Below are 57,671 nucleotides of genomic sequence, written 5' to 3'. Positions count from 1 at the left end.
GCGTGGTGCCGTTCAGCCCGCTGGCGCGAGGCGTGCTCAGTGGCAAGTACGCGCCCGGGGCGGTGCCGGACGCTGGCAGCCGTGCCGGGCGCCAGGACAAGCGCATCATGGAGGTGGAGTGGCGCCAGGAATCGCTGGCGATTGCCCGGCAGATCCAGGCCTATGTCGAGGCCAAAGGTGTGGGGATCGTCGAGTTTGCCATTGCCTGGGTATTGAACAACCAGCTGGTGAGTTCCGCTATCGTAGGGCCTCGCACCGAGGAACAGTGGGAGACCTATGGCGGTGCGCTGGCGGTGAAGATCACCGCAGAGGACGAGGCGTTCATTGACTCACTGGTGACGCCGGGGCATGCGTCGACCCCAGGGTTCAATGATGTCGCGCATTATGTGAGTGGGCGGTTGGCACGCAGCTGAGCGTCTTGCTGTACTGGCCTCTTCGCGGGCAATGGGGGCCCGACGCCGGGCTCCCGCCCCCCTTGATCACCGCGGCCCGATGCCTGGCTCATGACAGGACCTTGATGACCAGCAAATGCAGCGGATAGAACAGGTAACCCCAGCGCCCCACTACGGGCACCCGCCATTCATCATGCCGTAACAACAGCACCCCGAGCGGAATCGCCAGAATTGCAGCAGTCAGTGTCAGCACCGTGAACGGCGCCAACAGGTGCTCGCGCAACCAGCTATTGGTCAGATTGCCGCCCGCAGCCAACAGGCAAGGCAACAACCCGGCAACCCCACCTTGCCTGCGCGCCATCAACCAGGCGCCCGGCAGCAACACCCCCGGCAACCCATACATCAGCTGCTCACGCAACAACCAACCCGCCAGCAGGCCGGCGATGCCGAGCACGCGTGCCGATATCAAGGGGTGATGCACACCCCAGGCAACCACCAACCCCAATAACAAGGTCGGCATCACGCTGAATGTGTGCGAGCCACTGTCCAGCCAACGATACGCAGGCTCGGACAGCACCGCGAACATCAGCATCAGCGCCAGGTAGCGCAGGTTGCCACGGGTATACAGCGCCCCCGCACGGACTCGCCCCACATTTACTGCAATCGCCAGGCAGAACAGCGGAAACGCCAGCCGCCCCAACACGAACAGGCTATCGGCCTCGGGCCACAGAAAACGCAAGTGATCGACGACCATGGTCAACATCGCCGTCCATTTGACCAGATCCAGCCCGGCCGAGCGCAAGCGTTAGCGCTCGCGCTCTACGGGGCTGACGCCCAGATAGCGTTCGGTCCACACTGCCAGAGGCAAGGGCGGTTGCTGTTCGATAATGCGCCGCCAGATCAACGCCAGGTCTGCACCACTGAACATCGAACCTGGGCCAGCGCCCTGGAACATCGAAGGCACATCGACAATCCAGCGCCCCTGGTTGTCACGGTGGGCCATGTTGAAACGGAAGGTGTAGTTGCCTGGAATACCCATACGCAGGTCGGTAACCACCAGCGCATCACCGATCTGGTCGTATCGCAGCCAGTCATCGGTGAACCAGCGCAACCGCTGGTGCAGGGGATCATCGCTCAGCGCTTGGGCAAGCTGCAGGTTACGTGACAAGCGTTGCATCTCGGGCGCTTGCCGGTCGAATGCACTGCTGATGCCTTCGTAGTAATCCCCTTCCGCAGTCTTGGCCAGCACCCGCCAGACCAGGCTGTTGAACGCGATCGGCACGGCGCGGACCTCGTTGGTAGCGATACCGCGCTGGTGCAGCGCCGCCTCGAAGCGCTGCTCGGCTGCCATGCGCCCGGCAAGGCCAAACCCCAGGTAAGCGGTACTGAATACCAGCGCCAGGGTCAATAGGCGTTTAGCCCTGGCAGTCACGCCCTTGGCGATGGCGTAGATGACCGCCAGCAGCAGTGGCACGGTATAGACCGGGTCGATGATGAACACCGCCGCCCAGCTTTGCGGGGTGCCTTGCAGTGGCCAGAACAGCTGCGTGCCGTAAACCGTAAAGGCGTCCAGCAACGGGTGGGTAACCAGTACCAGCCAGAATGCGAGGAACAGCCGTGGCAAGGTATAGCCCTTGCCAGGCCAGCATTTGTTGACCAGCCAGGCCAGCAGCAAGGCCAGCCCTGTTAGCACGAACAGCGAGTGGGAAAAACCACGGTGGTAGGTCATCTGCGACACCGGGTCGGCGTAGCGAATGATCACATCCAGGTCCGGCAACGTGCCCAGTGCTGCACCATACAGCAGCGAGCGGCGGCCCTGGATGCGCCCGAGCACGGTCCCTTGCAGCGCCGCGCCGAGTACGGCTTGGGTGATGGAGTCCAAGGGGGGATTCCTGAAAGAGTCGTTTCCGCAAGCTACCCTCATACACCCCTGATGCGCAATTCTCCTGGATGGCTTAGAACAGCTGCCAGGTGTACACCAGCGTCAGACGGTTCTCGTCGATATCACTGCGGTAGTTGGAGCGCGCCATGGCGTTTCTCACCCGTATCCCCAAGCCTTTCAGCGCCCCGCTCTGCACCGCATAGCCGATATCCAGATCACGCTCGCGATCACGCCCTTCGTAACCCAGCCCGGTATCGACATTGTTACCGGTTATGTAGCGCACGGTCGCTGTCAGGCCCGGCACGCCCATGGCGGCGAAGTTGTAGTCGTAACGCACCTGGTACGAGCGCTCGTCGGTGTAGGCAAACTCATAGGTCGGCACTTCGTTGCCCAGCGGCGAGATGTTAGCGAATACCCGTGGGAACGGGCTATCGCCATAAATGCCCTGGTAGCCGGCATGGAAGCTGTGCCCGCCATGCCGGGCAGTGAACAGCGAGAAGAACGCCTGGTTGTCGATGTTGCCCAGCAGCGCATCGCCTTCCTCGCGCGCGGTGAAATAACCCAGGTTGGCGCTGAGTACCCAGTCCCCGACCGGTTTGCTGTGTTTCAGGCCAACAAAGCCCTGTTGGTAGATGTCCTCCAGCTGACCGTACCAAAGGCTGAGGCTGCTCTGGTTGGCATTGAACGCATAGTCCCCACCCACATAGTTGAACGCGTCGCTTTCGGCCTGCCGCATCGGCACATGGCCAAGCATCGCGTTCATCTTGCCGTCACCACCTTCGTTGCGCAGGTGGGTGCTTTTCAAGTGCCCGGCCTGCATGGTCAGGCCGTCGATTTCCGACGAACTCAAACTCACGCCCTGATAGGTGGGTGGCAACAGGCGAATATCACTGAAGGTCAGCACCGGCAGGTTCGGTTGCAGTTCACCTGCACGCAGTTCGGTTTTTGATATCCGGGCCTTGAAGGTCGGCGCCAGGCGGCTGTACTCATCGGCAGCACGGCCGTCGCCATGCACCGGCAACAGGCCGGTATTGGCGCGGTCTGGACTGCTGTCCAGCTTGATCCCCAGCAAGCCCAGGGCGTCCACGCCAAAGCCGACCGGGCCCGGGGTGTAGCCACTTTTGAAGTCGAGGATGAAACCCTGGGCCCACTCCTCGGCCTTGGACTGTTTGTTGGCCCCGACAATGTCGGAGAAATCGCGGCTGAAGTAGTAGTTACGGGCACTCAGGGTGGCCTTCGAATCCTCGAAGAAGCCGCCTTCGGCAGCCAGCAGTGGCTGGCTGAGCAATGTCAGGCCCAGGGCAACGCAAGGGGTGTGGTTCATTCCGAAGCTCTCTTGATCTTGTTTTTATGGGTACAGCGTTGGAAACACGGCAGTTCATGGTGTACGGCGCAGCACCTCCCGGGCACGTGGTTGGCGCAGCCTTAGCAGCGCGTGGGCCAGCAGGCCGAACAGCAGCCCCCAGAACGCTGCCGACAGGCCCAGGAAAGCCACCCCCGAAGCGGTGACCAGGAAGGTGAACAGCCCGGCATCGCGCTCGGCCGGCTCTGCCAGGCTGCGGACCAAGGCTTCGCTGATGGCGCCATACAGGGCCAAACCGGCCAGGGCAGCGATCAGTACGGCGGGAAAGGCGGCGAACAGCGACATCAAGGTGGCCCCGGCAATGCCCAGTAGCAGGTACAACGCACTGCCAGCCACCGCTGCCACATAACGCCGTTGCGGGTTTTCATGGGCCTCATGGCCGGTGCACAGGCTGGCGGTAACCGCCGCCAGGTTCAGCCCGTGGCAACCGAACGGCGCCAGTAGCGCCCCAGCCAGGGCACTGGCGCTGATCAGCGGGCTGGCCGGCGTGGGATAGCCAGCGTTGCGCAGTACCGCCATACCCGGCATGAATTGCCCGGTCAGCGCCACCAGCACCATCGGCAGCGCCAGGCTGAATACCGCCGACAGGCTGAACTGGGGGGCGACCCACTGGGGTGAGGCCAATTCCAGCACCAGTGCCTCGCTGCGCAACGTACCGCTGACCACGGTCACCAGCATGCCTACGCCCAGCACCGCAGCCACGGCATAGCGCGGCTGCACCCGGCGCATCAGCACATAGGTGACGAACATCGCCAGTACCAGCAGCGGTTGCACCGGCAAGGCGCGGAACACTTCGCTGCCAAAGCTGAACAGGATCCCGGCCTGCATACCGGCAGCGATAGAGCCCGGCAGGCGCGCGATGATGCGGTCGAAGGCCCCGCTGATGCCGATCAGCAGCAGGACCAGGTTGGCCACCAGGTAGGCACCCACAGCCTGTTCCAGGCCCAGTTGCGGCAAGGCGGTGACCAACAGGGCCGACCCCGGGATCGACCAGGCGATCACTACCGGCACGCGGTAGCGCAGGCTGAGCAGCGCACCGAGCACCGCACTGCCCATGGACACGGCCCAGACCCAGGACGACAACTGCTGGTGCGACAGGCCGGCCGCTTCGGCGGCGTGGAAAATGATCACCAACGGGCCGGCGTAGGAGATCGTCGTGGCAATGCAGCCGGCGACAATGGCCGACACAGAACAGTCCTTGATCAGCGTTTTCATGAAGCGTCTCGCAAGGCAGCGGCCGGCCTTTGTGGCGGGCTCTTGTTTGGGGGTTGTCTGCTTCGCGGGCATGCCCGCTCCAACAACGACTGCACAGGCTTCACCTGTGGGAGCGGGCATGCCCGCGAAACAGCCCACGCGGTGGATCAGGCCTCCTGCAAAGCCCGCGGCCGCCCGCTGCGCTGCTCATCGGTACCGCCCTGGGCCTGCTGCAACTGGAAGTCGAACTTCAACTCGGCATGCCGACCATCCGGCCCTTCGACGAACACCACCTCCCCGACCAGCCCATCCCGTGTGGCATAGGCAAAGTCATCCCAAAGGTACTTGTCCCCCGACAGGTTTATCTGCGTGGTCAGGTGCCGGTACCCTGGCGCCGAGATGAAGAAGTGCACGTGCGCCGGGCGCTGGCCATGACGGCCCAGCAGGTCCAGGCATTCCTGGGTTGGCCCCTGCGGGTCGCAGCCATAGCCCGATGGCACGATGGAGCGCGCGCGGTACCGCCCCTGGGCATCGGTAACGATGCGCCGACGCAGGTTGTACGCCGACTGGCTTTGGTCGAAGAACGAATAGGTACCACGGGTATTGGCATGCCACAGGTCGACCGTGGCACCCGGCAGCGGGTGTCCGTGCGGGTCCAGCACCTGGCCTTCCAGGAACATCACCGTGGCGACGCCCTCCTCGCTGCCGTCGTCCATGCGCACTTCACCTTGGGCAATCGGTGCGCCAGCCACGTACAACGGGCCTTCGATGGTGCGTGGGGTACCGCCAACGCGTCCTGCCGCCTGGTCCTTGGCATCCTGCAGCAGGTCGAGGAAGTGCTCGATGCCCAGCCCCGCCACCAGCAGCCCGGCTTCGCCGCGACCGCCCAGGCGGTTGAGGTAATCGACGGCGTGCCAGAACTCGTCTTCGCTGATGTCCAGGTCTTCGATCAGTCGCGCGGTATCCTGTAGCAGGCGCTGCACGATGCGTTTGAGGCGGGGGTTGCCGGCCGCATTACCAAAACCTGCGGCCTGCTCGAAGAACTGCTGTACCTCGGCAGTATGGGAAATGTTCACGGTCATGGGGGTTACCTCGTCTTGTTCTGTTCGGTTCAGGCCTGCGCCGCCAGGGCCTGGGCGTGGCGCCGACCACTGGCCAGGTGCACGGCCATGGCCAGCGCAGCGATGGCGCCAGGGATGGCAAAGGCGATGAAATTGAGTTGCAGTGGCAGGTTGATGCCCATCAGCGCACCGCCCAGCAGCGGGCCGACGATGGCGCCATTACGGCCAATGCCCGAGGCCCAGCCCAGGCCGGTAGAGCGCACCGACAGGCCGTACATCTGGGCAGCGCCGGCGTACAGCAGAATCTGCGTACCAATGGTGGTGGCGCCGGCGATGAAGATCAGCAGGTACAGCACCGGCATCGGGCTGTTCAACCCCAGCAGGCTGATCGACAGTGCGGCGGCAATGAAGAACGCCACCTTCACCTTGACCAGGTTGTAGCGGTCACCCAGCCAGCCGCCGAGGATCGCCCCGGCCATGCCGCCAAAGTTCAGTGCCAGCAGGAACGACAGGCTTGAGCCCAGGCTGTAGCCGGCGTTGGCCATCAGTTTTGGCAGCCAGGAACTCAGTGCGTAGACCATCAGCAGGCAGCAGAAGAACGCAACCCAGAGCGCCAGGGTGCGAATCGCCAGGCCATTGCGGAACAGTTCCAGCACCGAAGCGCCGCTGCCTTTGCGGTCGGTTGCCTGAAGCATGTCATCGGCCTGGACATCGCAGTCCGGGTCCAGCCGTTTGAGCAGCGTGCGTGCTTCCTCGACACGGCCTTGGCGCACCAGGAAGCCGATGGATTCAGGCAGGTAGTAGAGAATCACCGGTAACAGCAGCAGTGGCACCGCTGCGGCGAAGAACATCGACTCCCAGCCAAAACGCGGCAGCATGAAGATGCCGACACCTGCCGACAGCATGCCGCCCAGCGAATAGCCACTGAACATGATCGCCACCAGCGTGCTGCGCAGGCGCTTGGGCGCGTATTCGTTCATCAGTGCCACGGCGTTGGGCATCAGGCCGCCACAGCCCAGGCCGGCGATGAAGCGGTAGATGCCAAACTCGCTCGGGCTGCTGGCGAAGCCATTGAGGATGGTCGCCCCCGAGAACAAGGCAAAACAGATGGCAATGCCCTTCTTGCGCCCGATGCGGTCGGCCAGGCTGCCGAAGACCAGGGCGCCGAACATCATGCCGAACAGCGCATAGCTGCCCAACGCGCCGGCCTGCAACGGGGTCAGGCCCCACTCTTTCATGATGACCGGCAGTACCACACCGTAGATGAACAGGTCATAGCCGTCGAAAATCAGCAGCAGGCCGCACCAGGCCATGACCATCCAGTGAAACGAGGTAAAGCGCGCATTGTCGATGATCGGGTGTACGTCAAGTGTTCGCATGGCATCTGTCGCTCTTGTTTTTGTTGTGGAAGAAAGCTTTTGCCTTGAGGTTGCAGTTCAGCCGAGGTCGCCGCCCCCTACCGGGAGGGTCACGCCGGTGATGTACGAGGCTTCGTCGGAAGCGAGGAACAGAATGGCCCCCACCTGCTCGTCGATGCTGCCGTAACGGTGCATCAGGCTGCTGCCCAGGGTCTGGTCGACGATCTGCTGGTACCAGCGCTTCTCCTGCTCGGTTTGCTCGGCACTGTTGCGCGGTACCCGCCGGGGCGGCGCTTCAGTGCCGCCTGGCGCGGTGGCGTTGACACGGATGCCCCGGCCGGCGGTTTCGAAGGCCAGGCAGGCAGTGAGCGCGTTGACGCCTCCCTTGGCTGCGCCGTAAGGCACACGGTTGACGCCGCGGGTAGCGATGGAGGAGACATTGACGATGGCGCCACTGCCACGTTCGAGCATGTACGGCAGCGCGGCGTGGCAGCACCACAGGGTGGGGAACAGCGAACGGCGCACTTCGGCCTCGATCTGCTCGACATCGTAGTGCTCGAAGGGCTTGGCCCAAATGGTCCCACCTACGTTGTTGACCAGAATGTCGAGGCGCCCAAAGGCGTCCACCGCGCTGGCCATGACCCGGGCGCAGTCGGTGTGTTGCTCCAGGTCGGCGGTGAGGGTAAGCATGCCTTCACCCGCCAGCTCGTGGACCAGTTCGGAACGGTCTACGGCCACCACTTGCGCACCTTCGGCCTTCAGCCGCCAGCACACGCCCCGGCCGATGCCTTGGGCGGCACCGGTGACCAGGGCGACCTTGCCTTGGAATCTGTTGTTCATATGCAAATCTCCAGTTCGCGAGAGACCCTGTGGCTGCAACTGTCTTGCTCAAAGCCTGAAAGGCTGCGCGATCACTGTGGGAGCGGGCTTGCCCGCGAACACGGGCGAAGCCCGTGCCATCCACCGCGCAACCTGCTTCGCGGGCTCGCCCGCTCCCACAGGGTCGGCGTATTGCTTTGAATCAGAGGGGCTGTCAGGCCGCAGCCGCAAACTTCTCGTAGTAGAAGTTGGCCGGGGTAATGCCTTGTTCGCGCACGTACTGGCTGACCGCTTCCACCATGGGTGGCGGCCCGCACAGGTATACGTCCACATCGCCGTCATTGAGGTGGCGTGGCTCGATGTGCTGGGTGACATAGCCCTTCTGCGGGTACTGGCTGTCCGGGTTGGCGACGCAGGCGCTGTAGGTGAAGTTGGGGATACGTGCCGCCAGCGCTTGCAGGCTATCGAGTTCGACCAGGTCGAAGTCGTTGGTCACGCCATAGATCAGGTGCAGCGGGTGTTCACTGCCTTGCTCGGCGATCTTCTCCAGCATCGCGGTGAACGGTGCCAGCCCGGTACCACCCGCGAGCAGCAACAGCGGGCGCTGGATCGGCCGCAGGTAGAAGCTGCCCAACGGCCCGGCCAGGCTCAGGCTGTCGCCGGCTTTGGCAAGGTTGGTCAGGAAGCTGCTCATCAGCCCACCCGGTACGTTGCGGATCAGGAAGCTGACTTCACCGTCCTTCTGCAGCGAGCTGAACGAGTAGGCCCGGCTCTGCTCGCTGCCTGGCACCTTGAGGTTGACGTACTGCCCCGGCAGGAAGGCCAGACGGCTCAGGGCCTCACCCTTGATCGACAGGGCAATGGTGCTGACCGAGAGTTGGCGCACATCGCTGATGGCGGCCTCGAAAGTGGCCTGCTCGGTCTTGCACAGCTGCGACGAAGCCGGGATGCGGATGACGCAGTCGCTTTCGGCGCGCATCTGGCACGTCAGCACGTAGCCTTCGGCGATTTCATCTTCGCTCAAGGCGTCTTCGATGAAGTTGTCGCCAAGGTCATAACGACCGGACTCAGCCTTGCACTTGCAGGTACCGCAAGCACCGTCGCGGCAGTCCAGAGGGATGTTCATACCCTGGCGGTAAGCGGCGTCGGCCACGGTTTCCTGACCGGTGGCTTCAATGAAACGGGTAACCCCGTCTTCGAAATTCAGTGCGATCTGGTAGCTCATGTTGCACCTCGCGGGCGAGCCAGGCCACGGCGCGTCACAAGACGCACCGGGCAATGCTCGCAAAACCCAGTATCAGATGTGGTAGATGTCGATGACCTGGCGGACGTAGTCGTTTTTCAGCACCACCTTCTTGGCCTTGATCAGCGGCTGCTCGCCGCGCAGGTCGAGGGTGTAGAAGCTGGTGCCGAAGTAACTGTCGGTGGTCTTGTAGCGGAAGCTCAGGGTGTGCCAGTTGAAGCGCACCTGGCAGCTGCCCTCGCCCTGCTCGACGATCTCGATGTTGCTGATGTTGTGCGAAGTGCGGGTGTCGGGCACGGTCGCACTGGAGCGCTCGGTCTTGATGCGGAACACGCGGTCTTCCAGGCCGCCACGGTTGCCGTACCAGATCAGCGAGATTTCGCTTTGTGGGTCTTCGGTGAGGGTATCGTCATCGTCCCAGCTCGGCATCCAGAAGCTGGCATCGCTGGCGTACAGTTCCAGCCACTGGTCCCACTGGGCATCGTCCAGATAGCGCGCTTCGCGGTAGAGAAAGTCGCGCACGGTTTCATACAGGCTCATTGCACGGCCTCCACGGGGATCAGCTGCTGTTCGTCCTTGAGGGCCTGAATCATGGTGTCCTGCCAGTACTTGTGCTGCAGCACGAACAGGCCTTCGTCCTCGGTGCGCACGCCCGACAGCAGGGGTTCGAGTTCAATCTCCCTGGCCGCCTCATCGGCACCTTCGACCCAGTGTTTGGCGCCGCGAGACATGTCGTTCCAGCCGGTACCGCCGCCGTAGCCGGTCTGGCACGAGCGGAATTCTTCCAGGTCGTCCGGGGTGGCCATGCCGCTGACGTTGAAGAAGTCTTCGTACTGGCGAATACGCTTGGCACGGGCATCGGCGCTCTCGCCTTTCGGCGCGATGCAGTAGATGGTGATTTCGGTCTTGTTCACCGAAATCGGCCGGGCGACGCGGATCTGCGAGCTGAACTGGTCCATCAGGTACACGTTGGGGTACAGGCACAGGTTGCGCGAATTTTCGATCATCCAGTCGGCGCGCGCCTGGCCGAAATCGGCCGCCAGCTGCTCGCGGCGCTCGTAGGCCGGGCGGTCTTCGGGGTTGGCCCAGCGCGTCCACAGCAGCAGGTGGCCGTGGTCGAAGGAATAGAAACCGCCGCCCTGTTTGGCCCAGGCACCAGCGCTCATGGTCTTGATCTCGTCACCCGCCTCGCGCTGCTTGCGCTGGTTCTGGGTGGCAGCGTAGTTCCAGTGCACGGAGCTTACGTGGTAGCCGTCAGCACCGTTTTCGGCGGTGAGTTTCCAGTTGCCTTCGTAGATGTACGAGCTGGCACCGCGCAGCACTTCCAGGCCTTCAGGCGACTGATCGACGATCATGTCGATGATCTTCGCCGACTCGCCCAAGTGCTCGACCAGCGGCTTCACATCGGCGTTCAGGCTGCCGAACAAGAAGCCCCGGTACGACTCGAAGCGTGCCACCTTGGTCAGGTCGTGGGAGCCGTCGCAGTTGAAGCTGTCGGGGTAGCCGGCGTTGCTGGGGTCTTTCACCTTCAGCAGTTTGCCGCTGTTGTTGAACGTCCAGCCGTGGAACGGGCAGGTATAGCTGGAACGGTTGCCGCGCTTGTGCCGGCACAGCATGGCACCGCGGTGGCTGCAGGCGTTGAGGAAGGCATTGAGCTCACCGTCCTTGTTGCGCGCGATGAAAATCGGCTGGCGCCCCATGGTCAGGGTGAGGAAGTCATTCTTCTCGGGGATCTGGCTTTCGTGGGCCAGGTAGATCCAGTTGCCCTCGAAGATGTGCTTCATCTCCAGGTCGAACAGGCGTGGGTCGGTGAACATCTCCCGCTTGCAGCGGTAGATGCCCTTTTCACGGTCGTCCTCGAGCAAGGCATTGAGGTAGTCGAATCCCAGGGACATGGCCAGGGTCTCCCTTGTTATTGTTTAGACCTGGTCAGGTTAGAGGCTGGGATTGGGTCGCAATATCCGGTTTGTGCGGGGTGCTATCCGTTTTGTGCAGGTTGAGGTGACAGGTTCAAGCGTCTCTTCGCGGGCGTACCCGCGAGAGACCAGTACGGTTCATCGCCGGTTGCGCAAGGTTTCGGACGGCAATTCGCCAAACTGCTGCCGATACACCTCGGAAAAACGCCCGAGGTGGAGGAAGCCATAATCCATGGCCAGTTCGGTCACGCTACGTACCGAGCAACTGGCATCAGCCAGGCAGGCACGCACCTGTTCCAGCTTGCGTTGTCGCACGTACTGCTTGGGTGTGGTCTGTAGGTGCCGGTCGAACAGCGCATACAACGAGCGCAGGCTCATGCACGCCTGCTCCGCCAGCGCCTCCGCTGTCAGCTCGAACTTAAGGTTGCGGTCGATGTAGTCGATGATCCGCTCCAGGCTTGCACCCGGTGAGCTGAGGCTCTCGCGGCGGATGTTGGTGCTCATCAGGGTCAGCAGCTTGCTGGCGACAATCTGGCTGTAATGGCCCTGCACTCTTGGCAGCGAATCGCTCACTTCCGCCTCATGACAAACCATGGCCAGCAGGTTCACGAAGCCATCCAGCTCCTCCAGCCGGTAATGATTGCGCAAGAACCGCACGCCCCCATCAGGCCGCTGCCAGCGCTGTTCATCGCAGATCGAGTCCAGCAGCCGGGTCGGCACCTTGAGGATGAACTTCTCGCAGTCTTCCGAGTAAGTCAGGTCAACCGGGTCGTCCGGGTTGATCAGCAGCAATTCGCCCGGCACCAGGTGCTGCTCGCGCTTGTGCCCGCGCCACAGGCAGTTGCCATTGAGCAAGACTTGCAGGTGGTAGATGGTTTCCAGCGCGGGCGACGTCACGCGAACACTGCCGCCATAGCTGATACGGCACAGGTCGAGCTCGGCGAACTTGCGATGGCTGAGGCTGGCCTGGGGGTGGGTGGTGCGGGACAGACCGATGCAATGCTGGCCTACATGCTGGTTCACATAATCGGACACAGCATAAGGGTCGGCGTGGTGAAACACGCTACTGCGCTCGCTCAGCAGGCGGCTTTCCATAGGCAAGGCACTCGGTATCGTTATTGTTCTGGTCGCCGCGCCCTACCGCCTTGTCGGCTGTGGTTGCGGTCATCACGGTCATTCTATCGGGCTGGCAGCGCGTCGCAGGGGCAGGCGACAGCCGGCGGATAGGGGACACTACAGCAAAAAGGCGGGGGTTGGGCAATGCAACGATGGGATTGGCTGGGCGGATAGCGGACAGGTCCGGCGCCATGCGTGTTCGTTTATCGAACAGTACTTTAGGTACTCGCGTGGCCTGCACATGGCGTCCGTCCAAAGCGCTCCTGCAACGACCGTCATTCACTGCACCGGCAGGAAGTTCATCAGCAACAGGCTCTGCGCGTAATTCAAGCCTATGCGCCGATAACGCTCATCCAGCAACTCGGCCAGCAAGTCCAGCCGCGCGACGATCTTGCCGAACTCCACGGCAAAACTCAGGTTGGTGCCCTCCTCCGAGATCTCGTTCGAGAACAGCAGCAACACCCCATTGGCATCTTGCCGCTGGCTGAGCATCCATGTTGCCTTCTCGATATTGCGCGCGGCGTTGTTGACGAACAGCGGGTCGATGGTATCGGTCATGTAGAACTCGGTACGCCCACCGTGCGCGGTGATCAGCATGCTGCCAATGGCGTAGATGAAGGCTCCGACGCGGTCCCCGCGAAACTCGGGGCTCAGGGCGTAGCTCAAGGCTGCAAGGTCACGGCGGTTGCCCAGTTGCGGCAGCGGCCGGCGCTGTTCGATGGCGATGCGGATCTGTCGCTCGGCGGTGGCGGCGTCAAGGTAGCCAGACACTTTCCACTGGCTGGGGTTGCGCAGGTACAGCTTGTTCATCAGCAGGTACAGGCTTTGCAGGTTGTCGCGCATCGACAGCGTGGCCAGGCGGTCGACGCTGGTCTGGAACAGCTCGCTGGGTTTGCCGTTGCCGAGCTGGTTGACCATGTCACGGCCCTGCTGCTGCGTGCAGGCGCACAGGCATGCCAGGGCACCTGTCAGTAGCAGGCGGGGGAGGAAATTCGGGTAGCTTGCAACCATCGGCACCGGGTCGATATTCGGCGGCTGCGCCGGGAGTCAGCGCGGCCTGGCCAAGCATAGAGCCCGAAAATGGGAAAAAGTGCGGTGGCTGGAGAGAATGGAAACCTGTGGCGGCCTCTTCGCGGGTGAACCCGCTCCCACAAGAAGGGACTCGCCCGCGAAGAGGCTAGGCGCGACGAACCCGGATCACATGGCGTGGCGCAACATCTCCACCACCTGCGCATGCAGCGCAGGGTCCCCACAGGCCACCACGCAGCCGCCATCCTGCGCCGAACTGCCATCCCACGCCGTGATGACGCCACCCGCCCCTTCGATGATCGGCATCAGCGCCTGTACGTCATACGGCTGAAGGCTCGCTTCGACAATCACGTCAACAAAACCCGACGCCAGCATGCAGTAGGCATAGCAATCACCGCCATAACGCATCAACCGCGCCTTGCCGGCGACCGCTTCGAATGCCGCCTTGCGCTCGGCGGTGTCGAACATGTCCGGCGTGGTGCACATCAGCGTGGCGGCAGCCAGGTCGGTGCAGGCACGCGTCTTCAGCGGCGTGCCACTGCGCCAGGCGCCTGCCGGGGTACCCACGAAACGTTCGCCGGTGAACGGCTGGTTCATCACGCCCAGCACCGGGCGGGTGCCGTCATTCAGGGCAATCAGGGTGCCCCACAGTGGCAGGCCGGTAATGAACGCCCGGGTGCCGTCGATCGGGTCCAGCACCCAGGTCAGCGGGCTGCTGCCCACTGCAACGCCAGCCTCTTCACCGAGAATGCCATGTTCGGGATACCGAGCCTGGATCAACTCACGCATGGCATCCTCGGCGGCCTTGTCGGCCACGGTCACCGGGTCGTACAGGCGCCCGCCCTTGTCCTCGACATCCAGGCTGGCGCGGAAGTACGGCGCGATCGCTGCAGCGGCAGCATCGGCCAATTGCTCGGCAAAGGCGCGATACTCAACGATCTGTTCAGCACTCAGGGACATGGGGCGGGCCTCGTGACAATGATGGGGCACGCATCATACCCGACACATCGCCCCGGTGTACGTTGCGGCAGTCTAGACTGAACATGACCAGATCACCGGGGGGCTGCCACACGTGGAGGTGTGCGATGAGCCAGTTCAAACGTCTGTTCGTCATGCTCGGCCCGCAAATGCGTCATACGCCTGCGCTGCAACGCGCTGCGGCGTTGGCGGAATCCAGCGGTGCCCTGCTGGATATCAATGTGTTCGTCGACGACGTCGACACCTTTGGCTTGATGAGCGATGGCCGTGAGCGTGAGCGGCTGCTCAGCGACAACCGCCAATGGCTGGCGGATGAGGCCGAACAGCTGAGCGATGCCGGCCTGGACGTGTCCACCGAGCTGTTGTTGACCCGCGACCCGCTGGGCAGCGTACTAGAGCGGGTCGAACGGCTGGGCTGCGATCTGCTGGTCAAGGACGTACAGCACGAACCCGTACTCAAACGCCTGCTGGTCACGCCGCTGGACTGGCAATTGCTCAAGGACAGCCCGGTCGCCGTGCATCTGGTCAGCGACATTCGCCTGCCCCTGCCACGGCAGATCGCTGCCGCGGTGGACCTGAACAGCCACGGCGCTGGTGAACACCTGGACGAGCAAGTCATCCACTGCGCCCATGACCTGGCCCTGCAGTGCAACGCCGAGCTGCACCTGCTGCATGTGTGCGATGCGGCCAAGACCCACATCGCCGACTTCGGTGCCGGTGCGGTCACCATGCCCGGCTTCGATGGCAGCGTGCGTACCGCGCAGCGGGCGGCGTTCAACCGCCTGGGCGACCATCACCAGATTCCGCTGGAGCGCCGGCACTTCCTCGAAGGGGCTGCGACCAGGGCAATTGCCCAGTTCGTCGGCCACAACCGGGTGGACGTGATAGTCATGGGCAGCCATCGGCATGACGCCATGCAGACATTCCTGGGCGGGACAACGGCGCATGTGCTGGAACACCCGCTGTGCAATGTGTTGGCGATCAAGGCGATTCGCTGAGCTTCATCAGCCTGACCAGGGGCCAGGCTAGGACGACCTTGTACTGCGAAGAGGCAATTCCACCCACAGAGCAGCTCCTGACCTATCGGTCCCTTCGCAGCACAAGGTTGCTCCTGCAGGCACTACTGTGACCGTAACTTCTTCCCCCTTGGTTTCTGGTACACCAGTGCCACTCAAAACTAATGCATTTGATAATGATTCGTAGTATGTTCGCGGCATCTCCCGACCCAGCCTCTTAGCGCCCTATTCAAGGACCGTACCGTCGATGCGCCGCACGTTCGTTTCGCTTTGTGTGCTTCATGCTGTCTCCCCGCTGGCCTTTGCCGAGCCTGAACCGCTCAGCGACCCTAACCAGATCGAACTCCAGGCCCTGAGCATCACCAGTACTGCCGACAGCGAACGCGCCGACGGCCCGGTCGAAGGCTACAAGGCCACCCGCTCGGCCAGTGCCACCCGCACCGACACGGCGCTGCACGAAACCCCGCAATCGGTCAGCGTGGTACCCAAGGATGTGCTGGTAGACACGGGCGCCACGCGCCTGCAGGACGGCCTGGACTACGCCGGTGGTGTCGGCCGCGCCAACAACTTCGGCGGCCAGGGCCTGACAACCTTCACCGTGCGTGGCTTCACGACCGGCGAGTTCTATCGCAACGGCTTTCCGATCAACCGCGGCTACCCCAACGCCCCGGATGCCAACACCGTCGAGCGCCTGGAGGTCATCCGTGGCCCGGCCAGCAGCCTGTACGGCCGTGGCGACCCTGGCGGTACGTTCAACGTGGTCAGCAAGCAGCCGTTGCCTGAGTCCAAGGTCACCCTTGGCAGCCAGTTCGACGACCAAGGCATGCACCGTGCGACCCTCGATGCCACCGGGCCGCTGAGCCAGGACGGCTCGCTGGCCTACCGTCTGAACATACTGGGTGAAGGTGGCGACAGCTTCCGCGACGATGTCGAAAGCGAACGCTACGATGTCGCCCCGGTCATCAGCTGGCAGGTCAATGACGCCACGAAGATCACCTTCGAAGGCGATTTCATGCGCAACAACCACCCCCTCGATCGCGGCCTGACCCGCTACCCCACCCAGACCGGCAGCGCCTCGCGCGATACCTATATCTGGGAAAAAGGCAGCGACAACCTGCTGCACAACGACAACAACATGGCGCAGCTGCGTTTCGAGCACCAGCTCAACGACAACTGGACGCTGGGCGGTGGATTCCAGTACCTCGATGGCTCGCTCAAGGGTAATGCAGTCGAGGGGAGCAATTTACTGGCAGACGGCCGCACCCTGCAGCGGAACTTCAACTACCGCAAGCTGGAATGGACCGACCGTGACTGGCAATTGAACCTGACCGGGCATTTCGATACCGGTACGCTCAGCCACACCCTGCTGACAGGCATCGAGTACGAGAACTATCACTACAGCTCCATCATCCGACGTTCCAGCGCGTCCTACCCGATCGACATCTACGACCCGGTACTCGGCCAACCGAGACCGGCGCTGGCTGCGGACCCAACGACCTGGGACAGTGAGAACCTGCAGACCTGGGCCTTCTTCATCCAGGATCAGGTGGCGCTGACCGAGCGTCTGAAGGCGTTGGCTGGTGTACGCTTCGAGCGCTTCGAGCACGATTACGACGATAAGCGACCTGCCAATCGGGACTTCAGCAAGGGCGAAAACGGCGTCACGCCACGCTTTGGCCTGATCTACGACCTGACTGACACCGTGGCGGTCTATGCCAATACTGCGCGCTCGTTCAAGCCCAACACAGGCACGCCTGCCAGCGGCGGTGGCTTCGACCCGGAAAAGGGCAAATCCTATGAGCTGGGCTTGAAATGGGAGGCGCCCGATCGTCAATTGAGCGTGGACGCGGCGATCTACCACATCGTCAAGGAGAACGTCCTGACGCGCGACCCGGTGAATACCAACTACAGCTTGGCCGCCGGGGAAGTACGCAGCCGCGGGCTGGATATCAACATCGCCGGCAATATCACGCCTGAGTGGCGGGTAATCGGTGGCTACGCCTATGTCGATGCCGAAGTTACCAAGGACAACCGCCTGCCGACGGGTACGCGACTGGCCAACATCCCGCGCAACAGCTTCAGCCTGCTCAACACTTATGAGTTCCAGGACGGTTTTGCCAAAGGTGTTGGGTTAGGACTTGGGTTGAAGTATGTGGATGACCGCAATGGCCAGACCGAGGCGGTCACCTACAACATGGACCAGTACACCGTGGTTGACCTGCTGACGTTCTACAAGGTCAACGAACACGTGCGGTTGAATCTGGACGTGAAGAACGTGTTCAACAAGGGGTATGACGAGGGGGCGTTCAACAGCTACGTATACCCCGGCGCACCGCGCACGGTGCAGGCCGGCGTTTCCTATACGTTCTGAATTGCCGGGGCCGCGCAGCGGCCCCGTAATGTCAGAAAGCTCTGCTATAGAACAGCGAGTACGACTCGATGCCGTCGTTTGGCTGCTTTATCCCGGCGTTGGAGTAGTGCATGGCACGGATGCCTACCTTCTGTTCTCCCGGCAACTTCAGGCCAAAGCCGATACGGTCTTCGAAGTTGACCGACGACCCCAGTCGCTGGTCGCCCACGTCGGTCTTTGAAAACGCTGCCAGGCCAATACCTGCCTCGATGTAAGGCGTGTAGGTAAAGCCGCTGAACTCATACGTGAACACCGGGCTGAACGACAGCGAATGCGCACCACTGGCATCGCCACCTTCCCAATAGGTGTAGGCCGCATCCCAGTAACCGCTCACATGACCGGCACTGCTTTGCAGCCATTTCTTGTCCCAGTCGAACGACATGCCGATACGGTAGGTCATGTCACCTTGGCCAGTGGCGCCCACGGCGCCTGATATCTGCGCAGCCTGAACCAGATCGGCCCCGGCAAAGGCCAGCACTGCAACGGCCAGCGAAGCTGCTAGACGGGTTTTCATCAACGACTCTCCTGATGGTCTACACGGCAAGCGGGGGCTTGGGCCCCTCGATGTTATGCGCTGACCGGTGCATCCAAACCGGTCATACGAAGTAATACTTTTCTGATTATTGTCCAGATAATCAGAAAGTTGGAAGTGTATTGCCACTATTGGCTAAATCACTTGGAAACGCTGTGCTTTGCCGGGAGGCAGCTGCACATACAGCAGTGGCCCGGCATCGCTGACGCTGAGCACGGGCTGGCCCTGAGCATTCTGGATATCGACTGTTATCGAGAAAAAACATCAGCTTGCGCGTCCTTCTTCAAGCAACTTCACGAACATGCTCAAACTGCGCGAGACCGTACCCCGTCGCCATACCAGCCAGGTTTTCAGGTAGCGGAAGTCCTCTGACATTGGCCAGGCGCTGACGGTGCTGCACCCGGGCATATTGTCGAGCATGCTGCGCGGCAGCATGGCCAGACCGGCGCCCGCACTGACGCAGGCCAACATGCCGTGATAGGACTCCATTTCGTGGATCTTGCCCGGTACCGCCTGGTCCTGTACGAACCAGTTTTCGAAGTGATGGCGGTACGAACAGTTGGCGCGGAAGGCATAGATGCTTTCACCGTTCACGTCCTGGGCACGGGTCACCGGTGTATGGTTGAGTGGCGCAATGACCATCATCTCTTCCTCGAACACCGGTATGCCCTCCAGCGTCGGGTGCAGCACCGGGCCGTCGACGAACGCGGCCACCAGGCGGCCAGACAGCACGCCTTCGAGCATGGTCCCGGAAGGCCCGGTGGACAGGTCAAGGTCAACCTTGGGGTAGCGCTGGTTATAGGCCGCCAGCAACGCGGGGATGCGCACCGCCGCCGTGCTTTCCAGTGATCCTAGGGCAAAGGTGCCCTGCGGGTCTTCACCCGCCACGGTCAGCCGCGCCTCATGGACCAGGTCGAGGATGCGCCGGGTATATTCGAGGAAGTTCCAACCCGCAGGCGACAGGCGCAGGCGGCTCTTCTCACGAATGAACAGCTCTACCCCCAAGTCCTCCTCCAGTTGCTTGATGCGCGTGGTCAGGTTCGACGGCACCCGATGGATGTGCTGCGCGGCGGCGCTGATGCTGCCCTGTTCTGCCACGGCCTTGAAGATCTCCAGTTGCACCAGGTCCACAGCCATTCTCCAAACGTGAATGTTTCGCTCATTATTATTCAGTTTTCATTAAAGCCATAGCCCACTAGTCTGGCCTCACTGATTAACAACAACGAGAGTGTCCCGCCATGAGCGCGATCAGCAGCCTGACCCACGCCATCTCCCTCGACCCGTACAGCGGCGAGCAGATCGGCGCCTACCCGTTCGACACCGACGCCGCACTGGAAGCGGCGCTGCAACGTGCCAAGGTTGGCTACCGCCAGTGGCGCCAGGTGTCGCTGGGTCAGCGCAGCGAGTACCTGCTGGCCCTGGCCGGCACCCTCGAAACCAAGGCCGAAGCCTTCGCGCACATGATCAGCCGCGAAATTGGCAAGCCGATCGCCCAGGCTCGCGGTGAAGTCAGCAAGTGTGTGGGCCTTTGCCGCTGGTACGCCGAGCACGGCCCGGCCATGCTCGCCGCCGAGCCGACCCAGGTCGAAAAAGCCCGTATCGAATACCGCCCGCTAGGCCCGATCCTGGCCGTGATGCCGTGGAACTTCCCGCTCTGGCAGGTGCTGCGCGGCGCCGTGCCGGCGATTCTGGCGGGTAACACCTACGTGCTCAAGCACGCACCGAACGTGATGGGCAGCGCTTACCTGATGGCTGAGCTGTTCAAGGATGCCGGCCTGCCGGAAGGCGTGTTCGAAGTACTGAACGTGACCCCGGATGGCGTTACCCGCGCCATCAACGATCCGCGCATCGCCGCCGTGACCCTGACCGGCAGCGTGCGTGCCGGCATGGCGATTGGTGCACAGGCCGGTGCCGCGCTGAAGAAGTGCGTGTTGGAACTGGGTGGCTCCGACCCGTTCATCGTGCTGGCTGACGCCGACCTGGATGCCGCCGTTCAGGCTGCGGTGATAGGCCGCTACCAGAACACCGGCCAGGTGTGTGCCGCCGCCAAGCGCCTGATCGTGGAAGCCAGCATCGTCGACGCGTTCACCCACAAGTTCGTTGAAGCCACGCGCCAGCTGAAAATCGGCAGCCCGCTGGAGGACGACACCTATATCGGCCCGATGGCCCGCTACGACCTGCGCGACGAGTTGGACGGCCAGGTTCAGGCGACGTTGGCCGAAGGCGCCACGTTGCTGCTGGGCGGCAACAAGGTCGAAGGCGTGGCCAACTTCTACGCGCCGACCGTGTTCGCCAATGTCACCCCGGACATGACCGCGTTCAAGCAGGAGCTGTTCGGCCCGGTAGCGGCGATCATCACTGCACGCGATGCCGACCATGCCGTGGAACTGGCCAACGACAGCGAGTTCGGCCTGGCCTCGACCATCTACACAGCCGACTATGCGCTGGCCGAACGCATGACCGCCGCACTGGATACCGGTGGCGTGTTCATCAACGGCTACTGCGCTTCCGACCCCCGTGTTGCGTTTGGTGGCGTGAAGAAGAGCGGTTTCGGCCGTGAACTGTCGCACTTTGGGGTGCGCGAGTTCACCAATGCCCAGACGGTGTGGCTGGACCGTAACTGATCCATGACCCTGGGGCTGCTTTGCAGCCCCAGGCGCTTCAATCCCGAACCTGGTCCTTGACCCAGTCCAGCATCCCCCCCGGCACGATCAGTTCATGCCTTGCCCGCGAACAGGCGGTATACAACCCCGCCAGCATACGCGCCCGTTCATTGCGGTTACCCGCCACCTGTGGCGCCACCATCAGCTCCGGCGACACCATCACCCGGGCAAACTCCATGTTCTTCACATCCCGTACACGCCCCAGGAACAACTTCGGCGCCTTGTCCCAGCGGTAACGGCTCTTGGCCTTGGCAAAGTGCTCCGGCGTGTAGCCCTTGCGCAGCATGTTGGCCACGGCGACGAACGCTTTGTCATCGCCCTTGTCCTGCTCCAGCGCCTGCCAGCTGGCATAGCGGAACAGCATCGGGTGGCGCGGCCGCGTGCCGTAGCGGTACAGCTCGATGCAGTCCTCGACGAACAGTTCAAAGTCCTTGCGAGCGCTTTTCAGCAACAAGAACGGCACTCCCTGATGCGTCAGGCGCTGGAACCAGCCAAACAGCCCCCATTCATCATCGACGATAAGCGCCGTGGGCTGTTCCGGCACCATCACCGTATCGAAGAAGCTGACCCGGGTGTAGTGCTCGGCGTTGCCACTGAAGGCCGCCTGGATCGTGGCCGGGTGCGCCTGGATCAACGGGTTGAGCACATTGTCCATTGCCGGCCCGGCGCGCAGTGAATGGTCGATGCAGCGTTGCCGGATGAAGCTGCCATGGTGCGGGCTGAGGCCGTTGAGGTTTTGCAGTTCGTCACCCAGGGTAATGATCGACTGTGGACTGCGATCGAGTACCGCCAGCATCGGTGCCGACAGCTCGTGGGCCTCGTCGACGATGACATGGGTGTAACGGCTGTCGATCACATGCTCGGTCAGCGACAGCAGCTTGACCCGGTGGTAGTCACGCACCGGCAGCTGAATGTCCCGCGCCGACGGACGAATCAGCTCTTGCCAGTACAGGCGTGCCTTCTCCAGCAGCACCTCCTGATCCAGCGGCGAAGTGCCCGGCCCGGCCCAGGGCAAGTGGTGCAGCTGAAGTTGGGTATCGGCACTGTGGCAGAACGTGCGCACGGCGCGGATACACAAGGCAACCACGTCACGCGCTGCGAGCGGGCCGATATCTGGGATGGCCAGCCAGCGCACCACTTGCGCTTCCTGGGGGCGCCAGGACAGCTTGGTGCGGTATGGGTCGCGCAGTCGCCAGCCGTTGCTGGTGAGGTCGCGGTTGAGCAGCTCGTCAGCCAATTGGCCGAAGGTCAGCGCGGTATAGGCGGCAGCGTCCTTGACCCGCGCCTGCAGCGCGCGCAACTGCCCTTCGGTCAAGGCCAGCAGCAATGTGCGCTGGGGGTCCAGCAGCCGGGCGAACTGGTGAATCAGGAAGGTCTTGCCGGTGCCGGCGAAACCTTGCACAGCCACAGACTCGTCGATGCCACTGAGGAATTCACGCAGCAGGCGGTTCTGCTGGTCGCTGAGCATCAAGTCACTGGCCAGCGACGGCAGGTACACCGGGTGCAGCGGCGTGGCCCGTTGGCGGTAGCGGTCGGCGAACTGGAAGTTCCACTGGCCTTCGTCATCCAGCAACTCGTCCGCCTGGTATTCCACTTCGGCCGACAGCAGTGCAATGCCATTTTCGCCCAGCATGCCCAGGCCCATGGCGAACGCTTCGCGATCGAAGTGCTGCGCTACCTGGCCCTGGAAGCGCCCGGGGGCGACACCTTCGACTTGGTTGGCGATGCGCACGATTTCAGCGAAACGACGCTCCTGCGCGTCGGCCGAGGCGGTGGCTGGCTGGCGTGGCAGGTTTTGCACGAACAGCACGGCAGCGGCATCGAGCACACTGGCGGTGGTGAAGAACTCGGTTACAGCCGCGCTGGCGAGGCGGTCAGCCTGGTCGCTGGGCAAAGGCAGGTAGAACATCGGCACCTCGGGTGAAATCAGGGCGGCACGATAGCAACTTTCGGCACGGGATGCTGGGTTCAGTTTTGGCGTGCCCCCTCAACCTCTGCCCCGCCGCAACGTCTCGCTCGGAAACTCCTTGAACAACTGCCGATAACTCTCTGAAAATCTTCCCAAATGCCAGAACGACCAACGCATCGCCACCTCGGCGACGGTCACCCCTCCTCCCCGCAAAAGATCGCGCCGCGCGCCGTTCAAACGGCGCAGCCGTAACCAGTGCGCAGGCGGCATGCCGGTGAACGCTTTGAACGCCTGTTGCAACTGACGCAATGAAACCCCGGCAACCTCCGCCAACTCCACCAGGTTCAGCGTTTCTTCCGGGCAGTCGGCCGCCCATTCGCTGACCCGGCGCATGATCGCCCGCTCCTCGTCACGTCGCCCCAGGGCCACACCCTGCAAGCGCTGGCAGGCGTTGTCGAGTATGAACAGGCAGTCCTCCAGCAGTTGCTCTGCCAGGGCCGGCCCCTGCAGCGGGCTGCCGGCCTCGGCCAGGCGCGTCAGGGTGGCGCTCAGCCAACTGCCGAACAAGGCATTCTGGCCGCTGCCCAATGGCACCATGAACAACCCCTCCAGGCGCTGCGGGTCCAGCCCATGGCGGGCCAGGAAGGCCTGGTCGAACACGACCGCCACCTCGTGGTAGTTCTCCGGCGTGATCCAGATATTGCGGCTTTGTTCGTTCAGCAGGTACAGGCTGTTCTCGCTGCGGTCGAAGCAAAACGCCAACGCGCCGCTTGGCGCGCGAAAAAACTGCTCCACCCGGGTGTTCAGGCGCTCTTCGTACACCTCCACGCCATCCAGCCCCAGACAACGCAGCTCACCGCTGAAGAACCCGGGTGACATCTGCCGGTACTGCTGCTGCCAGCCAGGGGTGGCGCGCACTTGCTCGGTGACGTCAGTGGTATGGAAAGCCTGGACCTTCAACGCATTGGCGGTTGTCACACATCATCCTGTATGCACTCTTTTGGTGCATTCGATACTGAAGAAAGTGGATAGATCGCCCCGGGGGGCTGCGCCCAAGATAGTCTCCAGCGCGTCACCTGGGAAGCGTAACGCCTTCGCAACTGTTGAACGGTTTTCGCAAGCGTCCACGCTCCCACACCAAAACCCAACCAAGAGGTCTGTATGAACGCCCCCTTCGATCAGCTGTCCACCTGGCTGAAAGAACACCGGATCACCGAAGTCGAATGCGTGATCAGCGACTTGACCGGCATCGCCCGCGGCAAGATCGCGCCCACCGCCAAGTTCCTCCATGAGCGAGGCATGCGCCTGCCAGAAAGCGTGCTGCTGCAGACGGTCACCGGCGACTACGTCGATGATGACATCTATTACAACCTGCTCGACGCCGCCGACATCGACATGGTCTGCCGCCCTGACCCCACTGCCGTTTACCAGATCCCGTGGGCGATCGAGCCAACCGCGATCGTGATCCACGACACCTTCGACAAGCAAGGCAACCCCATCGAGCTTTCGCCACGCAACGTGCTGAAGAAGGTGCTCAAGCTGTACGCCGACAAGGGCTGGCAGCCAATCGTCGCACCCGAGATGGAGTTCTACCTGACCAAGCGCTGCGAAGACCCGGACTTGCCACTGCAGGTGCCACTGGGGCGTTCCGGCCGTGCTGAAAGTGGCCGTCAATCGTTCTCGATCGATGCCGCCAACGAATTCGACCCACTGTTCGAAGACGTCTACGACTGGTGCGAGATCCAGGGTCTGGACCTGGATACGCTGATCCACGAAGACGGCCCGGCGCAGATGGAAATCAACTTCCGCCACGGCGATGCGCTGGACCTGGCCGACCAGATCACCGTGTTCAAGCGCACCATGCGCGAGGCAGCGCTCAAGCACAACGTGGCCGCCACGTTCATGGCCAAGCCGATCACCGACGAACCCGGCAGTGCCATGCACCTGCATCAGAGCGTGGTCGACATCGCCACGGGCAAACCGATCTTCGCCAACGAAGACGGCAGCATGAGCCCGCTGTTCCTGCATCACATCGGCGGCTTGCAGAAGTACATCCCCAAGCTGCTGCCGATGTTCGCGCCCAACGTCAACTCGTTCCGCCGCTTCCTGCCGGATACTTCGGCACCGGTCAACGTCGAGTGGGGTGTAGAAAACCGCACCGCCGGCTTGCGCGTGCCTACGTCCAGCCCGGAGGCGATGCGGGTGGAAAACCGCCTGCCGGGCGCCGATGCCAACCCGTACCTGGCCATCGCTGCCAGCCTGCTGTGCGGCTACCTGGGCATGGTCGAGCAGATCGACCCTAGCGCAGCAGTGCAGGGCCGTGCCTATGAACGACGCAACCTGCGCCTGCCGATCACCATCGAAGATGCGCTGCAGCACATGGAAGACTGCGAAACCGTGCAGCAGTACCTGGGCAAGCAATTCGTCCAGGGCTACGTGGCGGTCAAGCGCGCCGAACACGAGAACTACAAGCGCGTCATCAGCTCGTGGGAGCGTGAATTCCTGATGCTGAGTGTCTGATCCACTGCGGGGGTGCTTTGCACCCCATGCACAGGCAAGCCTGCTCCGAACTCGAAGAACAAGACCAACGAGGTGTTCCCATGCGTCATCTGCAAGCCCTGATCCCCGCTGCATTCACCCTGCTGTTCGCCACCACCACCCAGGCCACGCCCACGGTCAGTGTGTACAACTGGACCGACTACATCGGTGACACCACCTTGGCCGATTTCCAGGCCAGCAGCGGAATCAAGGTGGTCTATGACGTGTTCGACTCCAACGAAACCCTCGAAGGCAAGCTGTTGGCCGGGCGCACAGGTTATGACGTGGTGGTACCGTCCAACCACTTCCTCGCCCGCCAGGCCCAGGCCGGGGCCTTCCTGCCGTTGGACCGCAGCAAGTTACCGAACTGGCAGCACCTGGACCCCAAACTGCTCAAGCAACTCGAACAGAACGACCCCGGCAACCAGTACGCCGTGCCTTACCTGTGGGGCACCAATGGCATCGGCTACAACGTCGACAAGGTCAAGGCGGCACTGGGTGTGGACCATATCGACTCGTGGGCGGTGCTGTTCGAGCCCGAGAACCTGAAAAAGCTCAAGCAGTGCGGCGTGGCATTCATGGACTCGCCCGACGAACTGTTCCCGGCCGTGCTCAACTACCTGGGCCTGGACCCGCGCAGCGAAAAACCGGGCGATTACGCCAAGGCCGAGGCCCGGCTACTCGAACTGCGCCCCTACATCACCTACTTCCACTCCTCCAAGTACGTCTCGGACCTGGCGAACGGTAATGTCTGCGTAGCGTTCGGCTACTCCGGCGACGTGTTCCAGGCTGCCAACCGCGCCGTAGAAGCGAAGAACGGCGTGAAGGTCGCCTACAGCATTCCCAAGGAAGGCAGCAACCTGTGGTTCGACCTGCTGGCCATCCCCAAGGACGCCAACAACCCCGAGCAGGCCTTGGCGTTCATCAACTACCTGCTCGACCCCAAAGTGATCGCCAAGGTCAGCGCCACGGTCGGCTATGCCAATGCCAACCCGGACGCCAAGGCCTACATGGATGCATCGCTGGTGAACAATCCCGAGATCTATCCACCCCAGGGGGTGCTGGACAAGCTGTACATCTCCAGCACCCCGAGCCCAAAAATCATGCGCGTCATGACCCGCTCCTGGAGCAAGATCAAGTCCAACCGCTGAGTCGAGAACGCTCATGTCTTTCAATACCCAACACACCGCCTCGTACTACGCCGCCACAGCGCGCGACGCGGCACCCTACCCCAGCCTGGACAGTGAACTGACGGCCGACGTATGCGTGATCGGCGGCGGGCTGACCGGGGTCAATACCGCCCTGGAGCTGGCCGAGCGCGGCCTCTCGGTGGTGCTGCTGGAGGCCCGGTGCATCGGCTGGGGCGCCAGTGGGCGCAATGGCGGCCAACTGATTCGCGGTATCGGCCATGATGTCAGCGGCTTTGCCCGGCATGTCGGGCAGGACGGTGTGCGCTACCTGAAACAGGCCGGCATCGATTCAGTGGAACTGGTGGCCGACCGTATCGCCCGCTACGGCATTGACTGCGATCTGCGCTGGGGCTTCTGCGAACTGGCCAACACCGATGCGCAGTTCGCCGCTTTCAAGGATGAACAGGACGACCTGGCCGCCCTGGGCTATCGCCATGAAACACGCCTGGTCGGCGCCGGGCAGTTGAACGAGATCGTCGCCAGCGACCAGTACGCTGGCGGCCTGGTAGACATGGGCTCGGGCCACCTGCACCCGCTGGATCTGGTACAGGGCGAAGCCCGCGCGGCCCACAGCCTGGGCGTGCGCATTTTCGAGCAAAGCCCGGTCCTGCGCATTGAGCACGGGCCCGGGCTGACGCTGTACACGGCGCGCGGCAAGGTGCGCGCAAGCAGCCTGGTGCTGGGCTGCAACGCTCACCTCGATGAACTGGAACCGCGCCTGAGTGGCAAGGTGCTCCCGGCCGGCAGCTATGTGGTGGCCACCGAACCCTTGCCCGAAGCGCTGGCCAGCAGCCTGATCCCGCAGAACATGGCGCTGTGCGACCAGAAGGTCGGCCTGGACTACTACCGTCTCACTGCAGACCGTCGCCTGCTGTTCGGTGGCGCCTGCCACTATTCCGGGCGCGACCCTAAAGACATCGGCGCGTACATGCGGCCGAAGGTATTGAAGGTGTTCCCGCAACTGGCCAACGTGCGCATCGACTACCAGTGGGGTGGCATGATCGGCATCACCGCCAACCGGTTCCCCCAGGTCGGGCGCCTTGGCCAGCACCCCAACGTGTATTACGCCCAAGGCTATTCCGGGCACGGGCTGAACGTGACGCACTGGACGGCGAAACTGCTGGCCGAAAGCATCGCCCTCGGCCATAGCCACGGCCTGGATGTGTTCAGCGCCGTGCCGCACCTGACCTTCCCCGGCGGCAAGGCCCTGCGCTCACCCCTGCTGGCACTGGGCATGCTGTGGTACCGCTTGCGTGAGGCCCTGGGTTGAGTGGGCAACAACGTTTGCAGCGCCACTCAGGGCGAGCGCGTCCCGGTCACGCATTCTGTACTTTTCAAAGAGGATTGCCCCGTCCACTGGCCAACTGCCTCGCACCTGCTAGCGTTGTTGAGGCCGACCTCTCATGGATGCCTTTTCATCATGAAATCATTGCCTCGCATTACCCTGTTGTGCGCCGCGCTGCTTGCCGTGGCCGCCTGCTCCAGCAACCGCGTGGACCCCAAGGATTACTCCGGCTTCCTCAAGGATTACAGCCGGCTGCAAGAGGCCAAGAGCCCGTCGGGTGACCCGGTGATGCGCTGGATCGACCCCAAGGTCAATATCAACCAGTACAGCCAGGTGTTCGTCGAGCCAAGCCAGTTCTACCCCAAACCGCAGCCAACAGCGGTTATCTCGCAGCAGACGCTGCAGGAAATCACCCGCTACTTCAACGAGGCCCTGCGCAGGGAAATGAGCAGCGTGATGCCTCTGGCCAAGGGGCCTGGCCCGGGCGTGATCGTGATACGCCCGGCGATCACGGCAGTGTCCACCAGTAACGAGGGCCTCAGGCCTTACGAGGTGATCCCTATCGCGCTTATCGCGGCGGGAGTGAATACCGCCATGGGTGGCCGCGACCAGGACGTGGATGTCGGTGTGGAGGCAGCGTTCCTGGACGGCGCCAGCCAGAAGGTGCTGGCCCAGGTGGTACGCAAGGGCGCGGGCCAGGAGCTGGAAAACGATACCCAGAAGCTGACCTTGAACGACGTCAAGCCGGTGCTGGATGGCTGGGCCAAGGACATGCGTGCGAGCTTCCTGGCAGCGAAGCAGAAAGGCCGCTGATTCAGTTCTGACCCAACCGGTCAACGCAATCTGGTTCAGGAGCGGCCCATCGAGACACAAGGCCGCTCCAGTTGACCGCGTTGAAACTCAGCACTCGACAAAAGCGACCGCCAAACCGCCGCGCGAGGTTTCCTTGTAGTTGGCATGCATGTCCGCCCCGGTATCACGCATGGTGCGGATCACCCGATCTAGCGAGATGAAGTGCTCGCCATCCCCCCGCAGCGCCATCTGCACGGCATTGATCGCTTTTACTGCAGCAATTGCATTGCGCTCGATACAGGGCACCTGCACCAGGCCACCCACGGGGTCGCAAGTGAGCCCGAGGTTGTGCTCCAGGGCAATCTCGGCCGCGTTTTCCAGCTGCGGCGGCGTCGCCCCCAGCACCTGGGCCAAGCCGGCGGCAGCCATCGAACAGGCCGAACCCACCTCGCCCTGGCAGCCTACCTCTGCCCCCGAGATCGACGCATTTTTCTTGCACAAAATACCGACCGCCGCAGCCGCCAGCAGGAAATCGACGACATCGGCATCGCAAACGGTCGGGTTGAACTTCATGTAGTAATGCAGCACAGCCGGGATAATGCCAGCGGCACCGTTGGTGGGCGCGGTAACCATGCGCCCGCCCGCGGCGTTCTCCTCATTGACCGCCAAGGCGAACAGGTTCACCCACTCCATGGCGCTGAGGGTTGAGCCGATCACGTTGGGCTTGCCCAACTCCTGCAGGCTGCGGTGCAACCGCGCAGCGCGGCGCTTGACGTGCAAGCCGCCTGGCAGGACGCCCTCGTTGCGCAGGCCGTTCGCCACGCACTCACGCATGGCCGCCCAGATGCGCAACAAGCCTTCGCGCACCTCGGCCTCCGGGCGCCAGGCGCATTCGTTGGCCATCATCAGTTGCGCCACGCTCAGGTTGTGGGCCTTGCACAACGCCAGCAGTTGGGCACCACTGTCAAACTCATAAGGCAGCATCACGGCATTCGCTTCGCTTGCCGGCGCATCGATCTCGGCTTGCTCGACGATGAAGCCGCCGCCTACCGAAAAATAGGTCTGGCTCAACAGGCTGTGCTGCCCGTCCATGGCTTCCAGGCTCATGGCATTGGGGTGATAAGGCAGGCTCTCGTCGAGCAGCAGCATGTCACGGCCATAGTCGAAGGCCAGCGGATGGCTACCGTCGAGCATCAGGCAGTCTTCCTGCAGCACCTGGCCAATGCGCGACTCGATGGTGGCCGGGTCGATACGGTCCGGCCACTGGCCCATCAAGCCTAGCAGGCACGCGCGGTCGGTGGCATGGCCAACCCCGGTCGCCGACAGCGAGCCATACAGCCGCACTTCCACGCGCGTTACCCGCGCCAGCAGCCCCTGCTCACGCAGGGCCTGGGCAAAGGTAGCCGCCGCCCGCATCGGGCCGACGGTGTGGGAGCTGGAAGGCCCGATGCCAATTTTGAAAAGGTCGAAAACACTGATAGCCATGCTAATGCCTGACCCTGCCCTGACATGCATCCAAGGTAGGGTTGTCTGGAGAAATTGAGCGTTATTGCGATTTTGCGCGATACTGACGCGCTGACTCACGGATGACCAACGAAACTTCCTAAGCAAGCCTTTAGTGGTACTAAACGATGCGACGACAACTCAATGGTCAGATGTTCGTCTGGCTGCATGTATTTGCCTGCGCAGCCCGGCACTTGTCCTTCACCCGCTGTGCCGAAGAGCTGCATATCACCCCGGGCGCGGTCAGCCAGCAGATGCGCCAACTGGAAGAGCGCCTGGGCTACCGGCTGTTCCTGCGCCGGGCGCGCGGCGTGGAGCTGAGCGCCGAGGGGCAACGCCTGGCCCAGACGGTGGCCGAGGCCTACGGCAATATCGAGGCCGAACTGCTGCGGCTGGACGCGGGAGAAATCCGCGGCACGTTGCGTGTGCGTTCGATCCCGTCGTTCCTGGCCAAATGGCTCACGCCGCGCTTGCCGCGTTTTCAACAACGTTACCCGGACATCGAGTTGCGCCTGGTGGCTGAGGACAGTGCTCAGGCGCTGACGCCGGGCGACTTCGACCTGGCCATCGACCTGAACGATGGCAGTTACCCAGGCATGCTCTCGACGCCGCTGCTGGACGAGCAGATCTTCCCGGTGTGCTCACCTGCCCTGCTGCGCGGGCGCCCGCCGCTGCACGGCCCGGCTGACCTGGCGCACTACCCGCTGCTGCATGACATCACCGCCTGGCGTGGCAGTTCGGAATATGCCGAGTGGGAGTTCTACCTGGAAGGCATCGGCGCCGCCGGCCTGGATGTACGGCGCGGGCACACCTTCAACCGCAACCACCTGACCATCGAGGCGGCGATTGCCGGGATCGGCGTGGCGATTGCCCGGCGCACGCTGCTCAATGATGAACTGGAACGCGGGGCACTGATCGTGCCGTTTGGTGTACCGATCGCCAACCACAAGCGTTATGTGGTGCATTACCCGCCAGGCGGCTTGAACCAGCCGGGTGCGCGGGCAGTGCATGACTGGCTGGTGGAAGAAGCGCGGGGGTTCAGGGAGTTGCATCCGTTGAACAAGGACTAACTGGCGGTACACGGTCGATGCGGGCGGGCGTTGCTCAATAAGCCTGCTTACCCGTAAAGGCATTAAGCGTGCGCACCAGAATCACAAAGTCCAGCCACAACGACCAGTTGTTGATGTACTCGATGTCCGAGTCGACCCGCTGGATCATTTGCTCGATATCCTTGGTCTCCCCCCTGAACCCGCGCACCTGCGCCAAACCCGTCATGCCTGGCTTGATATTGTGGCGGGCAAAGTAGTCGACGATATCCTGCGAATACAGGGTGTCATGTTGCAAGGCGTGTGGCCGCGGCCCTACCAGGGACATTTCCCCGGTCAGTACATTGAACAATTGTGGCAGTTCATCAAGGCTTGTACGCCGGATGAAGGCACCGATTCGGGTCAACCGTGGGTCATTCTTCTGCGCCTGCTTGACCACCCCTTCTTCCGGTTGGTGAACATGCATGCTGCGAAACTTCCAGATACGGAACGATTCGCCTGTCCAGCCGGTACGTTCCTGGCGGAAGAACACCGGCCCGCGGCTATCGATCTTGATGGCCAGCGCAACAGCCAGCAGCACGGGTGATGCAAACAGCAAAATCAACGCGGCCAGCACCCGGTCCTCAAGGTTTTTCAAGAACAGGCTCATGCCCGTCAAGGGTGTCTCCGACAAGGTCAGCACCGGAATGCCGGCAATTTCCCGCACGCTGTGGTTGATCAGGCGCAACGAGAAGATATCCGGCACCCAGTTCACCGCAATGCACTTGTCGAGCAACTTGAAATACACGTCGTTGATGACCTCGGAGCCACCCAGTGGCGTCACCAGATACACCGTACGAATGCCGTGCTGGGCCACCAGTTCGTCGAGGTCGCCAATATGCCCCAGCACCGGCAGGCGCTGCTTGCCCTCGGCGCTCTCCAGCCCCTGCCCGTCGCCTTTGTCGAGTAGCACGCACCCCAGCACCCGCTCGCCGAACCACGGGTTGTTGCTGATTTTCTGATACAGGAAGTTGGCCAGGTCACCGTTGCCGATGATCAGCGCATTGTCCAGGCGCGCATGCGCGCTAAAGCGCTTTTGCAGTTCGCGCACGGCAAAATGCAAGAATAACTGGGCGAAATAACCAATGACGAACAGTTGCACCACCAATAGCCGTGAATAGGTTTCGCTCTGTTTGGTCAGGAACGCCATGACGACCAGGAAGCAAAACGTTGCCGACCAGGCCTTGAACAGGCGGAACGCCTTGATCGAAAGCCCGACGTTGGTGCGGTAGATCGCGTAATGATCATAAATGACTGCCAGTGCGCCAATCAGCAACAGCAGCATGATCACGTAATCGGATGTGATATAGCCGAACTGGTCGTAGATCAGGTACCAGGCAATACCGGTGACGGCAATACCATCAAGGCCGGCCTGGATGGCGTTACTGACACTGCTTCTTCTCTGGAGTAAGGAACGACTGCTTCTGGGTTCGAAAACCATTTCAGACCTCATCAAGATGAGCCTAGCAAGTGCCTTCCATCAAACAGCAAGTCTTGAAAACAGACTTAAGCAAAAACTGTGCAGCAGGCGCGTGGCGCCCTCAAGCGATTGATATCACTGTAGCAGCCACCCGCTGCTGGCGTACCCGGAATCACCGCTTTTGCGATTTTTGGCCGATTCATAAGGCCCGCCTGGCCGAAACCGCCGCCCGCCGGTACAACAGGGTGCGCAACAGGAATAGCGGATTGCCCACCACATAACGCATGAACAGGCGCTTGGGCTCGCGCAGCAGCCGGTACAACCACTCGCCCCCCAAACGCCGCAGCCATTCGGGGGCACGGCTGACCTTGCCGCCGAGAAAATCCAGGATCGCCCCACCGCACACGATCAGGCATGGCCCACCAGTGGCTGCCAACTCCGCTGCCACCGCCTCCTGCTTGGGCATGCCCATGCCCAGCACGATCAGCTCGGGCTGCTGCTTGCGGGCCAACTGCAGATAGGTTTCAACGCTGGCAAAGCCATCGTGAACCGACACTGGCACGATGCCAAACTCGGCTTTACAGCGCTGCGCAGCCTGGTCCAGGTAGGGTTGCCGGGTGCCCCAGAAGGCGACCTTGCGCCCTCGGTAAGCAGCCATGAGCCTGGGAATGAAGTCAGTGCCATTCATGTTGAGCCCGGGCTCCAGGCCCAGGCCGCGATACAGGATCGCCATGCCGGCGCCATCGCGCAGCAGCACATCTGCGGCCGACAGTGCCTGGCTGTAGCCACCATCGCGCACCACCAGGTTCATCGCATGGGCGTTGACGAAACCCAGCACGGTGCCCGTGTCCGGCGTGGCCAGGCGGTCGAGCAGATGCTGCACGGCGGCGTCATCAGCGATCACGTCCAGTTGGTCGATCACTCGCTTCCAGCGATTCTGCCACTGAGCCATCAGTCGTCATCCCGTTTTGAACGCACCCATTCAACCTGGCGCTTGATCAGGAAACTCAGGTACAAGGGAATTTTCCTGGCCGCGTAGAACGGCGCGTACAACAACACCGAAAACGGTATCACTTCACGACAGAAGCGCGCCCAGGCCAACACCACGGCAAAGGCCAGCAAGGCCAAACCGGCCAAGGCGAGCCACGCGGGCAGCGCCAGGCCGAACAGCAGGTACGCCAGCCAGGTCATCAGGTTAAGCCCGAGCAAGGCCAGTACCAGCAACGCCAGGGGCGGTACCAGCAGGTCCAGGGTCAAGGCCGCCAGGCTAGCGTTACGCTGGGTGATTGCAGCCTTCGCCCGTTTGGGTGCGTCGGCGAGCATCAAGCCCAGATGGCCATGCTCCCAGCGGGTGCGTTGGCTGTTGAGGCCTTGCTGACTGAGCGGGAACTGGCTCGTGACCAGTGCCTCGGGGCAGAAAGCCGGGGGCTTACCCTGCTGGCAAAGGTCCAGGCCCAGCTTCACATCCTCGACCAGATGACCATTGGCCAGGTTGATCAGGCTCAGATCGTGCCAGCCGAACGCCATGCCCGCGCCCATCAACTGGCATGGCAGGCCCAGGCGCGCCCAGCCGCGTGGCCGCACCAGGTTCTTGACCCGCCAGGCAAACTCGGCAACCTGCACTCTCAACCCGGCACCTGCCGGTGCACGCATCAGGTACAGCGACTGTACCGGGCGCCCAAGTTCGAGGCAGCGGCGCGCCAGGCAGTCGATCGCCCCCTCGCCCACCTGACAGTCGGCATCCACCACGATGACCACCTCGGGCGGCCGCTGAGCCAGGTGGCGCACGCCGAAATCCAATGCGTAACCTTTGCCGCGCAAGCGCGTATCGCGGCGCTCTACCACTTCGGCGCCGGACGCGCGTGCCAACCGGGCCGTGTCATCCGAACAGTTGTCTGCCACGACCAGCAAGCGGTCGCCGTCCAGCAGCTGCGGCGTAACGCTGGCCAGCATCGCACGAATGACCAACGCCTCATCGTGGGCGGGCACCAACACCGCCACTCGCGGGCGCTCGCCAATGCCCTCGGGCCTCGCCCGCGCTGGCAGGCACGCCAGCAACACTTGCAGCACCAGGACCAACACCGGCACCAGGACGATGATCGCCAACAGGCCCAGTAACCAACCCAATACACTTATCATGCGTATGCCTTGAAATAGCCGGCCAGCCTGGCCGCCTCGGTGTCGATGTCATGCCGTTGCACTACACGCTGGTAGGCCACCTCGCCCATGCGCTGCAGTACCTCGGCCGGTTGCGCCAGGCAGTCGGCCATGGCTGTTGCCAGCTCGTCCACGGCACCGGCAGGGAACAACCAGCCGTTTTCGCCAGGCCGCACCAGCTCGGGGATACCCGCTACATAGGTGGTCAGCACGGGCCGGCGCAAGGCCATGGCCTCCATGATGACTACGGGCAAGCCCTCGGCGAAGCTGGGTAGCACCAGCGCACGGGCGGCCAGGATTTCCTCGCGTACCTGCGCACTGCTGATCCAACCGGTGATACGCACTTGCTGCTGCAAGCCGTGCCGGGCAATCAAGGCCTCGATCTGCTCGCGCATTTCACCGTCACCCGCCAGCACCAGCTCGAAGGCGATCGACTGGGCAGCGAGACAGCGCGCCGCTTCCAGCAACAGCAGCTGGCCCTTCTGTTCGCACAGGCGCCCGACACACACCAGCCTTGGTGCCGGCGGCACATTGACCGGCGCCACCTCATGAAAGCCACGCTCCAGGCCGCAATGCACCACCTTCACCTTGCCCCACTGCTCGTGCGCCACCCAACGGTACAGCTGGCTGCGCCCGTACGAGCTCACCGCCGCGACAAAGGCGGCGCGCCGTACTTTCTCACCCAAGTGCAGGAACTGTGGTTTGTCGAATTCTTCAGGGCCGTGCACGGTAAAGCTGTATGCCGGCCCGCCCAGGGCGTTGGCCAGCATGACCACTTCAGTAGAGTTGGTGCCGAAATGCGCGTGCACATGTGTCGCCTCCCCTGCCTGCAACCACTGCAGCACCTGGCAGGCCTCGGCCAGGTAGACCAGGTGGTAGGGCCAGGCACGGTCGGCCCGCAAGCCGAGGCGCATGGCCAGCCACAGCGCCTGGAAAAACCGCCGCGGCTGCGTACGCAGTACCTGCCACGTCGGTGCCAACAACCCCTTGAGCCCACCTTGCAATACGTAGCGGGTCTTGCCCCGTTCGGTTGTGTCCTCGGCATCCTGCACTTCGGCGTCCCACCCACGCAGGGCTATACGTTGCACCTCGACCCCTTGGCGCTCCAGCGCCAGAATTTCGCGACGGATGAAACTGTGGCTGACTTTCGGGTACTGATTGATGAAGTAAGCAATGCGCATACGAATCCAGATCCAAACCCGCTTGATGACCAACCTTCCCTGGCAACCTTCACTTCAGGCTGTCGACTACGGGCGGTCCGTCTACTGCCGATGCACTCACAGCAAATGCATCCCCCTGTTTTCCTTGTAGTCCAAGGTTGTGATTGCTGCTTGGCAATGCTGCCTGCAAACGGGTGAAAACATCGTCGAGCAATGCCTGGCGGCGGCGGTACATCGCCCGTTTCTTGGCCGGGATGTCAGTTTCCGCCCGTTGCGCCGGCGCTAATGGCAGGCTGAAAAAATCCTCACGGTCAGACGCTGTGGCACCGTGTTCTTGCCAGATCACGTCGTAGTTGGCCGCCAGGTCCTGGCCCTTGTCGCTGCCAAAATAGGGATGGCGATGGTGCCGGCAGGCGTCGCTGACGGCATACAGCTGCGTCACACCCAGGGTCCTGCCCAGGCATTTCAACGCTTCGAGCAACAGGCTGCGTGGCCGCAGCCCTTCGAAGTCCTTGGTCAGGTCACGGTAGATGGCCAGCGAGGTTTCGCTGTCGACGCCTTTGTGGATGCCCTGCACCGCACCGATGAACAGACTTGTCTCACCCTGGCTGCGGCCCAGGGTGAAGGCCAGGGATGCCACACGCAGGTCGGCCTGGAACAAGTTAAGCACCAGTTCGCCTTCGCGCTTGAACCAGATTGGCCGGTCCAGTACCAGGCAGCAGCCCGGCGAATGGCTGGACAGGTCACACAGCCTCAGGTTTTCGTCGCGGCCCAGCAATAGCAACGCCGGGAATTGCCCCGCCACCCGTTCAAAGTGTGAAGCCACCACATCCAGACGCTGTGGCGCCTCCCAGCATCGGCTGATGTAAGGCCATTGCACGACACCGATACAATCCACACCCAGACGCTGCAGACCATGCGGGCCCAGCGCCGCCGTCATGCGCTGCATGAACCCGTTCAGCTCAGGCCACTGCCTGGCGATCTGCCGCGCCAACTTGTACTTGTTGTGCAACGCCCGCAACGAGTATCCCGGTTGCAAGATAAACACGCTTTTCACGAGGGTGCCGAGCTTCATGGGTTTCTCTCACTTGTACTCGATCAAAGCCGATTTGCCAGCCGCAAGACGGTGGCGCAGGAACTTCAGCTGGCCGAGCATTTCCGGAAACTTGCCCAACACCAGGAACACAGCCTGCAGCCAGTTCTCGCGCGTCGACTTGCCGCCGCGGCGGGCCAGGCGCACGGCCTGCAGTGGGTAGATCAACAGCAAGAGCAGGCCCCAGCCGCCCAGCAGCAGGCAGGCCAGCGCGATCACCAAAGGTATGCCCAGGCCCCACAACCAGGCCCGACGTGACTCGCGCAGCCAGTGCCGCTCGGGTGGCTGGCCATGCAAGTAGGCGCCCTCGGCATAGGCATGCCCAGCGCGCAGGCTACGCCGCCACCACTGGCTGAAACGGGTCATGTCGGCATCGTGCAGCGTCATCTCGGCAGCCAGTCGCCAGACTTTCCAGCCGTTGGCCCGCAAACGCACGCACAGTTCCGGCTCTTCTCCGGCGATCAGGTCAGGACGGAAGCCACCCACGGCAGCAAAGGCGTCTGCCCGCATCAGCGCATCGCCGCCACAGGCCTTGGCCTCACCGACCGGGGTATCCCATTCCAGGTCGCACAACAAGTTGTACACCGAGCGCTGCGGGAAGCGCTCACGCCGGCGACCACACACCACTGCCACTGTGGGGTGCTGCTCAAGAAAAGCCTGCGCAGTGGCCAGCCAGGTGGCATTCACCTCGCAGTCGCCATCGACGAACTGTACCAGTTGCATCGATGGCAACAGGCGCTGCAAGGCGGCAAAACCTTCATTGCGGGCGCGTGCGGCAGTGAACGGGATACTCATGTCCAGCGCCAGCACTGCCACGCCAAGGTTGGCGGCCAATTGCAGCGAACCATCGGTGGACCCCGAGTCGACGTACATGACCTTGTCCGCCCCCTGCGCCAGCGAAACAAGGCAGCGCTCGAGACGCTGGCCCTCATTGCGGCCGATCACCACCACGCCGATCACCGTTGCCATAGGCCTCACTCGACCGATGCCGTGGCGGCCGGTTGCCGGGCCTTGATGATGGCCGGCACCCCCACTGCCAGTGAATTGTCAGGCACATCTACCAGCACGACGGCATTGGCGCCGATGATCACGTTGTTGCCGATGCGAATACTGCCCAGCACCTTGGCCCCGGTACCAATGTCGACGTTATTGCCGAACACCGGGGCAATCGGCTCGTCGACATTCTTCAGGCCCACCACCACGCCGTTGCGGATACGGCAGTCATCGCCGAAGCGGGCATAGCCGCTGACAACGATGCCGCCAAAATGATCGATGACGAAGTTGCGCCCGATCACCACCTCGCAAGGCAGTTCGATACCGGTGATGATCTGGACGAACTTGAACAGCACCTTGTAGATGAGCGAGCACAGTTTGCGCAGCAGTGCCGGGCGCAGCGTATAACGCCAGCGGCCAAAGCGGTACACCAGCAATACCCAGAAGCCCTGGGCGCCCCAGTCCCCGCCATGGGCACGCAGGTCGGCGCGAATATTCTCGAACATGGCTCCACCTACCTTGTCGGTTGGCTGGCGTACCGGGTCTTGAACAGCAATGACCAGGTTGCCCGGCAATGACGCCAGCAGGCTTGGATGGCGCCCCAGCCGCGTCGTTTCAACAGCGCCTTGAGTGCCAGCACCAGGTCGCCCAGCGTGACCAGCAGCATGTGCAGGGCCAGCCCCGCCACCCCATGATGCTTGCGGAAGTACAGCAGCTCGCTTTCGATCTGGTAGGACGAGATCTGCCGGCTGGCGGCTTCCAGCTCCGCCACCGACTTGGAACTTTCGCCACCGATGTGCACCACCGTGGTATGCGGGTAGTACACCACTTTCCAGCCCGCCTCCTTCACCCGCTTGCAGTGGTCCACCTCTTCGTAATAAAGGAAGTAGCGCGGGTCGAACAACCCCACCTTGTCGAGCACTTCGCGGCGCACCAGGTAGAAGCAGCCGGGCAACCAGTCACATTCGCGCACCGAAGCGTGGTCCCAGTTCATGTCGTCGACCATCTTCAGCCCTGGGAAGAACCGCCCCAGCCCGGTGCGCCCGACGAACACATTGAGCGGTGTGGGGAAGTAGCGACAACTGGGCTGCAGGTCGCCATCGCGCCCCTCCAGGCGCACCCCCAGTACGCCGCACTCCGGGTGGGCGTCCATGTAGTCGAGCGTTTTCTGCAGCGAGTCGGTGGCAACGAAGGCATCGGTATTGAGCAGCAAGGCGTACTTGCCCTTGAGGTGCGCCAACAACTGGTTGTTGGCCCGGCCGAAACCCACGTTCTGCTTGTTGCTCAGCAGCAGTGCCTCGGGGCACACCTGGGCCATGCGCTGCACCGAATCATCGCGCGAGGCATTGTCCACCACCAGGTAACTGGCCAGCCGCTCGCTGTCGGCCCGGCGCAGCGCATCGAACATCGGCTGCAGCAGTCCAGCGGTATTGAAGTTGACCACCATGACATCCACAGGTTTGCTAGCCATTTCAGCTGTCCCCGAAGAAATACTGACGTCTTTGCGCCATCAGCAGCGGTTCCACTTCCGGGTCGTAGGCACCGTTGCGCTCCTTCACCAGATCGATCCATGGGTAGGCTTCGCAACGTGCCTCGACCCGTTGGATCAGCTGCTCGGTGGTACAGATGAACACAGCCGGGTTACCACCATAGACAGTGCCTGGCGGCACGTCCTTGGTCACCACCGCCCCTGCGGCCACGATGGATTCAGGCCCGATGGTCACGCGAGGCATCACGATCGCACCATGGCCGATGAAGCAGTTGTCCTTGATGTCGATGAAGCCGACCGAATCCAGGTGCTTGCCAAAGCGATGCTCGATCAGCAATACCACCCCGTCATGACCGATCAACGTGCAGTCGGACAAGCCCACGCTGTTACCGATACGTACCAGCGACGGGTCGAGAAACTTGCAGCCTGTATTGACGTAGAAATTGCTGCCGACCGAATGAAAGTTGCCCCATCGGGCCAGATAGGCCCCCCATTCAAGACCAGAGGGGTTGCAGAACCTCCTGTAGAATTTGCCACCTCGCCCGGTTGCATGGGCGTAATGCGCCACTGCCTTGCGTATCCATCCCTTCATACTGCCTGGCCTCGCGATCTGAACAATCTGGAGTGTCCTGAGGCGTTCCGGTCTCGTTCTTCTAGGTGCTGACCGCATCGCTCTCACCCGTGTACAACCTGCATCACGCTGCGGCGCTGCCGGCCGCTTTCATCTTGTTATCGAGGTGATCGGCCAGCCGCAAGGCAAATTGCAACAGCGGCATGGTCGGGTTGGAAGCGCCGCCCTTGGCAAAAATGCTGCTGCCGGCGACATACAGGTTTTCGGTACCGAACACCTTGCAGTTGGCATCGACCACACCGAACTGCGGCGAGGCGGCCATACGCGTGGTGCCCATGTGATGGGCATGGGGTGCCATTCTCAGCGGTATCGAGGTGTCGTAGACGAAATCGTTGAGCTTGACGAAACCCAGGTCCATGTCGGCGAACTGCTTGGCCAGTTCGCTGCCAATGCACTTGATGGTGTGCCGGTCTTCGGCGCTAAGCACCCAATTGACATTGACCTTGGCCACGCCCAGCGCATCCTTCTCGTCCAGCAGCGAGATGCGGCTGTGCAGATTGGGGAACTGCTCGATCATGGTGCCGATCACGCCGTCACCGGGGCAGCTGAACTTGGCGACGAAGGCGACCTTGCTGGCAAACCCCATGTCGCAGGCCAGGCTCTCGAGAAAATACTTGACCTCGGCAGTGCGGCCATAGGTTCGCACATCAGCCAGCAAGGAGGCGGTGACATTGCCTTTACCGGCCTTGTACTCGTCGACGAAAGCATCGGTGGTGTAGTACTGGCGCGGTTCCGGGCTCTGCCCGGGCTTGAGGATGAAAGTGCCCATTTCGATGTTCAGGTGTTCCATGAAACACCCGCCGACCAGCCCTTCCTTGCTCACCACGCCTGCGGCCACCAGGGTCTCGCTGTTCAACAGTTGCCGAGCATTCTCGATGGCGCCTGCGGCCAGAATGAAGTTGCTTGCCACCAGGCGTTGACGATTGCGCTCATAGTCGGACAAAACCACCGCAGCCAAGTGGCCGGAAGCCTTGTCGAACTCCAGGTCAACGCAATTACAGTGGATGAATACGTCCAGACCTGGGGTCTGTTCCAGTGCTGTAGCGTACTTTTGCGCAAAACGGGTCGGTGTGCTGAGCAGAAAGCAGTCCGCCTCGAAGTCACCGCCATCGAGGCCGGTATTCATCGCGCGAAATTCCGCGCCAGGCACCAGGTCGACAATCTCCATCGCTGCCGGCAGAAAGCCTTCGATCTCCGAGTAGGGAATTGGCCAACCCGGCAAGTCGCCTGGCGGGGCAACGGCAAAATCCGAAGGCGTGAATGGCCGGCACCGGCCAGCCCAGTGATTGGAGGTGCCCCCCAGGTAACGCAGGCGGGATTCCTCGGCATACAGCTCCAGGCCGGTGGATGAGCACGCGTACAAGTCTTGCGAGTACGCCGCATATTCGCGGCCCCCGCCTTCGGCGATCATTACGCTCCAGCCGGCGGCTGCCAGGCGCAAGCCCAGGGTTATACCCGCCGGGCCGGCCCCGATGATGCCGAAATCGTAGTGGTCGCGCAGCGCCTTCTGCTGCTGAAAGTCCTTGATCATGCTGACGCGTTCCGGAAGTAACGGGACGGTAATACCCAGCCGTTGATTACCACGAACCCGGGCTTTTCGGCGGTCTTGCCAGCAACGGCCGCCGAGGCGCCGAACACTGCGCCCCCCACGCCGAGCAAGACACAGCTCTGGAGAAAGCCTCTACGACCCAACTGCGCAGTACAAAAAGTGAGCTTCCCCATGATCCCGTGACCTGTAGCCATGAAAGTTACACCCGGCAAACTGCGCTACAGCCAGTTGAAAAAGGCCGTCAGCAGTGCCCCGCACAGCGCCCCGACCAGCAACATCGGCAGTACCACCAGCTCACGTTTGAGGCTGAAGATATCCAGTTTGCAGTTCACGTACACAACCAGCACCAGCGTTGGCACAGCATGCAGGGCAACCCCCCAGATAGCCCACTCCACCCCGCCAATCGCCAGCAGCAGCGGCAACAGTCCCCACAACGAGACCAGGCGGATGATGTTGTCCATGGCCTGGTACTTGGTCAGGCCCAAGGCAATCCACACCTGATGAGCCAAGGTATAGCGCAATACGATGAACGATAGCGAAAGAATCGCCAGCATCGGCCCTGCTTCGCGGTAGCGATCGTCATACATCCAGCCAATCAGCAATGGGCTGGCGGTCAGGAACCCGCCACAAATGAACAGCACCAGCAGGTCGACCAGCAGCCGAAAGCGGAAATACAGCGCTTTCAGGCGCTGCTTGTCGTCGGCCCGGGCCGCTTCGCTGAAAGCTGGCAGCGCCACCGCGCCGACAATTTTCATGAGCGCGGTCTGCACCGCACCCAGGATCAGCACGGCGATCGAATACACACCCAGCTGCGCCGCCGACATGCTGGCACCAAACCACATGCGGTCGCCGTACATCGCCAGCACGCCGACCATCGACGACAACAGGATCCAGCGGCCAAACACGATCAGCTCGGTCAGCGCCGAACGGTCCCAGCGCAGGTGGTTGGTGGGCCCTTCCAGGGCGGTATGCCCCAGCACGGTCCAGACCACCGCCGAAACCAGGCCTGATAACACCAGCGCCCAGATCGAATGGGTCAGCAAGCCCAGCACCAGCATGACCACCAGGCCGGCCACCTGCGAGCCAAGGTCGACCAGCACCACGCGCTTTTGTTGGAAAGTTCGTACCGCCACATCTATCTTGGTGGACTGGAAACCCCAGATGGCCGCCGACAAGCCGGTTACTGCCAGCACCATCGGCAGTACGGGAGCGGCATAGGTGGAGTCGGCCGGCCACAGCTCGGCCAGTTGCGCCAACCAAGCCCCCAGGGCCAGCAGCAGGGTAAGGGCAAACAGCAGGAAACCGCGGATGATCTGCACGGTCCAGGCGGTATTGAGAAAATCCGGATCGTCACCACGGTGGCTCTGGATGATGTTCTGGCGCAGGCCGACATCGGAAAGCAAATGCAGCAGTATCGAAACAGTGGTGGCAATGACCATCACCCCGAACATTTCCGGCAGCAGCAAGCGGGCCATGATCAGATTGCCGCCCAGGCGCATCACCTGTGAAGCCACCTGCGAGACCAGGTTCCACGACCCGGCTCTCAGGGCCCGCTTGCGCAGGCTCGCGGCGGCTGACACATCAATCGACGGCATGACTTCAATCTCTGACTGATTGGCTAAAAGTCACTATAGTTTCAATTAGCCATGATGCTAGCCGTTGCCCACCAAGGGAAAGGTGTACATAGCCAATGCCTGAACATTTTCGTGCGTTGATCGTCATCCTGTTTTTGGCGAGCGTGGTCTTCCTGATGGCGCGGCGGCCTGCCACCGACCTGATTCCGCTCAGCGACTACAAGCGCCGGCGCAATCTGTGGTTCCTGCTGACGCTGCTGGCTTTTTTCTCGCACAGCTTCTGGCTGTACCTGGGTGTGGGCGCGGTCGTCCTGTGGCTAGCCGGGCGCCGCGAGCACAACCCCTTGGCGCTGTTCTACATGCTGCTGTTCCTGATACCGCCAGCCTCGGTACAGGTGCCCGGGTTTGGCGTGGTCAACTATCTGGTCGACCTGAACCATATTCGCCTGTTGACCCTCTGCGTGCTGCTGCCGGCCGCGCTGCACCTGCGCCGGCAAAGTGACACCCTGCGCTTTGGCCGCACCTGGGCCGATAAATTGCTGGCGGCCGGCCTGCTGCTGATGAGCGTGCTCTATTTGCGCGAAACCACCCTTACCGACACGCTGCGCCAGGCGCTGTACCTGTATGTCGACGTACTCCTGCCGTATTACGTGGCCAGCCGTGGCCTGCGCCAGATCAGCGACTTCAAGGACACCCTGCTGGCCTTCGTGCTCGCCTCTTTCGTCATGGCACTGATCGCCGTGGCCGAGTATGTGCGCCACTGGCTGCTGTACAGCGCCCTGGTCGACGCCATGGGCGTACCCTGGAGCATGTCCGGCTACCTCAGCCGTGGCGGTGCGTTGCGGGCGAGCGTCACCACCGGCCAGGCGATTGTATTGGGTTACGTGATGAGCGTGGCCATCGGCCTGTTCCTGTTCGTGCAGGGCTATGTGCAACGCCCACTGCACAGGGCCATGGGTGCCCTGCTGTTGGCCGCCGGGCTGTTCGCGCCATTGTCACGCGGCCCGTGGGTCGGCACCTTGGTCATCGTGGTGGTGTTCATCGCCTTGGGCAAAGGTGCCTTCAAGCGCCTGGCGCTACTAGGTGCGGCTGGCATGCTGGCGTTGCCCTTGCTGACCGTGGTGCCCGGTGGCGACAAGGTGCTGGACCTGCTGCCGTTCATCGGCAACCTCGAGAAAGAGAACATCACCTACCGCGAACGGCTGATGGACAACTCCTGGATCGTCATCCAGCGCAATCCGTTGTTCGGCTCCTTCGACTTCCGCAACACACCCGAAATGCAGGCGATGATCCAGGGCGATGGCATCATCGACATTGTCAACACCTACATCAACCTCGCGCTGCGGGTCGGCCTGATCGGGCTAGGCCTGTTCGTGGCGTTCTTTGCCGTGGTGCTGCTGGGTATCCGTAGAGCCATGCTCAGCTTCGCCGACAAGGACGACGAGCGACGACAGCTCGGCCGGGTGTTGCTGGCAACGCTGATCGGCATTCTGGTCATCATCTTCACGGTCAGCAGCATCACCTTCATCCCGGTGGTGTACTGGTCTATTGCTGGCCTGGGCGTGGCCTACATCCAGATGGTTCGCCGGCTGCACAACAGCCAGGTCATGGAACTGGCAGAACCCGACCTACAACTCAGGTAAAGTGCATGAACAGGCTGTCCCTGCGTCATTATGTGCACCTTTCGGCCATTGCCGGCCTGGCCCTGCTGCCGCTGGCCAGCTGGGCTTCAGACTGGCAGGTCAGTGTCGATGAGCAAAATGGCTTGCCTACCGTGACACACGGCGGTGGCCCGGTCATGAAGGCCAAATTCGATTTCTGGGCTGCCAACTGGAGCTGGACCGGTTTCCATACCGACTTCAAGGTCAATGGCCCTTACCACTACACGCTGCAGGGCAAGAACAAGGAACTGGACTTCGACCTGCAGGCTGACATCCGTAAGGAACAAGCGCAAACCCTGAGCTGGGCCTTCGACCTCGACGCCCACAGCCGCCAGAGCGGTGTCATGGGAGGCGGCATGGTGTTCCAGTTCGACCCGGCGCAAATCGCCGGCGACATGGGAGCCCCGCAGTTGCTGCCCGACAACCGCGGCTGGACGTGGGGCAAGGCCGACCAGGGGCGACGCATCGAAATGCGTTTCGACCCGCCACTGGCCAAGGTCTATTTCGAGCGCGGCAACCCGTCCGAGCTGCGCGCATTCCTCTACAAGGACCCGATCAGCGCCGGCCGCCAACAGCTCAAGGCCGTGCTCAACGTGACTGGCGACATCGAACTCGGCCCTACCCCCAGCGAGCGCTTCGGCCTGGCAGACCCTGCCAACTGGCCTGATGACCAGCTGGACTGGCGCACCTCGCCGGTGGACCTGTCGTTCCTCAACGCAGCAGAAAAACCCGCCGGCAAGCGTGGCTTCGTCAAGGCGGTCGGCGACCAGTTGATGTTCGCCGACAACACCCCGATACGCTTCTGGGGCACCAACCTGTCGGCCTACTCGCTGTTCAAAAGCCCCGACGACGAAATCCGCCAACAAGCCAAACGCCTTTCGGCACTGGGTTTCAACCTGGTGCGCCTGCATCACCACGACTCGCCCTGGGTCAGCCCCAACGTATTTGGCGACGGCACCTTGGTGCGCGATACCCAGCAACTCAGCGCCGAATCGCTGCGCAAGCTCGACCTGTGGATCAAGTCACTCAAGGACGAAGGCATCTACATCTGGCTGGACATGCATGTGCAGCGTGGGTTTACCGCCAACGACAATATTGAAGACATCAGGGAGCTGCCTGAAAAGGACGGCCGCGTCGACCTGAAGGGCTACGCCTACGTGAACGACAGCATGCGGCAAGCGATGAAACGCTTCGCCGAGCAGTACCTGACCCATGTGAACGAATACACGGGCCTGGCCTACAAGGACGACCCGGCCATCGCCGCCGTGCTGATCACCAACGAGAATGACCTGACCCAGCATTACGGCAACGCCCTGATGCCGAACAAGGATGTACCGCGCCACAGCGCGCGCTACATGACGGCGGCCAAGGCCTTTGCCAAACAGTTTGACCTGCCCGCCGACCTGACCTGGCGGGCCTGGGAGCATGGGCCGTCGAAGCTGTTGCTCAACGAACTGGAACAACGCTTCAATGCCGACATGATCGCCCACTTGCGCAGCGTGGGCGTGAAAGTCCCCATTGCTACCACCAGCACCTGGGGCGGCAATGGGCTTAGCGCACTGCCGGCACTGAGCGTTGGCGATGTCATCGACGCCCACAGCTACGGCGACACAGGCCAACTGGAGAAGAACCCACTGACCAGCGACGGCATGATCGACTGGATTGCTGCCGCCCAGATCGTCGGCAAACCGCTGACCGTCACCGAGTGGAACGCCGAGCCCTTCCCGCTGCCTGACCGTCACTCGCTGCCGATTTACATCGCCGGCACCGCCAGCCACCAAGGCTGGGACGCCATGCTGCAATACGCCTACAGCCAACAGGCGTTCAACCCGGGTTGGCGCACGGCGGACAACTGGCACGCGTACAACGACCCGGCGATGATCGCCACCCTGCCCGCCGCTGCCCTGCTCTATCGCCGTGCGGACGTAAAACCAGCCACCACTCGCTACGTGTTCGCACCGACACCTGCCACCCTGTACAACCAGGAGATCACCCCGCGTAACTCACCGCTGCTGCGCACGGCCATGGAAAAGGGCCAGTTGCAGATCGCCCTGCCACACACGCCGGAATTGCCTTGGCTGAAACCCGCACCCATCCCGGCAGACGCGCAGGTGCTGCACGACCCGGGGCAAGCGCTGCTGGCCGCCGATGCCACCGAGTCGGTGACCGACACTGGCGAACTCAGGCGCAACTGGCAACAAGGCATCTACACCATCGACACGCCATTGACCCAGGCCGCCAGCGGCTGGCTGGGCGGCCGCCCGATCAACCTGGGTGCCATTCAGATACATACGAAAACGCCTTACGCCAGCGTGGTGGTCCAGAGCCTGGACGGCAAGCCACTGGGTCAGTCGCGCGAGCTTCTGCTGTCTCTGGGCACCCGTGCGATGCCCAAGGCCGATGACAAGACGCCGTTCAATGTGGAGCCCCTTGAAGGCAGCCTGAACATCAAGGCACCCGCCGGCCTGAAACTGTTCGCCCGCGATGCACAGGTGCAGTTGAAACCGCTGCCGGTGGCCTACAAGGAGGGGCAATACACCATTACCTTCGACGGCACCTACATGTCCAACTGGCTATTCTTGAAATAGAGCATAGGGCCATCTACGCTCAGGTCACCTGTAGATGATCATCCCACCTGCACGTGTCAGGGAGTGTTCACTGCGTCTGTAAACAGCAGATTCCAGGAGGTGGGGATGAAATATCTGGTTGTGGGTGGTGCGGGCTACATTGGTTCGCACATGGTCAAGCACCTGCTCGCCGCCGGCCATGAAGTACTGGTCGCGGACCTGGTCTCACCTGGCCCCGGTATCCAGTGGGCCAGGCTCGACATCGCCGACGAAGCCGCACTGGACGTGCTGTTTGGCGTGTGCCGCTTCGATGCTGTGTTTCACTTCGCCTCGTTCATTCAAGTGGGCGAGTCGGTCAGCGCGCCCGGCAAGTACTACCAGAACAACGTCGCAGCCACCCTTGCCCTGCTGCAGGCCATGGTCAATGCCGGCATCAGGCACCTGGTGTTTTCTTCGAGCGCCGCCGTTTACGGCAACCCGCAGTACGTGCCGATCGATGAAGCGCACACCAAGGTGCCGATCAACCCGTACGGATTGAGCAAATGGATGGTCGAGCAGATTCTTGAGGACTTCGACCGGGCCTATGGTTTGAAGTCGGTATGCCTACGCTATTTCAATGCAGCGGGCGCTGACCCGGAAGGTCAGCTCGGGGAACGTCACGACCCGGAAACCCATCTGATCCCCTTGATCCTGCAGGCTGCATCTGGCCGGCGCGAGGCGGTGACAGTGTTCGGTCGTGACTACGACACACCGGATGGCACCTGCATTCGCGACTACGTGCATGTTGCAGACCTGGCGGCGGCCCATGCACTGGCGGTGGATTATTTACGGGCCGGTGGCGAGCGTGCCGCGTTCAACCTGGGCAATGGCCTGGGCTTTTCGGTGCAGGAGGTGATCGATACGGCCCGGGCAGTGACCGGGCGGCAGATCAATGCCCTTGACGCACCGCGCCGCGCCGGCGACCCGCCACGGCTGGTGGCGGATGCGAGCAAAGCCATGCACGTGCTGGGCTGGCGCCCGGCGTTCGCTTCGCTGGGGGAGATTGTGCGGCATGCGTGGCAGTGGGAGTTGCAGTATCCCTGGGAGCGCTGAGTGGGCTCGTTCCCTGTAGGCGCAGCACAAGGCCGCACCTACAGGCGGACGGCCAGAAGGCTCAGTAATAGGTACGCGGCTGTTCGTCAGCCTTGTTCAACACTGTCCCGATCAGGTTCACCGTGGCCAGGTGATGCAGGCAATCCTCGATTTCCTTCTTGTTGTTCATCCCGTTGGCCACCACCAGCAACACACAGTCGAACTTGGGCATGACGGTGATCGCATCGTCCGAGCTGAGCAGCGGTGGCAAATCGAAAATGCAGATGCGCGACTCGTAGCGGTTGCGCAATTCGCCAATCAGGTTGTTTACCTTGGGCGAGGACAGCATCTCGGTCGACAGGGGCACGGGTACCCGCGTCGGCAGCACCACAAAGCGCGGCAAGGTGGGGTTGACCAGGCAGTCCTGCAACTCGGCCTTGTCCGCCAGAAGCTCGTTCAGTGCCTGCTCCATGGGCAGGCCCAGGTAGCTGCCGACCTTGGGCCGGCGCAGGTCGAAGTCCACCAGTAACGCAGTCTTGGTGGTGTGGTGGGCAATGCTCATGGCCAGGTTGATCGCCAACATTGTCTTGCCCGCTTCCGGCGTTGGCGAGGTGATGGCCAAGGTACGCCAGCCGTTCTCGTCCATGGCCCTGAGCACCTGCGTACGCAACAGGTCGATCGGCCCGTTCATGTTGGAGTTCTTGTTGTACGCGACGATGCGGTTACGCTCCAGGTGGTCTGGACGCAGTGGTACCACTTTGGTGTTCACGTAATCGAACTGCCCCGGCACTTCTGCCAGCGCCGTACCGGGGGCGGGAGACAGTGCCTGGGGGGTACCCGGGGTAACCTGATGAATATTGTTGCCAACAGCCGGCTTGATCCTGTCCATCACTGCTTTCCCTATACAAACCGAGACATGACTTTGTACAACAGCACATCCAGTGGCATGTAGAACACGTGCACCAGCCCTATCATGATAGCTGCCAGCGCCAGTGCCGCCAGGATCAGGCGATTGCGCCAGCGCCTGCGTCGGGCCACGTCGGCCCGGGTATCGATATAGGGCAGTGCCATCAGCACCCGTTTGCCCAGCAGGCTTTCCAGGGCACCAACGCCGCGCACACGCTGATTGAGCATCTCCAGCAGCATCACCAGCGCACCGCCACCGGCCGGTGCCAACACCAGGCCCAGCGCAGCGATCTTCTTGCGGTTAGGCTTGATCGGCTTCTCAGGCAACAGGGGGGGCTCGAGCAGTACGAAGCGTTCAGCCTTGTTTTCCTGCTCGAGGCTTTCGGTAATCTTTGCGCCCATTTCCTTGGCACGAATCTCTTCGTATTTCTTGCGTGCGTTGTCGTGGTCACGCATCAAAGTCACCAGGCCGCGCTCGACCTGCGGTGCCTCGAGGATCTCCGCTTCGTAGCCTTCCATTTTCCGGGTCAGCTCGCGCTTTTGCTCTGCCAGCGAGGCAATACGTACCTGGGCGGCGCTCATTTTGGCGCGGACACGGGCCACGTCGAGGCTGACCGTAGAAGCTGCAGCAGTGCGGCCACCGCTGGCTTCGAGCGCCTGGATCTTGCGTTTGACCGCCACCACATCCGGGTGGGCGTCCTTGTAGCGGGTCATCAGCCGCGCGTATTCGGCTTTCAGGCTTGGCAGGTCCTCGGGCGGGTCAGCACGGGTTGACCGGGTGCCTTCGGCAACCTTGGTGGCAAGGCCGGCATTGGCCGCAGACAGCTCCAGTTCCAGGTAGCGCAGCTCTTCCTGGGCAGCCTTGTAGTCACGGTCGACCTCACGGAACTCCAGCTCCGCACGCGACAACATGTTCATGCGCAGGGTCTGGTGCTCGGGCAAGGCATTGGCGTGGGCCTGCTTGAAATCGGCCAGCTGGTTCTCCAGGCTGGCCAGCTCGGCGCCCAGCTTGTTGGCTTCCTGGGTGAGGAACTCGGTGGTTTCATTGGCCCGCTCGGTGCGCTGCTTGAGGTTTTCGTTGAGGAACAGCGTCACCAGTTCGTCGGCGACTTCCTTGGCCACTTGTGCCTGCTTGTGCTCGAACGACACATTGAACGCCACGGTCGCTTCACCACGACCGCGCACGTAGGTGGTAAGGGTTTCGACCACGATCGCGTTGCGCATCTGGTCGATCTTGTCGCTTTCGCTGAAGCGCTTGTCGGCGAACAGGTCGTACTTGCCAATGATGCGCAACAGGTTTTCGCGGGTCATCACCCGTTGACGGATCACCTCGATGCGCTCATCGGCAAAACTGGTGTTGTTGGTCGACACCAGCTCGGGCGAAATCTGCTGTGACTCAACCAGAATGGTGCCGGTCGACTGGTAGATCGGCGGCACCATCAACGCGACGGCCACGGTCGCGGCGAGAATGACTGCGGCACTCACCCCTAACACCAGGGCTCTGTCCTTGATAATGGCGATGTAATCTCTGAGGGAGAGCTCGTAGTCAGACTTCATAGGGCCACCTGCCTGAAGTTCAGATGTCGGGGTACCTGTACGTCAACGTCAAACCAACGATCGTAGCGGTCGCATCCGGTACATGGTCCTGCTGCCGTTCCTTGTACATCAGCGACAGGCGCAGGTCCCAGTAAGGCGAAAACTGGCGGCTGGCCCATACGCTGTAAGTCTGCAGCGTGTTGGGCGACTGCCCTTTGCTGTCTTGCCACGCGGCGTCGGCGCCCACCCGGGACAACTCGGTCAGCGCATAGCTCCACACACCACGCACCTGGTCCAGTTCGGCGAAGCCGCCTTCGGCGCTCGCCACCGTGCTGCGCTCGGCGGTAAGGCTGGCATCGGCACGCGGGCCGGTGTACAGCAACGCAACCCCACCCTCCCCTCGCCGGCCACCGTCGTCGCCTGACACTTGGTTGACGCCAACGTGGGCATCGGCGCTCAAGCCTTCGGCAAGCTGGTATTTGATGCCGACCGCCGGGCTGTAGCTGTTGGAAGCGGTCGCGGTAAGGTCCTCTTCGGGCTCATAGCGCCGGGCACCAAAACGGGTATACAGGTCAGCCCGCTCACTCCAGGCGTAAGTCCAGGTAAAGACGTTCGCCAGTTCGTCGTAGCCCGTCAGCGTGCTGATGTCGTAACGGGCACGGCTGTAGGTGGTTTCGTTGCTCAAGGTACTGCGCTCGGTCACCGCCTGGCTCCAGTTGCCAGTCAAGGTGTAAAGCTTCTGCGTACCGTCGGTGGTAATCACCCCGGTATCCAGTACTGTGCCCGACAACGTCGAGCTTTCGTTGTAGCGCCCCACCAGGCCGAACCGCCCCCGCTCGGTGGTGCGCTGCCAACCCAGGCTGATATCAGGGTCTTCACGGTCATCGACGATATCCGTATCGGACGAGCGCAGCAGATGCATGCCAAGCCCCAACCTCAATTCGTCACGGTCGAAAGTGCCGATCAGGGTGTAATCCGGCGCGATGATCGTGCGCGTTACGCCCTTTTCCCCCGAGGTCAGCAGCAATGGGTTGCTGTCGTATTCGACGGATGTCGGTACCACCACCGTAGACTGCCAATTTGCCGCCAGTACCGCGTCCGTGAACGGCAAGACCAGGATTGCCGTTGCAATGCGAGTTGTTCTAAGAAGAGGCATTAAATATTCTTATTAAAGGCAAGATCAAGGAACGACCAGCGTATCGCCAGCCTGAAGTTGGATGTTGGTGGACATGTCCCGGCCAGACACCAGGTCCTTATATCGCACGGGCAGGATCTTTTGGGAAGCACCGGTGCCGCGGACCACCTTGATTTCGCTTTCATCTGCAAACTTGTCCAGGCCACCCGACATGCTCAGCGCCTGCAATACCGCCGTGGGGCCTGCCATTTGCACGGGCCCGGGTTTGATCACTTTACCCTGTACATAGACCATGTTGCCGGCAATGCTTTTGACGACAACGCTGACGTTAGGGTCGGGGAGGTATTTTTCGAGTTTGGCAGCGACCTGCTTTTCGACTGCCGTCACGTCCAGCCCGGCAACATTGATGCGCCCGGCCAGGGGGAAGGTGATACTGCCATCGGGAAGTACGGTGGCTTCTTGACGCAGGCTTTCTTCCTGCCATACCGAAACCATCACCACATCGCCGGGGCTGAGCAGGTAGGCAGCACTGCTCTGATCGGCGTTGCCAGCGCCGGACCACACCGTCAGCATGCAGAAAGCGGCAAACATTGAACGCACCATGAGGGTCCCTCCGGCCAAATGGCCCGACAAAGAGCACTGAATGAGAACAACACACCAACTCTCGCTCCGCTTCACGGCGCACTGCTGCCGCGATGGCCTCGACCTTCCTGGAGGCCCTTGCCTTGACGCTGCAAGCGCGGCTGCAACGCCCTGTAAACATTGGCCCTACGGGCTACTGGGAATATAGCAACGGTTGGAGAATTCACAAGCCATGCCTGTGGACTCGCGGCAATGGGCAGTCACTTCAGGTACAAGGTATCCGGTTCAGATCTTTCTGCGGTTGGCAACAGCAACAAAACCGACGACAGCAAAGGCAAAGAACCAGCCTGCAGTTGAAACAGGAATGATACTGTTTTGATTTATATACGAATCTGCCGCGCGGGCAGCACCACTTAGCATCACCAGCAAGAACATGGATTTGATTATCAGAGTCGTGCGCATACTCCCCTCCTAAAAACAGGAAAATCAATTAGTTATTGGCGCGGTGTTGCGGGAGTTGTTTCGTTGTTGATTTGAGCTTATGGGCACAATGACACTACGTCAATGATCCGACACCATAATAAAATTCAATGGGCGCCGGGCGAGTTCGTCAAAAAAACGACATGCAGTTTATGCAAGAGAGGGCTGCCGCGATGGATCTGGCGTTTCACAGCTGAGAACAAGGGGCATACCTGCCCCCTGATGTTTCATTCGTCTGCGTGGTGAACCACGACCAGTAATTGCGCCGGTGAGACACCTACCGAGCGCAGCCGGTGCGGCGTCTGGGCGTTGAAATGCAGGGCGTCGCCCTGCTCCAGCAGCACCCGCTCACTCATGAAGTCCACTTCCACCTGGCCTGCGTGAACAAACAGGAACTCTTCGCCCTGGTGTTCCTTGAACGTGGGGTCGCTGAACTCGGACGGCGGCTGAATCAGAAACGGCAGCAGGCTGCGCTGACCAACCTGACTGGTGAGGGCCGCGTACCCCGGCCCTTGCCCATCGCCAACCAGGGCCTGGCGCTCGGTATGGCGCACCAGGCTGTAGCGGCTCTGCCCAACCTGTTCTTCGGCGAACAGCTCTTCGACGTTGACGTTCAGCGCTCTCGCCAGTTTCAGCGCCGCGGCGATCGAGGGCGTGTTGAGGCCGCGCTCGACCTTGGACAGGTAGCTTTTGGTCATGCCAGTCTTTTCGGCCAGCATTTCCAGGGTCATCCCCAGTTTCTTACGCAGCAGTTTCAATCGGATAGACATGTGACGCGGGTTTCCCAGGCTGAGGCAGCCATGATACGCGTCTGAAAGCTGACGCCAAGCCTGCAGAGGCCTTGAATCAAGGCATCACTGGCGGTAAGGCAAAGCTTCGCGCTATAGGGGTGGCGAGTTGGCCACCCCATAACAGGCCCCTTCGCAGCACAAAGCTGTGCCTACAAGGGGCAGTCTGTAGCGGGCAATCAGAATGTCATTTCCTTCACATCATCCGGCACGATCAGCTTGCCGGCGGTTTTCTCGATGATTTCCTCGACGCTGACCCCGGGTGCGGTCTCGCGCAGGATGAAGGCGCCGTCTTCGATTTCCAGGTAGGCCAGGTCGGTCAGCACCTTGCGGATGCAGCCCGCACCGGTCAGCGGCAGGCTGCACTGCGGCAGCAACTTGGACTCGCCGTCCTTGGAGGCGTGGGTCATGGTGACGATGATGTTGTCGGCGCCGGACACCAGGTCCATGGCCCCACCCATGCCCTTGACCAACTTGCCAGGAATCATCCACGAGGCGATGTTGCCCTGCACGTCCACCTCGAAAGCACCCAGTACGGTCAGGTCGACGTGGCCGCCACGGATCATGGCGAACGATTGTGCCGAATCGAAGATCGAGGCGCCGCGGCGGGCGGTGACAGTTTGCTTGCCGGCGTTGATCATGTCGGCATCGAGGGTGCTTTCGGTGGGGAATTCGCCCATGCCGAGCAGGCCGTTTTCCGATTGCAGCATCACATCCATGTCGGCGGGTACATAGTTGGCCACCAAGGTGGGGATGCCGATGCCCAGATTGACGTAGTAACCATCCTTCAGTTCACGGGCAACGCGTTGCGCCATCTGTTCGCGGGTCAATGCCATGGTCAGGATCTCTTTATTGTTCGGGTGGATGGCGCTCAGGCCTTGACGGTGCGCTTTTCGATACGCTTTTCGAAGGTGCCGACGATGACACGGTCCACGTAGATGCCCGGGGTGTGGATTTCGCTTGGCAGCAGCACGCCGGGCTCGACGATTTCTTCCACTTCGACCACGGTGATCTTGCCGGCGGTGGCCGCCAGCGGGTTGAAGTTTTGCGCAGTGTTGCGGTACACCACGTTGCCGTAGTGGTCGGCCTTCCAGCCCTTGACGATGGCGAAGTCACCGGTGATGGATTCTTCCAGGATGTACTTGCGGCCCTTGAACTCGCGAACTTCCTTGCCGTCGGCAACCGGGGTGCCATAGCCGGTAGCGGTGTAGAACGCCGGGATGCCGGCACCACCTGCGCGCATTTTCTCGGCGAGGGTGCCCTGTGGGGTCAGTTCCACTTCCAGCTCGCCACTGAGCAACTGGCGTTCGAACTCGGCGTTTTCGCCCACGTAGGAGGCGATCATCTTGCGAATTTGCCGGTCTTCCAGCAGCACGCCCAGACCAAAACCGTCCACACCGCAGTTGTTGGAGACCACGGTCAGGCCCTTGACGCCACGCCGCTTGATTTCGCTGATAAGGTTTTCCGGGATGCCGCACAGGCCGAAACCACCGGCCAGTACCGTCATGTTGTCGCTCAGGCCTTCGAGGGCCTGTTCATAGGTTGCAACGCGCTTGTCCAGTCCGGCCATGCTGATCCGCCTTTTGTAGTTGTTTAACCGACGAGGCTGTCGGTGAGCGTGTGCAGACATCTTCACCGCAAGCGACTGATTTGTTAATTTTGTTTTCGTCATCGATTGATAATTTTTACAAAACAAACGATAGGCCCGACATGAACGTCAAACAATTGCGCGCCTTTGTCGCCGTGGCCAAGTACCAGAGCTTCGCCCAGGCCGGTGAACACCTGCACGTTTCGCAGCCGGCACTGAGCCTGACCATCAAGGCGCTGGAAGAAAACCTCGGCGGCGCCCTGCTCAGCCGCACCACGCGCAGCGTCAGCCTGACTGCCGAAGGCGAAGTCCTGTTGCCACTGGCACGCCGCCTGCTTGCCGACTGGGACGACACCGAAGAGATGCTGCGCCAGCGCTTCACCCTGCAATTGGGCCGTGTGTCGGTGGCGGCCATGCCGGCTTTTGCCGGCAACCTGTTGCCCCACGCGCTCAAGGTGTTTCGCCAGCGCTACCCCAAGGTCAACGTCACCGTGCATGACGTAATCAACGAACAGGTACAGGAACTGGTACGCCATCGCCGCGTCGAACTGGGCATCGGCTTCGAGCCGGATAACATCGATGGGCTGGACTTCCATCCGTTGTACATGGACCGCTTCGTTGCGGTAGTGGCCGCCGACTCACCCTTGGCACTGCTGCCCCAGGTCAGCTGGGCACAGCTGATGGCCGAAGATTTCGTGGCCCTGCAGCGCCCTTCGGCAGTGCGCCTGCTGATGGAGCAGAATGTGGCGGCCCGCCACGGCAAGCTGGCAGTAGCGTTCGAAAGCCACCAGCTGACGACCATCGGCCGCATGGTTGCCAGCGGCCTGGGGGTCAGTGCCGTGCCGGCGCTGTGCATCAACCAGATGCAGGAACTGGGTGCCCGCTGCGTCACCTTGGTCGAGCCCACTGTCGAGCGGCGCATCGGCGTGATTGCCCTCAGCGAGCACAAGCTTTCCACTGCAGCGCAAGCACTGCTTGAGGTGCTTCTTTCCAATACCCGGATCCCGGAGGTGACATGCGATACGTAAATCTGGCAGGCACGAGTGTTCCAGCCATCGGCCAAGGCACTTGGTACATGGGCGAAGACCCAGGTCGCAAGGCTGCCGAAGTCGCGGCGCTGCAACAGGGCATCGAGCTGGGCCTGAACCTGATCGACACCGCCGAGATGTATGCCGAAGGGGGGGCAGAAGAGGTCGTAGGTCAAGCCATTGCCGGGCGCCGCGACCAGGTATTTCTGGTCAGCAAGGTCTACCCGCACAATGCCAGCCTGCGCGGCATGGCGGCTGCCTGCGAACGCAGCCTCACCCGGCTGGACACCGACTGCATCGACTTGTACCTGCTGCACTGGCGTGGCCAGCACCCGCTGGAGGAAACCGTCGAAGGCTTCGAGCGTTTGCGCGAGCAAGGCAAGATCAAGCGCTGGGGCGTGTCCAACTTCGACGTCGACGACCTGCGCGAGCTGCACAACCCTGATTGCGCAACCAACCAGGTGTTGTACAACCCGGCCCAGCGTGGCATCGAATTCGACTTGCTACCGTGGTGCGAAAAACGTGGCTTGCCGACCATGGCCTACTGCCCGCTGGCTCAGGCCGGGCGCTTGTTGCAGCACCCGGTACTGGCGGAAATCGCAGAGCGCCATGGCGCCACACCGGCCCAGGTCAGCCTGGCCTGGGTGACCCGCGATGACGGCGTGATCGCCATCCCCAAGGCGGTGGCGCCCGAGCACGTGCAGCTCAATGCAGCAGCGGGAGCGCTGACCTTGACCAGCGAAGACCTGGGGGCGATCGACCGGGCGTTCCCTGCGCCGACGCACAAGCAGCGGTTGGCGATGGTGTAACCGGCGAGCGCAAGCTGGATCAGTAGATGACCCCTGTGGGCGCTGGCATGCCCGCGAACACCGGCAAGGCCGGTGCCCTGCAACGCGGTGCCTGCTTCGCGGGCTCGCCCGCTCCCACAAGGAACCGCGCAAGTACCGAGCGTTGAGCAACTGCGCCACCACCGCCCGCCGCTGCCGTTC

51 protein-coding genes (1 of these 51 running past the window's edge) are annotated in these 57,671 nt (G+C 62.1%); 14 read left to right on the top strand and 37 right to left on the bottom strand.

Going from position 1 to position 57,671, the window contains the following annotated elements; genetic code table 11:
- Positions 1–413: the final stretch of an aldo/keto reductase gene (locus tag ACF8GF_RS10345; RefSeq protein ID WP_392488577.1), read on the top strand. 598 nt of this gene lie to the left of the window's left edge; 413 of the gene's 1,011 nt are visible here — the last part of the coding sequence; its start codon lies off the left edge, out of view; the stop codon is at positions 411–413.
- An 88-nt stretch (positions 414–501) separates the two neighbouring features.
- Here ACF8GF_RS10345 and ACF8GF_RS10340 read toward each other — a convergent pair whose 3' ends face one another.
- From ACF8GF_RS10340 to hisN, 13 genes are all read right to left on the bottom strand, one after another.
- Complete coding sequence (locus tag ACF8GF_RS10340; protein WP_392488576.1) at positions 502–1,194, bottom strand: TraX family protein; 693 nt, start codon at positions 1,192–1,194, stop codon at positions 502–504.
- 3 nt (positions 1,195–1,197) lie between these two features.
- Positions 1,198–2,274 (bottom strand): metal-dependent hydrolase, encoded by a 1,077-nt coding sequence (locus tag ACF8GF_RS10335; RefSeq protein ID WP_392488575.1) that lies wholly within the window; start codon positions 2,272–2,274, stop codon positions 1,198–1,200.
- 73 nt (positions 2,275–2,347) lie between these two features.
- On the bottom strand, positions 2,348–3,598 hold the full coding sequence (locus ACF8GF_RS10330) for an OprD family porin (protein WP_176684266.1): 1,251 nt from the start codon (positions 3,596–3,598) through the stop codon (positions 2,348–2,350).
- 54 nt (positions 3,599–3,652) lie between these two features.
- On the bottom strand, positions 3,653–4,852 hold the full coding sequence (locus ACF8GF_RS10325; RefSeq protein ID WP_392488574.1) for a benzoate/H(+) symporter BenE family transporter: 1,200 nt from the start codon (positions 4,850–4,852) through the stop codon (positions 3,653–3,655).
- A gap of 146 nt (positions 4,853–4,998) precedes the next feature.
- Entirely contained in the window at positions 4,999–5,913 is a 915-nt protein-coding gene (gene catA / locus ACF8GF_RS10320) for a catechol 1,2-dioxygenase (RefSeq protein WP_392461278.1), read from the bottom strand.
- A 29-nt stretch (positions 5,914–5,942) separates the two neighbouring features.
- On the bottom strand, positions 5,943–7,271 hold the full coding sequence (locus ACF8GF_RS10315) for an MFS transporter (RefSeq protein WP_392488573.1): 1,329 nt from the start codon (positions 7,269–7,271) through the stop codon (positions 5,943–5,945).
- 57 nt (positions 7,272–7,328) lie between these two features.
- Positions 7,329–8,090: a 1,6-dihydroxycyclohexa-2,4-diene-1-carboxylate dehydrogenase gene (locus tag ACF8GF_RS10310; protein ID WP_392488572.1), complete on the bottom strand. Its 762-nt coding sequence runs from the start codon at positions 8,088–8,090 to the stop codon at positions 7,329–7,331.
- Between the two features lie 193 nt (positions 8,091–8,283).
- Positions 8,284–9,294 (bottom strand): benzoate 1,2-dioxygenase electron transfer component BenC, encoded by a 1,011-nt coding sequence (benC, locus tag ACF8GF_RS10305; RefSeq protein WP_392488571.1) that lies wholly within the window; start codon positions 9,292–9,294, stop codon positions 8,284–8,286.
- A 72-nt stretch (positions 9,295–9,366) separates the two neighbouring features.
- Positions 9,367–9,852 carry a benzoate 1,2-dioxygenase small subunit gene (benB, locus tag ACF8GF_RS10300; RefSeq protein WP_004374327.1) on the bottom strand — a complete coding sequence of 162 codons (486 nt, stop codon included), beginning with the start codon at positions 9,850–9,852 and terminating at the stop codon, positions 9,367–9,369.
- Positions 9,849–11,207 (bottom strand): benzoate 1,2-dioxygenase large subunit, encoded by a 1,359-nt coding sequence (benA, locus tag ACF8GF_RS10295; protein WP_176684271.1) that lies wholly within the window; start codon positions 11,205–11,207, stop codon positions 9,849–9,851. Before benA ends, benB begins: the two co-directional genes overlap by 4 nt.
- A gap of 159 nt (positions 11,208–11,366) precedes the next feature.
- Positions 11,367–12,323: an AraC family transcriptional regulator gene (locus ACF8GF_RS10290; RefSeq protein ID WP_176684272.1), complete on the bottom strand. Its 957-nt coding sequence runs from the start codon at positions 12,321–12,323 to the stop codon at positions 11,367–11,369.
- 300 nt (positions 12,324–12,623) lie between these two features.
- The gene (locus ACF8GF_RS10285) at positions 12,624–13,355 is read right to left on the bottom strand and encodes a hypothetical protein (RefSeq protein ID WP_176684273.1); all 732 of its coding nucleotides are present in this window, start codon (positions 13,353–13,355) and stop codon (positions 12,624–12,626) included.
- A 186-nt stretch (positions 13,356–13,541) separates the two neighbouring features.
- A complete protein-coding gene (gene hisN / locus ACF8GF_RS10280; protein WP_176684274.1) occupies positions 13,542–14,333 on the bottom strand; it encodes a histidinol-phosphatase in 792 nt (263 codons plus the stop codon).
- Positions 14,334–14,458: 125 nt separating this feature from the next.
- On the opposite strand from hisN, the gene ACF8GF_RS10275 reads away from it, so the two are divergent.
- Positions 14,459–15,349: a universal stress protein gene (locus tag ACF8GF_RS10275; RefSeq protein WP_176684275.1), complete on the top strand. Its 891-nt coding sequence runs from the start codon at positions 14,459–14,461 to the stop codon at positions 15,347–15,349.
- A 265-nt stretch (positions 15,350–15,614) separates the two neighbouring features.
- Entirely contained in the window at positions 15,615–17,738 is a 2,124-nt protein-coding gene (locus ACF8GF_RS10270; protein WP_392488570.1) for a TonB-dependent siderophore receptor, read from the top strand.
- Between the two features lie 31 nt (positions 17,739–17,769).
- Here the strand turns inward: ACF8GF_RS10270 and ACF8GF_RS10265 are convergent, their stop codons facing one another.
- The gene (locus tag ACF8GF_RS10265; protein ID WP_176684277.1) at positions 17,770–18,291 is read right to left on the bottom strand and encodes an acyloxyacyl hydrolase; all 522 of its coding nucleotides are present in this window, start codon (positions 18,289–18,291) and stop codon (positions 17,770–17,772) included.
- Between the two features lie 282 nt (positions 18,292–18,573).
- Positions 18,574–19,440 carry a LysR family transcriptional regulator gene (locus ACF8GF_RS10260; RefSeq protein WP_004374302.1) on the bottom strand — a complete coding sequence of 289 codons (867 nt, stop codon included), beginning with the start codon at positions 19,438–19,440 and terminating at the stop codon, positions 18,574–18,576.
- Between the two features lie 107 nt (positions 19,441–19,547).
- Between ACF8GF_RS10260 and ACF8GF_RS10255 the strand changes: the two genes are divergently transcribed.
- Positions 19,548–20,933, top strand: a complete 1,386-nt coding sequence (locus ACF8GF_RS10255; RefSeq protein WP_392488569.1) for an aldehyde dehydrogenase family protein — start codon at positions 19,548–19,550, stop codon at positions 20,931–20,933.
- Positions 20,934–20,970: 37 nt separating this feature from the next.
- Here ACF8GF_RS10255 and ACF8GF_RS10250 read toward each other — a convergent pair whose 3' ends face one another.
- Together ACF8GF_RS10250 and ACF8GF_RS10245 are read right to left on the bottom strand one after the other, a co-directional pair.
- Positions 20,971–22,881 carry an AAA family ATPase gene (locus ACF8GF_RS10250; RefSeq protein WP_209966205.1) on the bottom strand — a complete coding sequence of 637 codons (1,911 nt, stop codon included), beginning with the start codon at positions 22,879–22,881 and terminating at the stop codon, positions 20,971–20,973.
- Between the two features lie 78 nt (positions 22,882–22,959).
- Complete coding sequence (locus ACF8GF_RS10245) at positions 22,960–23,859, bottom strand: helix-turn-helix domain-containing protein (RefSeq protein WP_176684280.1); 900 nt, start codon at positions 23,857–23,859, stop codon at positions 22,960–22,962.
- 183 nt (positions 23,860–24,042) lie between these two features.
- Here ACF8GF_RS10245 and ACF8GF_RS10240 point away from each other — a divergent pair, with 183 nt between their 5' ends.
- The 4 genes from ACF8GF_RS10240 to ACF8GF_RS10225 all read left to right on the top strand — a co-directional run bounded on the left by ACF8GF_RS10240 (position 24,043) and on the right by ACF8GF_RS10225 (position 28,707).
- Positions 24,043–25,401: a glutamine synthetase family protein gene (locus ACF8GF_RS10240; RefSeq protein WP_021785086.1), complete on the top strand. Its 1,359-nt coding sequence runs from the start codon at positions 24,043–24,045 to the stop codon at positions 25,399–25,401.
- Between the two features lie 80 nt (positions 25,402–25,481).
- Positions 25,482–26,570 (top strand): polyamine ABC transporter substrate-binding protein, encoded by a 1,089-nt coding sequence (locus tag ACF8GF_RS10235; RefSeq protein WP_392488568.1) that lies wholly within the window; start codon positions 25,482–25,484, stop codon positions 26,568–26,570.
- Positions 26,571–26,583: 13 nt separating this feature from the next.
- Complete coding sequence (locus ACF8GF_RS10230; RefSeq protein WP_392488567.1) at positions 26,584–27,879, top strand: NAD(P)/FAD-dependent oxidoreductase; 1,296 nt, start codon at positions 26,584–26,586, stop codon at positions 27,877–27,879.
- 150 nt (positions 27,880–28,029) lie between these two features.
- Complete coding sequence (locus ACF8GF_RS10225; RefSeq protein WP_176684283.1) at positions 28,030–28,707, top strand: DUF3313 domain-containing protein; 678 nt, start codon at positions 28,030–28,032, stop codon at positions 28,705–28,707.
- A gap of 87 nt (positions 28,708–28,794) precedes the next feature.
- On the opposite strand, the gene ACF8GF_RS10220 is transcribed toward ACF8GF_RS10225, so the two are convergent.
- Positions 28,795–30,171 (bottom strand): L-serine ammonia-lyase, encoded by a 1,377-nt coding sequence (locus ACF8GF_RS10220; RefSeq protein ID WP_339443222.1) that lies wholly within the window; start codon positions 30,169–30,171, stop codon positions 28,795–28,797.
- A 146-nt stretch (positions 30,172–30,317) separates the two neighbouring features.
- On the opposite strand from ACF8GF_RS10220, the gene ACF8GF_RS10215 reads away from it, so the two are divergent.
- Positions 30,318–31,259, top strand: a complete 942-nt coding sequence (locus tag ACF8GF_RS10215; RefSeq protein ID WP_176684285.1) for a LysR substrate-binding domain-containing protein — start codon at positions 30,318–30,320, stop codon at positions 31,257–31,259.
- Positions 31,260–31,293: 34 nt separating this feature from the next.
- On the opposite strand, the gene ACF8GF_RS10210 is transcribed toward ACF8GF_RS10215, so the two are convergent.
- The 11 genes from ACF8GF_RS10210 to ACF8GF_RS10160 form a co-directional block, all read right to left on the bottom strand.
- Positions 31,294–32,715: an undecaprenyl-phosphate glucose phosphotransferase gene (locus ACF8GF_RS10210; RefSeq protein WP_176684286.1), complete on the bottom strand. Its 1,422-nt coding sequence runs from the start codon at positions 32,713–32,715 to the stop codon at positions 31,294–31,296.
- Positions 32,716–32,893: 178 nt separating this feature from the next.
- A complete protein-coding gene (locus tag ACF8GF_RS10205) occupies positions 32,894–33,646 on the bottom strand; it encodes a WecB/TagA/CpsF family glycosyltransferase (RefSeq protein ID WP_339443220.1) in 753 nt (250 codons plus the stop codon).
- Entirely contained in the window at positions 33,646–34,833 is a 1,188-nt protein-coding gene (locus ACF8GF_RS10200; RefSeq protein WP_392488566.1) for a glycosyltransferase family 2 protein, read from the bottom strand. The genes ACF8GF_RS10205 and ACF8GF_RS10200 overlap by 1 nt, the downstream gene beginning before the upstream one ends.
- On the bottom strand, positions 34,830–36,032 hold the full coding sequence (locus ACF8GF_RS10195) for a glycosyltransferase (protein ID WP_176684289.1): 1,203 nt from the start codon (positions 36,030–36,032) through the stop codon (positions 34,830–34,832). Before ACF8GF_RS10195 ends, ACF8GF_RS10200 begins: the two co-directional genes overlap by 4 nt.
- A gap of 49 nt (positions 36,033–36,081) precedes the next feature.
- A complete protein-coding gene (locus ACF8GF_RS10190) occupies positions 36,082–37,086 on the bottom strand; it encodes a VirK/YbjX family protein (protein WP_176684290.1) in 1,005 nt (334 codons plus the stop codon).
- 9 nt (positions 37,087–37,095) lie between these two features.
- A complete protein-coding gene (locus ACF8GF_RS10185) occupies positions 37,096–38,073 on the bottom strand; it encodes a glycosyltransferase family 2 protein (protein WP_176684291.1) in 978 nt (325 codons plus the stop codon).
- 5 nt (positions 38,074–38,078) lie between these two features.
- Positions 38,079–38,603, bottom strand: a complete 525-nt coding sequence (locus tag ACF8GF_RS10180) for a serine O-acetyltransferase (protein WP_054888344.1) — start codon at positions 38,601–38,603, stop codon at positions 38,079–38,081.
- Between the two features lie 8 nt (positions 38,604–38,611).
- A complete protein-coding gene (locus ACF8GF_RS10175) occupies positions 38,612–39,568 on the bottom strand; it encodes a glycosyltransferase family 2 protein (RefSeq protein WP_176684292.1) in 957 nt (318 codons plus the stop codon).
- Between the two features lies 1 nt (position 39,569).
- Entirely contained in the window at positions 39,570–40,178 is a 609-nt protein-coding gene (locus tag ACF8GF_RS10170; protein WP_176684293.1) for an acyltransferase, read from the bottom strand.
- A 103-nt stretch (positions 40,179–40,281) separates the two neighbouring features.
- Positions 40,282–41,748 (bottom strand): GMC oxidoreductase, encoded by a 1,467-nt coding sequence (locus tag ACF8GF_RS10165; RefSeq protein WP_392488565.1) that lies wholly within the window; start codon positions 41,746–41,748, stop codon positions 40,282–40,284.
- A 236-nt stretch (positions 41,749–41,984) separates the two neighbouring features.
- Positions 41,985–43,361: an oligosaccharide flippase family protein gene (locus ACF8GF_RS10160; protein WP_176684295.1), complete on the bottom strand. Its 1,377-nt coding sequence runs from the start codon at positions 43,359–43,361 to the stop codon at positions 41,985–41,987.
- 95 nt (positions 43,362–43,456) lie between these two features.
- Here ACF8GF_RS10160 and ACF8GF_RS10155 point away from each other — a divergent pair, with 95 nt between their 5' ends.
- The 3 genes from ACF8GF_RS10155 (at position 43,457) to galE (ending at position 48,660) form a co-directional block, all read left to right on the top strand.
- The gene (locus tag ACF8GF_RS10155) at positions 43,457–44,983 is read left to right on the top strand and encodes an O-antigen ligase (protein WP_176684296.1); all 1,527 of its coding nucleotides are present in this window, start codon (positions 43,457–43,459) and stop codon (positions 44,981–44,983) included.
- Between the two features lie 5 nt (positions 44,984–44,988).
- The gene (locus ACF8GF_RS10150) at positions 44,989–47,589 is read left to right on the top strand and encodes a glycosyl hydrolase family 5 (protein WP_392461270.1); all 2,601 of its coding nucleotides are present in this window, start codon (positions 44,989–44,991) and stop codon (positions 47,587–47,589) included.
- Between the two features lie 105 nt (positions 47,590–47,694).
- Positions 47,695–48,660 (top strand): UDP-glucose 4-epimerase GalE, encoded by a 966-nt coding sequence (gene galE / locus ACF8GF_RS10145; protein ID WP_392488564.1) that lies wholly within the window; start codon positions 47,695–47,697, stop codon positions 48,658–48,660.
- A gap of 61 nt (positions 48,661–48,721) precedes the next feature.
- Here the strand turns inward: galE and ACF8GF_RS10140 are convergent, their stop codons facing one another.
- The 8 genes from ACF8GF_RS10140 to ACF8GF_RS10105 all read right to left on the bottom strand — a co-directional run bounded on the left by ACF8GF_RS10140 (position 48,722) and on the right by ACF8GF_RS10105 (position 55,636).
- Entirely contained in the window at positions 48,722–49,528 is an 807-nt protein-coding gene (locus ACF8GF_RS10140; RefSeq protein ID WP_176684299.1) for a CpsD/CapB family tyrosine-protein kinase, read from the bottom strand.
- An 11-nt stretch (positions 49,529–49,539) separates the two neighbouring features.
- Positions 49,540–51,102: a Wzz/FepE/Etk N-terminal domain-containing protein gene (locus tag ACF8GF_RS10135; RefSeq protein ID WP_209966226.1), complete on the bottom strand. Its 1,563-nt coding sequence runs from the start codon at positions 51,100–51,102 to the stop codon at positions 49,540–49,542.
- A 19-nt stretch (positions 51,103–51,121) separates the two neighbouring features.
- Positions 51,122–52,237 (bottom strand): hypothetical protein, encoded by a 1,116-nt coding sequence (locus tag ACF8GF_RS10130; RefSeq protein ID WP_392488563.1) that lies wholly within the window; start codon positions 52,235–52,237, stop codon positions 51,122–51,124.
- Positions 52,238–52,261: 24 nt separating this feature from the next.
- Positions 52,262–52,819 (bottom strand): polysaccharide biosynthesis/export family protein, encoded by a 558-nt coding sequence (locus ACF8GF_RS10125; protein WP_020193214.1) that lies wholly within the window; start codon positions 52,817–52,819, stop codon positions 52,262–52,264.
- A 264-nt stretch (positions 52,820–53,083) separates the two neighbouring features.
- Positions 53,084–53,260, bottom strand: a complete 177-nt coding sequence (gene eppA, locus ACF8GF_RS10120; protein WP_004374238.1) for an EPS-associated small membrane protein EppA — start codon at positions 53,258–53,260, stop codon at positions 53,084–53,086.
- Between the two features lie 245 nt (positions 53,261–53,505).
- A complete protein-coding gene (locus tag ACF8GF_RS10115) occupies positions 53,506–54,048 on the bottom strand; it encodes a helix-turn-helix domain-containing protein (RefSeq protein ID WP_176684303.1) in 543 nt (180 codons plus the stop codon).
- 197 nt (positions 54,049–54,245) lie between these two features.
- A complete protein-coding gene (locus tag ACF8GF_RS10110; protein ID WP_392519741.1) occupies positions 54,246–54,902 on the bottom strand; it encodes a CoA transferase subunit B in 657 nt (218 codons plus the stop codon).
- A 35-nt stretch (positions 54,903–54,937) separates the two neighbouring features.
- On the bottom strand, positions 54,938–55,636 hold the full coding sequence (locus ACF8GF_RS10105; protein ID WP_020192902.1) for a CoA transferase subunit A: 699 nt from the start codon (positions 55,634–55,636) through the stop codon (positions 54,938–54,940).
- A 140-nt stretch (positions 55,637–55,776) separates the two neighbouring features.
- On the opposite strand from ACF8GF_RS10105, the gene ACF8GF_RS10100 reads away from it, so the two are divergent.
- Entirely contained in the window at positions 55,777–56,682 is a 906-nt protein-coding gene (locus ACF8GF_RS10100) for a LysR family transcriptional regulator (protein WP_176684304.1), read from the top strand.
- Positions 56,670–57,491, top strand: coding sequence for an aldo/keto reductase (locus ACF8GF_RS10095; protein WP_209966228.1), 822 nt, complete (start codon positions 56,670–56,672; stop codon positions 57,489–57,491). The genes ACF8GF_RS10100 and ACF8GF_RS10095 overlap by 13 nt, the downstream gene beginning before the upstream one ends.
- The last annotated feature ends 180 nt before the right edge of the window (positions 57,492–57,671 follow it).

Origin of the sequence: Pseudomonas sp. yb_5, assembly GCF_043103865.1 — a bacterium.
GTDB classification, from domain to species: domain Bacteria; phylum Pseudomonadota; class Gammaproteobacteria; order Pseudomonadales; family Pseudomonadaceae; genus Aquipseudomonas; species Aquipseudomonas putida_Y.
This window is presented reverse-complemented; position numbering and strand designations above follow the sequence as displayed.

Coding starts and splice junctions, on each gene's coding strand:
- ACF8GF_RS10330 (WP_176684266.1), bottom strand. CDS start 3,598: ATGAACCACACCCCTTGCGTTGCCCTGGGCCTGACATTGCTCAGCCAG.
- ACF8GF_RS10325 (WP_392488574.1), bottom strand. CDS start 4,852: ATGAAAACGCTGATCAAGGACTGTTCTGTGTCGGCCATTGTCGCCGGC.
- catA (WP_392461278.1), bottom strand. CDS start 5,913: ATGACCGTGAACATTTCCCATACTGCCGAGGTACAGCAGTTCTTCGAG.
- ACF8GF_RS10315 (WP_392488573.1), bottom strand. CDS start 7,271: ATGCGAACACTTGACGTACACCCGATCATCGACAATGCGCGCTTTACC.
- ACF8GF_RS10310 (WP_392488572.1), bottom strand. CDS start 8,090: ATGAACAACAGATTCCAAGGCAAGGTCGCCCTGGTCACCGGTGCCGCC.
- benC (WP_392488571.1), bottom strand. CDS start 9,294: ATGAGCTACCAGATCGCACTGAATTTCGAAGACGGGGTTACCCGTTTC.
- benB (WP_004374327.1), bottom strand. CDS start 9,852: ATGAGCCTGTATGAAACCGTGCGCGACTTTCTCTACCGCGAAGCGCGC.
- benA (WP_176684271.1), bottom strand. CDS start 11,207: ATGTCCCTGGGATTCGACTACCTCAATGCCTTGCTCGAGGACGACCGT.
- ACF8GF_RS10290 (WP_176684272.1), bottom strand. CDS start 12,323: ATGGAAAGCCGCCTGCTGAGCGAGCGCAGTAGCGTGTTTCACCACGCC.
- ACF8GF_RS10285 (WP_176684273.1), bottom strand. CDS start 13,355: ATGGTTGCAAGCTACCCGAATTTCCTCCCCCGCCTGCTACTGACAGGT.
- hisN (WP_176684274.1), bottom strand. CDS start 14,333: ATGTCCCTGAGTGCTGAACAGATCGTTGAGTATCGCGCCTTTGCCGAG.
- ACF8GF_RS10275 (WP_176684275.1), top strand. CDS start 14,459: ATGAGCCAGTTCAAACGTCTGTTCGTCATGCTCGGCCCGCAAATGCGT.
- ACF8GF_RS10270 (WP_392488570.1), top strand. CDS start 15,615: ATGCGCCGCACGTTCGTTTCGCTTTGTGTGCTTCATGCTGTCTCCCCG.
- ACF8GF_RS10265 (WP_176684277.1), bottom strand. CDS start 18,291: ATGAAAACCCGTCTAGCAGCTTCGCTGGCCGTTGCAGTGCTGGCCTTT.
- ACF8GF_RS10255 (WP_392488569.1), top strand. CDS start 19,548: ATGAGCGCGATCAGCAGCCTGACCCACGCCATCTCCCTCGACCCGTAC.
- ACF8GF_RS10250 (WP_209966205.1), bottom strand. CDS start 22,881: ATGTTCTACCTGCCTTTGCCCAGCGACCAGGCTGACCGCCTCGCCAGC.
- ACF8GF_RS10240 (WP_021785086.1), top strand. CDS start 24,043: ATGAACGCCCCCTTCGATCAGCTGTCCACCTGGCTGAAAGAACACCGG.
- ACF8GF_RS10235 (WP_392488568.1), top strand. CDS start 25,482: ATGCGTCATCTGCAAGCCCTGATCCCCGCTGCATTCACCCTGCTGTTC.
- ACF8GF_RS10230 (WP_392488567.1), top strand. CDS start 26,584: ATGTCTTTCAATACCCAACACACCGCCTCGTACTACGCCGCCACAGCG.
- ACF8GF_RS10225 (WP_176684283.1), top strand. CDS start 28,030: ATGAAATCATTGCCTCGCATTACCCTGTTGTGCGCCGCGCTGCTTGCC.
- ACF8GF_RS10220 (WP_339443222.1), bottom strand. CDS start 30,171: ATGGCTATCAGTGTTTTCGACCTTTTCAAAATTGGCATCGGGCCTTCC.
- ACF8GF_RS10215 (WP_176684285.1), top strand. CDS start 30,318: ATGCGACGACAACTCAATGGTCAGATGTTCGTCTGGCTGCATGTATTT.
- ACF8GF_RS10210 (WP_176684286.1), bottom strand. CDS start 32,715: ATGGTTTTCGAACCCAGAAGCAGTCGTTCCTTACTCCAGAGAAGAAGC.
- ACF8GF_RS10205 (WP_339443220.1), bottom strand. CDS start 33,646: ATGGCTCAGTGGCAGAATCGCTGGAAGCGAGTGATCGACCAACTGGAC.
- ACF8GF_RS10200 (WP_392488566.1), bottom strand. CDS start 34,833: ATGATAAGTGTATTGGGTTGGTTACTGGGCCTGTTGGCGATCATCGTC.
- ACF8GF_RS10195 (WP_176684289.1), bottom strand. CDS start 36,032: ATGCGCATTGCTTACTTCATCAATCAGTACCCGAAAGTCAGCCACAGT.
- ACF8GF_RS10190 (WP_176684290.1), bottom strand. CDS start 37,086: ATGAAGCTCGGCACCCTCGTGAAAAGCGTGTTTATCTTGCAACCGGGA.
- ACF8GF_RS10185 (WP_176684291.1), bottom strand. CDS start 38,073: ATGGCAACGGTGATCGGCGTGGTGGTGATCGGCCGCAATGAGGGCCAG.
- ACF8GF_RS10180 (WP_054888344.1), bottom strand. CDS start 38,603: ATGTTCGAGAATATTCGCGCCGACCTGCGTGCCCATGGCGGGGACTGG.
- ACF8GF_RS10175 (WP_176684292.1), bottom strand. CDS start 39,568: ATGGCTAGCAAACCTGTGGATGTCATGGTGGTCAACTTCAATACCGCT.
- ACF8GF_RS10170 (WP_176684293.1), bottom strand. CDS start 40,178: ATGAAGGGATGGATACGCAAGGCAGTGGCGCATTACGCCCATGCAACC.
- ACF8GF_RS10165 (WP_392488565.1), bottom strand. CDS start 41,748: ATGATCAAGGACTTTCAGCAGCAGAAGGCGCTGCGCGACCACTACGAT.
- ACF8GF_RS10160 (WP_176684295.1), bottom strand. CDS start 43,361: ATGCCGTCGATTGATGTGTCAGCCGCCGCGAGCCTGCGCAAGCGGGCC.
- ACF8GF_RS10155 (WP_176684296.1), top strand. CDS start 43,457: ATGCCTGAACATTTTCGTGCGTTGATCGTCATCCTGTTTTTGGCGAGC.
- ACF8GF_RS10150 (WP_392461270.1), top strand. CDS start 44,989: ATGAACAGGCTGTCCCTGCGTCATTATGTGCACCTTTCGGCCATTGCC.
- galE (WP_392488564.1), top strand. CDS start 47,695: ATGAAATATCTGGTTGTGGGTGGTGCGGGCTACATTGGTTCGCACATG.
- ACF8GF_RS10140 (WP_176684299.1), bottom strand. CDS start 49,528: ATGGACAGGATCAAGCCGGCTGTTGGCAACAATATTCATCAGGTTACC.
- ACF8GF_RS10135 (WP_209966226.1), bottom strand. CDS start 51,102: ATGAAGTCTGACTACGAGCTCTCCCTCAGAGATTACATCGCCATTATC.
- ACF8GF_RS10130 (WP_392488563.1), bottom strand. CDS start 52,237: ATGCCTCTTCTTAGAACAACTCGCATTGCAACGGCAATCCTGGTCTTG.
- ACF8GF_RS10125 (WP_020193214.1), bottom strand. CDS start 52,819: ATGGTGCGTTCAATGTTTGCCGCTTTCTGCATGCTGACGGTGTGGTCC.
- eppA (WP_004374238.1), bottom strand. CDS start 53,260: ATGCGCACGACTCTGATAATCAAATCCATGTTCTTGCTGGTGATGCTA.
- ACF8GF_RS10115 (WP_176684303.1), bottom strand. CDS start 54,048: ATGTCTATCCGATTGAAACTGCTGCGTAAGAAACTGGGGATGACCCTG.
- ACF8GF_RS10110 (WP_392519741.1), bottom strand. CDS start 54,902: ATGGCATTGACCCGCGAACAGATGGCGCAACGCGTTGCCCGTGAACTG.
- ACF8GF_RS10105 (WP_020192902.1), bottom strand. CDS start 55,636: ATGGCCGGACTGGACAAGCGCGTTGCAACCTATGAACAGGCCCTCGAA.
- ACF8GF_RS10100 (WP_176684304.1), top strand. CDS start 55,777: ATGAACGTCAAACAATTGCGCGCCTTTGTCGCCGTGGCCAAGTACCAG.
- ACF8GF_RS10095 (WP_209966228.1), top strand. CDS start 56,670: ATGCGATACGTAAATCTGGCAGGCACGAGTGTTCCAGCCATCGGCCAA.